The organism is Bacillus sp. DHT2, assembly GCF_026241455.1.
GTDB lineage: Bacteria > Bacillota > Bacilli > Bacillales > Bacillaceae_G > Bacillus_A > Bacillus_A pseudomycoides.
The window spans coordinates 1-56220 of the sequence record NZ_JAPHWH010000019.1 but is presented as its reverse complement, the minus strand read 5'-3'; the positions used below and the strand labels follow the sequence as shown (position 1 = coordinate 56220).

Genomic DNA, 56220 nt, shown 5'->3' with positions numbered 1-56220 from the left:
GGTATTGAAAAAGCCGAAAAGAGCGGCGGCTCTGAAAAAAAAGAATCTGGCGGAGAAGGCGGTTCAAAAGGCGGAAGCAAAGAACAAAAATAAAACAACTCCTTGCACATAGGAAATTCCCCATCACCACATACAGGATGGGGAATTTTTCTACTTGCATAAATTTATTTTTGTTTAACTGATGTTCTATCAATAACTTGCTCAGCTATCGTCCGATAGATGACACCCGTTTTATGTGTATCCTCGTATACCGATGGCGCAAAATCTTCTTTATTCCAATCTGGTTGTTGAAGTGGAATTCGTCCTAATACATCTGTTTGTAATTCTGCGGCTAACTTATCTCCTCCGCCTTTTCCAAACACATACTCTTTCTCACCGGTTACTTTACTCTCGAAGTAAGCCATATTTTCAACAACCCCAAGAATACTATGTTCAGTACGAAGCGCCATAGCACCTGCACGAGCTGCAACAAATGCCGCTGTTGGATGAGGCGTTGTTACAATAATTTCTTTACAAGATGGTAGCATTGAGTGAACATCTAAAGCCACATCCCCTGTACCTGGTGGCAAGTCTAATACTAAATAGTCTAAATCGCCCCATTCCACCTCTGTAAAAAAGTGATTTAACATTTTACCAAGCATTGGCCCTCTCCAAATAACAGGAGCATTGTCTTCTACAAAGAAGCCCATTGAAATTACTTTTACCCCTAAGCGCTCCACTGGAATAATTTTATCGCCTCTTACGATTGGACGTTTTTCGATTCCCATCATATCAGGTACACTAAAGCCATATATATCAGCGTCAATAATACCAACTTTCTTTCCTAAACGAGCTAATGAAATCGCAAGGTTTACAGAAACCGTTGATTTACCAACTCCGCCTTTTCCACTTGCAACTGCTAAAAATGTTGTTTTAGAATGCTCTGATAATAAAGATTGACTTTCTTTCTCTTCTTGCGGTGGCGCAAACTGCGCTAGCTCTTCCTCTGTAAATTCAGCGAAACGCAAACCAACCGTTGCCGCTCCAAGTTCTTTCACAAGCTTCACAATAGTAGCCTGCAATTGCATTTGTTCAGCAGTCCCTGTTTTTACAATTGCAATTTTAACACTGACATGCTCTTTCTCAGGCTTTATATTTACCTCTTTAATTGCATTTGTTTCTTTTAATGTTTTATGTAGAAATGGATCATTAATCCCTTCAAGCGCCTCCACTACTTGCTCTTTCGTTACCATAATCAGCCCAGCCCCCTGTATGAAAAATAAAGTCATGTTAAATAAATTGGGTTTATTTATTTTCATTTCCAAAATAAATGCGTTTACATTTCCAGTATAACATATTTTCCGAAAACTTCGTTAACGAGAGGAACTCAAAAAAACCTCCTTACTCAGGAGGATTTCCTTTTTCCGTAAAATAACGTAGTATTCCCCGGTATATCGCAGCTGCAACCTTTTGCTGATACTTCTCTGAATTTAACATATATCGTTCATTTACATTCGATAAAAAACCAGCCTCAACTAAAGCACCTGGTGTTTTTGCATACTTAAGTAAATAAACACGGGAGATTGTTTTAGCTGAGCGGTTCGTATTTTCTAGGCTAGTTCGCAATTCAGCCTGTATAAACTTTGCTGCACGCTCATTTTCAATTAAAGACCGATAATAAAACGTTTGTGCTCCCTTCGAACTACTGCTAGGCAAAGCATTTAAGTGAACACTCACAAAAAAGTCTACATCCGGCTTATTAATAATCTGTACACGTTTTTTGAGATCTTCTGCTTTGCGCCTACTATATGACTTTGTGTCTTTATCAGCTAGATCATAATCTCCCTCTCGCGTTAAAATAACTAAAGCACCTTGTTCTTGCAAATAGTCTTGTACCATTTTTGTAATTTCAAGCGTAATGTCTTTTTCTACAATATCTTTACCACCAACCGCCCCTCCATCTGGTCCACCATGTCCGGCATCTAATACAATTACTTTTCCAGATAAGGGTAAATTCCAAGCTCTCCACGATTTTGTAATTTGAAATTCTTGTTTTACCAAGAAAAACAGTACAACCGCAGCAAGCATAAAAGAGATAATTCGAATTCTCTTCATACCTTTCCTCCTCCAGCTAGTCCCTCTAATTACTTATATGGGACAAGAGGAAAGTTTATGCTTTTCTTAATGCAGCTTTAAACGATATCTTCTTTCACCCTTTTCATACCCTTCGCGCCACCATGAACTAATAAACTGTTCACAGGACTCATACAGCAACTCCTTATCGTTTGATTCTATCTCCCGCATGGTCATGCTTGTTAAAAATTGAAACAACATTTCTGTTAATTGCTGCTCCTCTTCTAAAGCTCTATATTTCACATCAAAAAAAGATTCACCATAATAGCCAAATTTGCTATATCTTGCTCCTAATAAGTACGATTCAATTCCAAGTTCAATACAATAATCCTCGTACTGTCTGTGCAGCTCTTTCATATCGAAGGCATCACGAATATTAGATCTTAATGTTTTTAATGATAGTTCGCGAAGCATCTTCCGTTCATATTTCAACTGCTTTTCTTTTTGTTTTTCTTGTAAGCTAACAATGACATTCATAGCACTTATAAACCTCCCTAATACGTATTAGTCTAAACTTCTAAAGATGAAGCATACGTAAGAAGGCAGCACTAAAATATTCCAAGCAATAATAAGGGGACTAAAAATAATTGAGGATAATTATATAAATAAAAAACAATATAAAACCTTTCTCTGCCCCATGCCAACCAAGTTTAAACAAAAAGAACATACGAGTGCAGGTTACCTTTTGTTCTTCATAGCAGTGATTTATATCGTGAAAAATCAAAATGAATTTATCCCGTAAGCTCACGATGGTGGAAGTTTCACTTTATATAGTTCCATTAGGCATATTGAACTCCCCCCACCTTCACTTCGTTTAGAGGAGGGGGTCTTACTGGTTGAAATAATAAAAAACCCCAGCCAATAGACTGGGGTTTGAAGTTCGCAAAAATTAACGTTTTGAGAACTGAGGTGCACGACGTGCGCCTTTAAGACCGTATTTTTTACGCTCTTTCATACGTGCGTCACGAGTTAATAGACCTGCACGTTTTAATGTTAGACGGTATTCTGGATCAGCTTTTAATAAAGCGCGAGAGATACCGTGACGAATAGCACCAGCTTGACCAGTGTATCCACCACCATTTACGTTTACAAGTACATCGTAGTTACCTAAAGTTTCTGTTGCAACTAGAGGTTGTTTCACTACTTCACGTAATGCAGCAAATGGGATATAGTTTTCAAAATCACGACCGTTAATGATAACGCGTCCTTCGCCTGGAACTAGGCGTACGCGTGCTACTGAACTCTTACGACGTCCAGTACCATAGTATTGTACCTGTGCCAATGTAAGCCCTCCTTTAATTAATTATCCGCGAAGTTCGTAAACTTCTGGTTTTTGTGCTTGGTGTGGATGCTCAGCTCCAGCATACACATTTAATTTTTTAGACACTTGACGTCCTAAACGTCCTTTTGGAAGCATGCCTTTAATTGCAAGCTCTAACATTTGTACAGGGTAGTTTGTACGCATTTCTAGAGCTGTTCTTTGTTTAAGTCCACCTGGGTGGTTAGTGTGACGGTAGTAAATTTTATCGTTTAATTTATTACCTGTTAAATGAATTTTCTCAGCGTTAATAATAATTACATGATCACCCGTGTCAACGTGTGGTGTAAATGTTGGTTTGTTTTTACCACGTAAAATGGATGCTACTTCACTAGCAAGGCGACCTAAAGTTTGACCTTCAGCGTCAACCACATACCATTTACGCTCAACTTCGTTAGCTTTTGCCATAAAAGTCGTACGCATGTGTTTCCCTCCTCGTTATCTTTTCCATAGAAAAAATCTATTGTTTATCTTAAACACGATTTCCTTCCGGGGCTAATCGTGGTTTTAGAAACAATACCATATGTTATGATATCCTTTTGAGTTTCTAATGTCAAGCAAATGTTACACCAGGATTAGTTGTTATAGTTTACCTGCCATAAATAAAGCCCGTGCCCTGGCACCATCTTCCCGGCAAAATGACGATCTTGTTTTTTTAAAATCTCTGGAATGCTGTCAGGAACCATCTTTCCTTGTCCTATGCTAAGTAGTGTACCAACAATAATTCGAACCATATTATATAAAAATCCATTACCTACAAAACGAAAAATTAACTCATCATCTTGTTCCATTAAATCTATTTCATAAATTGTTCGCACTTTATCCTTTTTGTCAGTTTTTGCCGAACAAAACGAAGTGAAATCATGTGTTCCAATAAAATAAGGAATTGCTTTTCTTATAGATTCTATCTCAAGCGGATATGGATACTGGTATACGTAATTTCTACGGAATACATCAGCATTTTTAGATAATAATACACGGTAGCGATATTCTTTTCTCTCAACACCATAGCGTGCATGAAAATCTTCTGTTTTTTTCTCTACTTGCCTGACAACTATATCGTCTGGCAGCATCGTATTTAAGGCATTCATCCATTGCCATTCTTCAAGAGACAACGGTGTGTCAAAATGAATAACCTGTCCTCTTGCATGAACAGTAGAATCTGTTCGTCCTGATGCCTGAACACGAACAAGCTCTCCTTTATGCAACTTTTGCAGAGCTTTCTCTATTTCTTGTTGAACAGTACGATGCTGCGGTTGAATTTGATAACCGCAAAAATTGATGCCATCATATGCAACTGTACATTTTATTCTTTCCATTTCTCTATTCTCCATTACGATCGCACCCATGCTAGAATACATGCTAAACAAAGTAAACTTACTATCGTTAACGTATCGCTTGTTTTCCAGCGTAGCTGCCTAAATTTAGAACGTCCCTCACCACTTTGATACCCACGCGCTTCCATTGCAATCGCTAAGTCCTCAGCACGCTTAAAAGCACTAATAAAAAGCGGTACAAGCAAAGAAATAACCGCCTTTAATCGATCCTTTATCGGCCCACCAGAAAAATCAATACCACGGGATGCTTGTGCTTTCATAATTTTACTCGTCTCATCCATTAATGTTGGAATAAAACGAAGAGAAATAGACATCATCAATGCAATTTCATGAACAGGAACCTTTATACGCTTTAATGGCTTTAACAATGTTTCCATACCATCAGTAATTTCAATTGGTGTTGTTGTTAACGTTAATAATGTCGTCATTAAAATGATGACAAAGAAGCGTATAGAAATATATATCCCTTGCTCTAATCCCTTTTCATGTATCGAAAACCAACCAAGCTGAAGCAGTACATCCCCTTCTTTATTTGTAAAAATATGCAGAAAAAAGGTAAACAGAAAAATCCATAAGATTGGTTTTAAGCCCGAAAGTACATAACGAATCGGCACTTTTGCAAAAAATAAAGCAATGAGTGCATATAAAAATAAAAGTCCATATGAAATCGCATTATTTGCTAAAAAGACAACAAATACATATAAAAAGACAATCAACAGCTTCGCACGTGGATCAAGTTGATGAATGAGTGACCTACCTGGAATATATCTCCCAATAATCAACTGCTGCATGATTCATGACCACCTTTTCGTAACACCTGTACAACTTCATGAGTAAGATCCTCTAAAGATAAGGTAGCCTTCGGAATCGAAATACCAAACTTCTCTTCAATTGCACGTTTATACTTTAAAGACATTGGAAGATCCACGCCGATTTGTTCTAACTCATCTGCATGTAAAAATACTTCCTCTGCTGTTCCTTGCAAAAAGACCGTTCCTTTATGCATAACCACAATTTGATCCGCATATTTAGCAGCATCCTCCATATTATGGGTAACAAGGATTACTGTAAGCCCCTGTTCCTTATGAAGCTTATAAAACATCTCCATAAGCTCCTGCTGTCCTTTAGGATCAAGCCCTGCTGTGGGTTCATCTAATACAAGCACTTCCGGCTCCATCGCAAGTACGCCTGCTATTGCAACACGTCTCATTTGTCCACCACTTAACTCAAACGGCGAACGCGCTAATAGCTCTGGATCCAATCCTACAATCTCAATTGCATCCCTTGCCTTTTGTCTTGCTTCTTCTTCCGATACTCCGAAATTTGAGGGTCCAAAACAAATATCTTTCTCAACTGTTTCTTCAAATAACTGATGCTCTGGAAATTGAAAGACAACCCCTACTTTTTTTCGTAGCGGCTTTAATTTCTTTTCTTTCTTTTGTGAGGAAATCAAATGCTTCCCGATTTGGACCGTGCCATTTGTCGGCTGCAATAAACCATTTAAATGTTGAATCATCGTCGATTTGCCGGAACCAGTATGACCGATAATGGCATAATACCCCCCACTTGGAAACGACACGTTTACATCATAAAGCGCGCGTCTTTCAAATGGAGTTTTATATTGATAACGATGCTCTACTGTTTGGAATGTAATCTCCAAAGTTCGTTCACCAAGCTTTCCATTGTAAGATGCGTATTTTGCAGTGGAATTTCATTTCTTTTTAATAATTCTGCTATTTTCACTGAGAATGGTACATCTAATCCGATTTCCCTAAGCATATGAGAGGACTTGAAAATTTGCTCTGGCGTACCTACCTCTAATATTTCTCCCTGATTCAAAATGATAACACGGTCTGACTGTGCAGCTTCTTCCAAATCATGCGTAATCGATAACACGGTAATACCTTTTGTATCCACAAGCTTCCTCACCGTTTCAATTACTTCACGTCGTCCTTGTGGATCTAACATCGATGTTGCTTCATCCAATATTAAAATAGATGGTTGCAATGCTAGCACACCTGCAATTGCAACACGTTGCTTTTGTCCACCAGATAACGAATGAGGCTCTTCATTAAGAAACTCTTCCATTCGGACCATCTGCAGCGCTTGATTCATCCGTTCTACCATCTGTTCCCGAGGCATCCCGATATTTTCAAGACCAAATACAACATCATCCTGCACTGTTGTCCCGACAAATTGATTATCTGGATTTTGAAATACCATACCTATTTGCTTTCGAATATCCCATACCGTTTCTTCAGATAAAGTCATTGTATCATTTACAACAATCGTGCCTGATTCCGGTAAAAATAAACCATTTAATAATTTTGCAAGTGTAGACTTTCCTGAACCATTTTGTCCAATTACAGAAACCCATTCTCCCTCATATAAAGAGAATGATACGTCTTTTAGCGCATAAGAAGTTGCCCCGGGATATTGAAATGATATATTTTGCGTGCGAAGTTTCTCTTTTTTCAATGCAAGGCACCCTCTCTCATTACTTCATCAAGTTAGCCTATTTTCTATATTTAAAAAAAAAGGGCCACGACCAGTTACTTGAAAAGAACTGTCCTGCCCTTTTAATTATCATTATACTAACTCGATAATTACCATTGGTGCTGCGTCTCCGCGACGTGGACCAATTTTTGCAATACGAGTGTATCCGCCTTGACGCTCAGCATAGCGTGGAGCTACATCAGCGAATAATTTTTGAAGTGCATCTTGACCAGTCTCAGCATTAGCAACTTCATTGCGGATGAAAGATGCAGCTTGACGGCGAGCATGAAGATCTCCGCGTTTACCTAAAGTGATCATTTTTTCCACTACAGAACGAAGTTCTTTTGCACGAGTTTCTGTCGTTTGGATGCGCTCGTTGATAATTAAATCTGTAGCTAAGTCACGTAACATAGCTTTACGTTGCGCACTTGTACGGCCTAATTTTCTGTATGCCATTCGTAGTTCCCTCCTTTGTTGATGAGATTAAATCCTCAGTCGTCTTTACGTAAGCCTAAACCTAATTCCTCAAGCTTATGCTTAACTTCTTCTAAGGATTTACGTCCTAAGTTACGAACTTTCATCATATCTTCTTCTGTTTTGTTCGCAAGCTCTTGTACAGTATTAATTCCTGCACGTTTTAAGCAATTATAAGAACGAACAGAAAGATCAAGTTCTTCAATAGTCATTTCTAGAACTTTTTCTTTTTGATCTTCTTCCTTCTCGACCATAATCTCAGCATTTTGTGCTTCATCAGTTAAACCAACGAAGATATTTAAATGCTCAGTTAAGATTTTGGCACCTAAAGAGATAGCTTCTTTTGGCCCGATGCTTCCATCCGTCCATACATCAAGCGTAAGCTTATCATAATTTGCCACTTGTCCGACACGTGTCTTTTCCACTTGGTAAGTCACACGTGATACTGGAGTATAAATAGAATCAATAGGAATAACTCCTATTGGTTGATCTTCGCTTTTATTTGCATCAGCTGGCGTATACCCACGGCCACGCTTTGCAGTTAAACGCACGCGGAAATGCGCATCTTTTGCTAACGTCGCAATGTATAAATCTGGATTTAAGATTTCAACATCACTATCGTGAGTAATATCAGCAGCTGTGACAATACCTTCGCCCTGTACATCGATTTCCAACGTCTTCTCTTCTTCAGAGTAGATTTTAAGAGCTAACTTTTTCAAGTTTAAGATGATCGTCGTAACGTCCTCTACTACGCCCTCAACTGTTGAAAATTCGTGTAATACGCCATCAATTTGGATAGCAGTTACAGCGGCACCAGGGAGTGAGGATAAAAGAATACGACGTAAGGAGTTACCCAAAGTAGTACCATATCCACGCTCAAGCGGTTCAATCACGAATTTACCATATTTAGCATCTTCGTTAAGTTCAACCGTTTCGATTTTCGGTTTTTCAATTTCAATCATTAACTAAACCCTCCTTCAAAACGTCGAAACCTCGGCTAAACAAAGGAAAAAACCTCTGTCTAACCGAAAGTCCCCCTTAGGCAGTTCCCGATTGTGCACAACAAGCGATGTTTCTGTACGAAATTTCTCGATAATGCATCATATCCATTATAGACAAAAGGGAAAATTCTATACAGAAAAATTAAACACGACGACGTTTTGGCGGACGACATCCATTATGAGGAACTGGAGTAACATCTCTGATTGCTGTTACTTCTAGACCTGCAGCTTGAAGAGCACGAATTGCAGCTTCACGACCAGCACCAGGACCTTTTACAGTAACCTCTAAAGTTTTTAAACCATGCTCCATTGCAACTTTAGCAGCAGTTTCAGCAGCCATTTGCGCAGCGAATGGAGTAGATTTACGAGATCCACGGAAACCAAGTGCACCAGCACTAGACCAAGAAAGTGCGTTACCGTGAGTATCTGTAAGTGTTACGATTGTGTTGTTGAAAGTAGAACGAATATGAGCAATACCAGCTTCAATATTCTTTTTCACACGTTTTTTACGAGTGTTTGTTTTACGTGCCATTGTTAGTTCAACCTCCTTTACTTATTATTTCTTTTTATTTGCTACTGTACGACGTGGACCTTTACGCGTACGAGCATTATTTTTAGAATTTTGACCACGAACTGGTAAACCACGACGGTGACGAAGACCACGGTAAGAACCGATCTCCATTAGACGTTTAATGTTAAGAGAAACTTCACGACGAAGGTCTCCCTCAACTTTAACGCGGTCTACGATGTCACGGATACGTCCTAATTCGTCTTCCGTTAAATCACGAACTCGTGTTTCTTCAGAAACACCAGCTTCAGCAAGAATTTTTTCAGCAGTTGTGCGACCAATGCCGAATACGTAAGTTAAAGAAATAACAACGCGCTTGTCACGAGGAATATCTACACCTGCGATACGTGCCATTCCGAATGCACCTCCTTCTGATTAACCTTGTTTTTGTTTATGTTTAGGGTTTTCACAAATAACCATTACTTTTCCACGTCTACGAATAACTTTACATTTTTCGCAGATTGGTTTAACTGACGGTCTTACTTTCATGTCTCGAACCTCCTTAAAGATTACGGAGTGCTATATTATTTAAAACGGTACGTAATACGACCACGATTTAAATCGTACGGAGATAATTCTACCGTAACTTTGTCTCCTGGTAAAATCCGAATGAAGTTCATACGGATTTTACCAGAAACGTGAGCCAATACGACATGCCCATTCTCTAATTCTACTTTGAACATAGCATTTGGCAACGTTTCAAGAACGGTACCTTCGACTTCAATTACATCATCTTTAGCCATTCAATAGTTCTCCCTTCTTCAAATCAGTAACATTTTACACTGCTCTGAAATCCCGGAGAGCCAGCTACTTATAAAGTGGTAAGGATTTCGTATCCTGCTTCTGTAAGAGCAATCGTGTGCTCAAAATGTGCACACCATTTACCATCTACCGTTACCACTGTCCAGTCATCAGATAGTGTTTTTACATATCGTCTTCCTTGGTTCACCATCGGTTCGACACAGATGACCATTCCCGGCTTTAATCTAGGACCTTTATTTGGTGGACCGTAGTGCGGGATCTGAGGGTCCTCATGTAAGTCTTGCCCGATTCCGTGACCAACATACTCCCTAACGATCGAGAATCCATTATCTTCAGCATACGTTTGAACTGCATGTGAAACATTTGATAATCTCACGCCTGGTTTTATTTGTTCTAGACCAAGATACAACGATTTTTCTGTGACATCAAGTAGCTTTTGAACAGATTCAGAAATGTTTCCTACTGGATACGTCCACGCAGAATCTCCATGGTACCCATTGTATTTCGCACCAATATCGATACTGATGATATCACCTTCTTGGAGCTTGCGCTTACCTGGAATCCCATGTACAAGCTCTTCATTTACAGAAGCACAGATGCTTCCCGGAAATCCGTTGTATCCTTTAAAAGATGGTGTAGCACCATATTTTCGAATCGTCTTTTCCGCTATTTGATCGAGCTCTTTCGTTGTAATTCCTGGAGTAATATGCTTTTTCAACTCTTGATGAGTTAAAGCAACGATCTTGCCAGCTTCTCGCATGATTTCTATCTCGCGAGGAGTTTTGCAAATGATCATTACGCTAAGTCTCCAATGAGAACATCAATATCAGCAAATACCTTATTGATATCTTGCTCACCATTAATGCTTTGTAAGTAACCAAGCTCTTCATAGAAATCAAGCAAAGGTTTTGTTTGCTTAATATTTACCTCTAAACGATTCGCTACAGTTTCTTCATTGTCATCAGAGCGTTGATATAATTCGCCACCACATTTATCGCACACGTCAGCTTTTGCTGGCGGATTGAATTCTAAGTGGTAAGTCGCACCGCACTCTTTACAAATACGACGGCCTGTAAGACGTTTTAATAGCAATCCTGAATCCACATTAATGTTTAAAACATAGTCGATTTTTTTGCCAAGATCTTTCATAATCTCTTCAAGTGCAGATGCCTGTGCAACTGTTCGTGGGAAACCATCTAGTAAGAAGCCTTTTACACAGTCTTCTTGACTTAAACGTTCACGAACAATTCCGATTGTAACTTCATCTGGAACAAGCGCACCTTTATCAATAAAGGACTTTGCTTGTAAACCAAGTTCAGTTTCAGCCTTCATAGCTGCACGGAACATATCTCCTGTTGAGATGTGAGGGATGTTATACTTGGCAACAATCTGTTCGGCTTGTGTACCTTTACCAGCACCAGGAAGCCCCATTAAAATTAAGTTCATCCTTGTTCCCCCTCAATACATGAGCATGTAGGGAAGACAATTCTTCCCACTTACTCACTGCTTGATAAACCCTTTGTAATGGCGTTTTACCAGTTGGCTTTCTAGCTGCTTCATTGTTTCTAAAGCAACGCCGACAACGATTAACATACTCGTTCCACCGATCTGTGCAGATGGAGGAAGATTTCCCAATTTCGTAAAGATAACTGGAAGAATTGCAATCGCTGCTAGGAAAATAGATCCTACAAAGGTCAAACGATACAAGATTTTTGTTAGATATTGTTCTGTATTCTTACCCGGACGAATACCTGGAACATATCCACCTTGCTTGTTTAGGTTTTCTGACATTTGCTCTGGATTAACCTGAACAAATGCATAGAAGTATGCGAAGGCTACAATGAGCGCTACATATATTATCATTCCCACTGGGTGGGAATAGTTAAAGTTTGCAATAATCCACTGCGATACGTCATGTTTCGGGAAGAACTGTGCAATAGTTGGAGGTGTAATTAAGAATGAAACAGCAAAAATTACTGGAATAACACCCGCACTATTTACCTTAAGCGGTAAATGTGTGTTTTGTGCTCCAGCATGATTCCCATTTCCTCCTGTTACACGCTTCGCATATTGAATTGGGATCTTTCTAACAGCTTGTTGAATGAAAATAACACCAACAACAACTGCTAACACAGCTAGTAAAATCAATACAACTTTAACGATACTCATGAACAATTGATCTCCGGCATTTTGAAACTGTTGTTGATACACTTGAGATATTACACTTGGGATCGCTGCGGCAATACCACCAAAGATTAGGATGGAAATACCATTACCTACACCTTTAGCTGTAATCTGTTCACCTAACCACATTAAAAATGCAGTACCAGCAGTCAGTACCGTAGCAATGTATAAATAAGTGCTCCAACCTGGATTCAAAATTAACTGTCCACCTACCATACCGTTAAAACCGATTGACATACCAAACCCCTGAATAAACGCAAGAACAATTGTAAAATAACGCGTGAATTGCGTTAGTTTACGACGGCCCATTTCGCCTTGCTTCGACCATTCCGAAAATTTAGGAACAACATCCATCTGCAATAATTGCACGATGATGGATGCTGTAATATACGGCATGATTCCCATCGCAAAGATGGAGAAGTTTTTCAACGCGCCACCGCCAAATGTATTTAGGATGCCTAATGCATTTAACTGATCTTGTGCTTTCAGTACGTCTCCATTTGTAAATGGCACTGGGATAAACGTGCCAATCCTGAATACGATTAGCATCGCTAAAGTGAATAATATTTTACGTCTTATCTCAGCAACGCGCATAAAGTTGGAGATTGTACGAAACATTAGATCACCTCAACTGATCCGCCAGCTGCTTCAATTGCTTCTTTAGCACTTGAAGAGAACTTGTGCGCTTTAACAGTTAATTTTTTCTCTACAGCTCCGCTTGCAAGAACTTTAACACCGTCGTTTAATTTGCTGATAACGCCAGTTTCCAGCAATAATTCAGGTGTTACTTCTGTACCATCTTCAAAACGATTTAACGTTGCTAAGTTTACGATAGCAAACTCTTTACGGTTAATGTTTGTGAAGCCGCGTTTTGGTAAACGACGGAATAATGGAGTTTGACCACCTTCGAAGCCAAGACGAACACCGCCACCAGAACGTGCGTTTTGTCCTTTATGACCTTTACCAGCAGTTTTACCGTTACCAGAACCGATACCACGACCGACACGGTTACGTACTTTACGAGAACCTTCTGCAGGTTTTAATTCATGAAGTTTCATTCCCAGGCACCTCCTTATATTAATGAGTTATCCTTAAGCTTCTTTTACAGTTACAAGGTGAGAAACTTTGTTGATCATACCAAGAATAGCAGGAGTTTCTTCCTTAACTACAGTTGAATTCAACTTTTTAAGACCTAAAGCTTCTACCGTCGCACGTTGATCTTGTGGACGACCAATTACACTACGAGTGAGGGTAATTTCTAACTTTTTCGCCATTTGTTTTCCCTCCTTCTTAACCTAGTAGCTCTTCTACAGATTTACCGCGTAATTTTGCAACATCTTCAGCGCGCTTAAGCTCGCTTAATCCGTTCACAGTAGCGCGAATCATGTTAATTGGTGTGTTAGAACCAAGAGATTTCGAAAGAATATCTTGTACACCAGCTAATTCAAGTACCGCACGAACTGGTCCACCAGCAATAACTCCAGTACCTTCAGCAGCAGGTTTTAAGAATACTTCACCAGCTCCAAAATGACCGTTGATTGTGTGTGGAATTGTTGTACCAACTAATGGTACTGTGATTAAGTTTTTCTTAGCGTCTTCGATAGCTTTGCGAATTGCGTCTGGTACCTCTTGTGCTTTACCCGTACCGAATCCAACATGACCGTTTTTATCGCCAACTACAACTAGTGCAGCAAAGCGGAAACGACGACCACCCTTAACAACTTTCGCGACACGATTTATCGTAACTACACGTTCTTCAAGTTCTAATTTACTTGGGTCAATGCGATGCATCAATTTTCCCTCCTTTGACCATTAAAATTGTAATCCAGCCTCACGAGCAGCTTCAGCTAGAGCTTTAACACGGCCATGGTATAAGTAACCACCGCGATCAAATACTACTTCTTTAACGCCTTTCTCTACAGCACGCTTAGCAACTGATTCTCCAACTTTCGTAGCAGCTTCAATATTGCTAGTACCGTTAAGAGCAAGGTCTTTATCAAGAGTAGATGCACTTACTAATGTTACACCATTTACATCATCAATAACTTGAGCGTAAATATGTTGGTTAGAACGGAACACATTTAAACGTGGACGTTCTGCAGTACCAGTAAGTTTTGCACGTACGCGTGCATGTCTTTTCTTACGAGTCGCATTTTTATCAGCTTTAGTGATCATTCTTGTCACTCCTTTCTCTCACCTAACGGGTTTACTTAGCAGTTTTACCTTCTTTACGACGAACAACTTCGCCTTCGTAACGAATACCTTTGCCTTTATATGGCTCTGGAGCACGTACAGCACGGATGTTAGCAGCAAATTCGCCAACACGTTGCTTGTCGATACCTTTAATTACGATTTTAGTTGGTGCAGGTACTTCAACTTCAAGTCCTGCTTCCGGAGTCATTTCTACTGGATGAGAATAACCTACGCTTAATACAAGTTTATCACCTTGTTTTTGAGCACGGTAACCAACACCGACTAATTCAAGTCCGCGTGCGAAACCTGTAGTTACACCTTCAACCATGTTTCCGATTAAAGCACGAGTTGTACCGTGTAATGCACGGTGTTCCTTCTGTTCAGATGGACGCTCAACTGTTAGTGTATTTTCTTCAATTTTGATAGACATATCAGCATTGAAAGTACGAGTTAATTCACCTTTAGGGCCTTTTACTGTTACAGTATTGTCTTCTGCAACTGTGATAGTAACACCTGCAGGGATTTCAAGAATCTTTTTACCAATACGAGACATGTGGTCACACCTCCGTTCGTTTTAAATATATATTACCAAACGTATGCTACTACTTCTCCACCAGTTTGTAATTGACGAGCATCTTTGTCTGTCATTACTCCCTTAGATGTAGAAACAAGAGCGATACCTAATCCGTTAAGTACACGTGGTACTTCGTCAGCTTTAGCGTAAACGCGTAAGCCAGGTTTACTGATACGTTTTAATCCAGTGATTACACGTTCATTGTTTGCACCATATTTCAGGAAAATACGAAGGATACCTTGTTTGTTATCCTCGATGTATTCTACATCACGAATGAAACCTTCACGTTTTAAAAGTTCAGCGATCTCTTTTTTGATTTTAGAAGCAGGAACCTCTAATTTCTCATGACGTACCATGTTCGCATTACGGATGCGAGTAAGCATGTCTGCAATTGGATCTGTCATCACCATGTGTTTTACCTCCTTCCCATTTGTGGGTTTTACCAACTAGCTTTTTTAACACCAGGAATTTGACCTTTATATGCAAGTTCACGGAAACAAATACGGCAAAGTTTAAATTTGCGGTATACAGAATGCGGACGACCGCAGCGTTCGCAACGTGTATACTCTTGTACTTTAAACTTAGGAGTACGCTTTTGTTTCGCGATCATAGATTTTTTAGCCACGTTTTCGCCTCCTCTACTTAGCGTTGGCTTCCATTATTTTTGGAATGGCATACCGAATTGTGTTAAAAGTTCACGAGCTTCTTCATCAGTTTTCGCTGTAGTAACGATTACGATGTCCATACCGCGGACTTTACTTACTTTATCATAATCAATCTCAGGGAAAATTAGTTGCTCTTTAACACCTAATGTGTAGTTACCACGACCGTCGAATGATTTCTTAGAAACACCACGGAAATCACGCACACGTGGTAAAGAAACTGATACTAATTTGTCGAAGAACTCATACATTTGCTCACCGCGTAAAGTTACTTTTGCACCGATTGGCATACCTTCACGAAGGCGGAAACCAGCGATTGATTTTTTAGCGCGAGTTACAACAGGTTTTTGACCTGCGATATGCGTTAATTCTTCTACTGCATTGTCTAAAGCTTTTGAGTTAGATACCGCGTCACCAACACCAGTGTTGATTACGATCTTTTCGATTTTCGGTACTTCCATCACAGATTTATAGTTAAACTTGCTCACTAGAGCAGGAGTAATTTCCTTTTGGAACTTCTCTTTAAGGCGATTCAATGAAGTGACCTCCTTTCTTAAGAAAATTATTTATCTAATAATTCACCAGATTTTTTTGCAATACGAACTTTTTTACCATCTTCTACTTTGAAGCCTACACGAGTAGGTTCGCCTGTTTTCGGATCTAATACCATAACATTAGAAACGTGAATAGGTGCTTCTTTCGTAATAATTCCACCTTGTGGATTTAATTGAGATGGCTTAGAGTGTTTCTTAACGATGTTAACACCCTCAACGATAACACGGTTTTGCTTTGGGAAAGCCACAAGGATAACACCTTGTTTTCCTTTGTCTTTACCAGTGATTACCTGTACTTTATCACCTTTTTTTACATGCATCTTAATTCTGCACCTCCTTAGCAAGGCAATACCTTAAATTATAGAACTTCTGGAGCTAAAGAAACGATCTTCATGAAGTTGCTATCACGTAATTCACGAGCTACTGGTCCAAAGATACGAGTACCACGTGGGCTCTTATCGTCTTTAATGATAACCGCTGCGTTTTCATCAAATTTAATGTAAGAACCGTCCGGACGACGAGCTCCGCTCTTCGTACGTACCACTACTGCCTTAACAACGTCACCTTTTTTAACAACGCCACCTGGTGTTGCTTGTTTTACCGTAGCAACGATAATATCACCAATGTTAGCATATTTACGACCAGAGCCGCCTAATACTTTAATTGTTAAAAGTTCACGTGCACCAGAATTGTCAGCAACTTTCAAACGAGATTCTTGTTGGATCATGTTATGAAACCTCCCTTCGGACTAAAAATTCCGATTCGTCTATTTAGATAATAACCGCTTCTTCAACGATTTCAACTAAACGGAAACGCTTAGTAGCAGAAAGCGGGCGAGTTTCCATGATTTTTACGATATCGCCAATTTTTGCTTGGTTTTGCTCATCATGGGCTTTGTACTTTTTAGAATACTTAACACGTTTTCCGTACAAGGAATGAGTTTTGTAAGTTTCAACTAAAACTGTAATCGTTTTGTCCATTTTGTCAGACACTACACGACCAGTATAAACTTTGCGTTGGTTACGTTCGCTCACTATGCAAACCTCCCCTCAATTTATCGATTAATTCCGATCTCTCTTTCACGAACTACAGTTTTCATACGAGCGATCGCTTTACGCACTTCACGGATGCGAGTTGGATTCTCTAATTGTCCTGTAGCAAGTTGGAAGCGAAGATTAAACAACTCTTCCTTTAAAGCTTTAACTTTTGTTTCGATTTCGGCAGTGGTTAATTCACGAATATCATTAGTTTTCATTAGATTCACCACCATTTTCTTCACGTTTTACGAATTTACATTTCACTGGTAATTTGTGAGCTGCAAGACGTAATGCTTCGCGTGCTACCTCTTCAGATACACCCGCGATTTCGAACATAATTTTCCCAGGTTTTACTACTGCTACCCAGCCTTCTGGTGCCCCTTTACCGGAACCCATACGTACTTCTAGAGGTTTTGCAGTGTAAGGCTTAGAAGGGAAAATTTTAATCCATACTTTACCGCCACGTTTCATGTAACGAGTCATTGCACGACGAGCAGCTTCGATTTGACGGTTTGTAATCCATGAAGCAGCTTGTGCTTGTAAACCGAATTCACCGAAAGCAATTTCAGCTCCACCTTTTGCACGACCACGCATTTTACCACGATGCTCTCTACGATATTTTACGCGTTTAGGCATTAACATATTATTTTCCTCCTTCCTCAGAAGCTTTCTTTTTTGTAGGAAGGACTTCTCCACGGTAGATCCATACTTTTACGCCTAATTTACCGTATGTTGTATCAGCTTCAACTGCTGCATAGTCAATATCAGCGCGAAGTGTATGAAGTGGAACAGTTCCTTCACTGTAAGATTCTGCACGAGCGATATCAGCTCCGCCAAGACGACCAGAAACCTGTGTTTTAATACCTTTAGCTCCTGCACGCATAGCACGTTGAATTACTTGCTTCTGTGCACGACGGAAAGATACACGGTTTTCTAATTGACGAGCGATGTTTTCGCCTACTAATTTAGCGTTAAGATCAGCTCTCTTAACTTCTAAGATGTTGATGTGTACACGCTTGCCTGTTAATTGGTTAAGAGCTTTACGAAGTGCTTCAACTTCTGTACCACCTTTACCAATTACCATACCAGGTTTTGCAGTGTGAATTGTAACATTTACACGATTTGCTGCACGTTCGATCTCTACTTTAGCAACAGCAGAATCTTTTAAGCGTACAGTAATGTACTCACGGATTTTGATGTCTTCATGTAATAATGTAGCGTAATCTTTTTCAGCGAACCAACGAGATTCCCAGTCACGGATAACACCGACACGAAGACCAATTGGATTAACCTTCTGACCCATCGATTATCCCTCCTTCTTTTCTGATACCACAACTGTAATGTGGCTTGTGCGTTTGTTAATTTGGCTTGCACGACCCATTGCACGTGGACGGAAACGTTTCAACGTTGGACCTTCGTCAACGAAAACTGTTTCAACAACTAGGTTGTTAATGTCCATTTCGTAATTGTGCTCTGCATTTGCGATTGCAGATTTTAAAACTTTCTCTACAACTGGAGAAGCAGTTTTTGGTGTGTGGTTAAGGATAGCAATCGCTTCACCCACTTGCTTACCTCGGATTAAGTCTACAACTAAACGAACTTTACGAGGAGCAATACGAACTGTTCTCGCTACTGCTTTAGCTTGCATTGAAGTGCCTCCTCTCATTATCTTCTAGTTTTCTTATCGTCAGCAAGGTGACCTTTGTACGTACGAGTTGGTGCGAATTCACCTAACTTATGGCCAACCATATCCTCAGTGATGTACACAGGTACGTGTTTACGACCATCATATACAGCAATTGTATGACCGATGAACTGAGGGAAGATTGTTGAACGGCGAGACCAAGTTTTAACAACTTGTTTTTGCTCAGATGCAACTAATTTTTCCATTTTGCTCATTAAGTGATCATCGACAAATGGTCCTTTTTTTAAGCTACGAGCCATTGTGGTGCCTCCCTTCGTGATTGGCGTACGGTTCTAGAAATGAACCGTACTACAATCCCATTATTTTTTACGACGACGAACGATAAATTTATCAGACGCTTTATTTTTCTTACGAGTCTTGAATCCAAGAGTTGGTTTACCCCATGGAGACATTGGAGACTTACGTCCGATTGGAGAGCGTCCTTCACCACCACCGTGTGGGTGATCAACTGGGTTCATTACAGAACCACGAACTGTTGGGCGCTTACCTAACCAGCGAGAGCGACCCGCTTTACCGATTTTGATAAGTTCATGTTGTTCGTTACCTACTTGACCGACTGTAGCGCGACAAGCAGATAATACTAAACGCACTTCACCAGAAGTTAAACGTACAAGTACGTATTTTCCTTCTTTACCAAGTACTTGAGCAGATGTACCAGCAGAACGAACTAATTGTCCGCCACGACCAGGCTTAAGCTCGATGTTATGAACAACAGTACCTACTGGAATGTTGATTAATGGTAATGCGTTACCGATTTTAATGTCAGCTTCAGCGCCAGACATAACTTCCATACCTACTTCTAAGTTTTTAGGAGCAAGGATGTAACGTTTTTCACCGTCAACGTAGTTAATTAATGCGATATTCGCAGAGCGGTTTGGATCGTATTCGATCGTAGCAACGCGTCCTGGAATTCCATCTTTGTTACGTTTAAAGTCGATGATACGGTATTGACGCTTATGTCCGCCACCTTGGTGACGTACAGTAATTTTACCTTGGTTATTACGACCAGCCTTTTTGCTTAAAGGCGCAAGTAAAGACTTTTCCGGTCTGTCAGTCGTAATTTCAGCGAAATCATTCGTAGTCATGTTACGACGACCGTTAGTAGTTGGTTTATACTTCTTAATTGCCATCTCAATTTCCCTCCTTCTTTAGTAAGAATTAAACACCTTGGAAGATTTCGATTTCTTTGCTGTCAGCAGTTAGCTTAACGATTGCTTTACGACGACGGTTAGTAAAACCAGCGTGACGACCAACGCGTTTTGCTTTCGGCTTGTAGTTCATGATATTTACTTTGTCTACATTAACACCAAAGATCGCTTCTACAGCGTCTTTAACTTCTGTTTTATTAGATTTAACGTCCACATCGAACGTGTATTTTTTTTCAGCCATCATTTCCATAGAACGTTCAGTGATAACTGGGCGCTTAATGATATCACGAGGATCTCTCATTATGCAAGCACCTCCTCTACTTTTTCCACTGCCGCTTTTGTCATGATTAGCTTATCATGATGAAGCACGTCTAAAACGTTTACGCCATCAGCAGTGATTACTGTTACTCCAGGAATATTGCGAGCAGATAACTCTACAGCTTCGTTTGCATCAGCAGTTACGATAAGAGCTTTCTTCTCTACAGTTAATCCTTTAAGTACTGCTACCATGTCTTTTGTTTTTGGTGCATTTAACACTAGGTCTTCAAGAACTACAATGTTGTTCTCAACTACTTTAGTAGCTAATGCAGATTTAATAGCTAAGCGACGAACTTTCTTAGGAAGTTTGTAAGCATAGCTTCTTGGTGTAGGTCCGAATACCGTACCACCACCACGCCATTGAGGAGAGCGGATAGAACCTTGACGAGCACGTCCAGTTCCTTTTTGACGCCATGGTTTACGACCACCACCGCGCACTTCAGAGCGAGTTTTTACTTTGTGTGTACCTTGACGTAAAGATGCACGTTGCATCATTACAGCTTCGAAAAGTACAGCTTCATTTGGTTCGATACCGAAAATAGCTTCAGCTAATTCGATTTCACCAACCTGTGAACCAGTTTGGTTATATACAGTAACTTTTGGCATTGGAATTCCTCCTTCCTATTGTGAATTATTTACTAACCTTCACAGCGCCTTGAACAACTACAAGAGATTTCTTAGCACCTGGAACGTTACCTTTTACTAGTAATAAGTTGCGCTCAGCGTCAACTTGAACGATTTCTAAGTTTTGGATTGTAACTTGGTCTCCACCCATACGTCCAGCAAGTTTTTTACCTTTGAATACACGGTTCGGAGCAACTGGGCCCATTGAACCAGGACGACGGTGATAGCGAGAACCATGAGACATAGGTCCGCGAGATTGTCCGTGGCGTTTAATAACACCTTGGAAACCTTTACCTTTAGAAATTCCTGTTACGTCAACGATTTCACCTGCAGTGAAAACTTCAACTTTTACCTCTTGACCAACCTCTAATCCGTCCACGTCTGCATCGCGGATTTCGCGAATGAAGCGCTTAGGAGTAGTAGATGCTTTAGCAGTGTGGCCTTGTTCAGGTTTGTTAGTTAACTTTTCACGTTTATCGTCAAATCCTAACTGAATTGCATTATAGCCGTCAGTTTCTGTTGTTTTCTTTTGAAGAACAACGTTTGGAGTCGCAGCGATTACTGTTACTGGGATTAACTCACCGTTTTCAGCAAATACTTGAGTCATACCGATCTTTCTTCCTAAGATTCCTTTGGTCATGAGTTACACCTCCTACATTTTTAAGTTATATAAATTATAATTTGATTTCGATATCTACACCAGATGGTAAGTCTAAACGCATTAATGAATCTACTGTTTGCGGAGTAGGACTCACGATGTCGATTAGACGTTTGTGCGTGCGCATTTCGAATTGCTCACGAGAATCTTTGTACTTATGAACAGCACGAAGAATTGTGTAAACAGTTTTTTCAGTTGGTAATGGGATCGGACCAGAAACTGTTGCCCCAGAACGCTTAGCTGTTTCTACAATTTTCTCAGCTGACTGATCAAGAATACGGTGATCGTAAGCTTTTAAACGGATACGGATTTTTTCTTTTGCCATTATTTTCCCTCCTTCGTTCGCCTATTTCTAAAATAGACCTTCTCCATGGAAATTTCCCCACACCATGCCATGGCAAAGCGGCCGGGTGTGTCAGCAACCTTCCACTTCATCGCAGTCAAAGACCAACATTGTCTATTATACAATGTTATTCGTCTAGATGCAAGCATCTTTTTGTTTGCATCTACTTTTCTCTACTTTTGCTATTATACATGGCACTTTAAAGAATTTCAAGTTTTCATCTACTCTCATTTAACTTACAATTTTTGGTCGTTACTTTCGTTTTATATACTATAGAAGAAACTCATTCAAAAATAGAAAATGCACCTCTTTCTTCTATATAAACAAGCAATAAAAAAACTCAAGGGAGAATCCCTTGAGTTTTTAATAATCTATTTAAAGATTATTCAGCAACGATTGTAGCAACTACACCGTAACCTACTGTACGTCCACCTTCACGAATAGAGAATTTAGTTCCCTCTTCGATTGCGATTGGAGCGATAAGTTCGATAGTCATTTCGATGTTGTCACCAGGCATTACCATTTCAGTACCTTCTGGTAATTGGATGATACCAGTTACGTCAGTTGTACGGAAATAGAATTGCGGACGGTAGTTAGCGAAGAATGGAGTGTGACGTCCACCTTCTTCTTTAGATAATACGAAAACTTCAGCTTTGAATTTAGCATGAGCTTTTACAGAACCGCTTTTAGCAAGAACTTGTCCACGTTGGATGTCTTCACGAGCAACCCCACGAAGTAGAGCACCAATGTTGTCTCCAGCTTGAGCTTGGTCAAGAAGTTTACGGAACATTTCTACACCAGTTACAGTTGTAGAAGCGTTCTCTTCAGCAAGACCGATGATTTCTACTACGTCACCAACTTTAACTACTCCACGCTCTACACGTCCAGTTGCAACTGTACCACGACCTGTGATAGAGAATACGTCCTCGATAGGCATTAAGAATGGTTTGTCAGTTTCACGTTCTGGAGTTGGGATGTAAGCATCAACTTCAGCCATTAATTCGATGATTTTTTCTTCCCACTCAGCTTCTCCTTGAAGAGCTTTAAGAGCAGAACCTTTAACTACAGGAATATCGTCGCCTGGGAATCCGTATTCAGATAATAGGTCGCGAACTTCCATTTCTACTAATTCTAATAATTCTTCGTCGTCTACCATGTCGCATTTGTTTAAGAATACAACGATGTAAGGAACACCTACTTGACGAGAAAGAAGGATGTGCTCACGTGTTTGAGGCATTGGGCCATCAGCAGCAGATACTACTAAGATACCGCCGTCCATTTGAGCAGCACCAGTGATCATGTTTTTAACATAGTCAGCGTGACCTGGGCAGTCAACGTGTGCATAGTGACGAGTTTCAGTTTCGTACTCAACGTGTGCAGTTGAGATTGTGATACCGCGCTCTCTTTCTTCTGGAGCAGCATCGATTTGGTCGTATCCGCGTGCTTCAGCACCACCAGCTTTTGCAAGAACTGTAGTGATCGCAGCAGTTAATGTAGTTTTACCATGGTCAACGTGGCCGATTGTACCGATGTTAACATGGGGTTTAGAACGTTCGAATTTAGCTTTAGCCATTCTAAATTCCTCCTTAGTTTATATAGGTTATTTTATATTTAGACTAGAAAGTGAAACTTAAGTCCCACTTTCTAAGCTTACATAAGTAGTTATACTTGAACAATCGATAAAAATCAATTATTCACCTTTATTTTTTTTGATAATTTCTTCTGAAACAGACTTCGGTACTTCTTCATAATGATCAAATGTCATTGAGAATGTTCCGCGTCCTTGCGTGTTAGAACGTAATGACGTTGCATAACCGAACATTTCAGAAAGTGGAACCATAGCGCGAACAACTTGTGCGTTACCGCGAGCTTCCATACCTTCTACACGTCCACGACGAGATGTTACGTCACCCATAATGTCACCCATGTACTCTTCAGGAATTACAACTTCAACTTTCATCATTGGCTCAAGAATTACTGGGCTACATTTAGAAACCGCAGCTTTAAGCGCCATAGATGCAGCGATTTTGAACGCCATCTCAGAGGAGTCAACATCATGGTAAGATCCATCAACTAATGCAGCTTTAATGTCAACTAGTGGATAACCAGCTAGTACACCATTTTTAAGTGCATCTTCAAGACCTGCTCCAACAGCTGGGATGTATTCACGTGGAACTACACCACCGACGATCTTGTTTTGGAATTCGAATCCTTTACCTTCTTCATTAGGTTCAAACTCAATCCAAACGTGACCGAATTGTCCACGACCACCAGATTGACGAGCGAACTTACCTTCAACTTTCGCAGCAGCACGGAAAGTCTCACGGTATGCTACCTGAGGAGCACCAACGTTTGCTTCCACTTTGAATTCACGACGCATACGGTCAACGATGATATCAAGGTGAAGTTCACCCATACCAGCGATGATTGTTTGGCCAGTTTCTTGGTCAGTGTGAGCACGGAATGTTGGATCTTCTTCAGAAAGCTTAGATAATGCTGTACCCATTTTATCTTGGTCAGCTTTAGATTTTGGTTCGATAGCTACAGAGATAACTGGCTCTGGGAATTCCATAGACTCAAGGATAACAAGGCTCTTCTCGTCACAAAGAGTATCACCAGTAGTAGTATCTTTTAAACCAACAGCAGCAGCGATATCACCAGCGTAAACTGTTGAAATCTCTTCACGGCTGTTAGCGTGCATTTGTAGGATACGTCCTACACGCTCACGCTTACCTTTAGTTGAGTTTTTCACGTATGATCCAGAGTTTAACACACCAGAATATACACGGAAGAACGTTAATTTACCAACATAAGGGTCAGTCATGATTTTGAATGCTAGAGCTGCGAATGGCTCTTCATCGCTAGACTTACGTTCTACAGCTTCATCTGTATCCGGAAGAGTACCTTTAATAGCAGGTACATCTAATGGAGATGGTAAGTAGTCAATAACTGCGTCTAACAGAATCTGAACACCTTTATTTTTGAATGCAGAACCACAGATTACTGGGAAGAATTCAACAGAAGTTGTAGCCTTACGGATACCAGCTTTAAGCTCTTCTACAGTAATTTCTTCACCTTCTAGGTACTTCATCATCATTTCTTCATCAAGCTCAGCTACCGCTTCAATAAGTTTTCCACGGTATTCTTCAGCTAGTTCTTTGTGCTCTTCAGGAATTTCAACACGCTCGATGTCTGTTCCTAAATCGTTACCGTACATGTAAGCACACTCTTCAACAAGGTCAATGATACCATTGAACTCGTCCTCAGCACCGATTGGTAACTGAATTGGATGTGCGTTTGCTTGTAAACGATCGTGGATTGTTCCTACAGAGTATAAGAAATCTGCACCGATCTTATCCATTTTGTTAACGAATACGATACGAGGTACGCCGTAAGTAGTAGCCTGACGCCAAACAGTTTCTGTTTGTGGTTCTACACCAGATTGTGCATCAAGTACTGCTACCGCACCATCAAGTACACGTAAAGAACGTTCTACTTCTACTGTGAAGTCTACGTGTCCTGGAGTGTCAATGATATTTACACGGTGACCTTTCCATTGAGCTGTAGTTGCAGCAGAAGTAATTGTGATACCACGCTCTTGCTCTTGCTCCATCCAGTCCATCTGAGATGCACCTTCATGAGTTTCACCGATTTTATGAATACGTCCTGTGTAATACAGAATACGCTCAGTTGCTGTTGTTTTACCAGCATCGATGTGAGCCATGATACCAATATTACGAGTGTTTTCTAAAGAGAACTCTCTTGTCATTTGGTGTCTTGCTCCTTCCATATATGGATTGGATTATTTTATTTTAAGTAGCAAAAAAGCCACTTTATATTGTTACATATGCCAGTGTCCAGTACCCTCATTATGTAAAACGAGCGCCCAACGAAAGGGAGAGGCATTCTCCCTCTCCACACTTCCATAAGCGACAAATAAAGCGGTTTATGCATACATTTATTTTACGTTGAATCCTACCAACGGTAATGAGCAAATGCTTTGTTAGCTTCTGCCATTTTATGAGTGTCTTCACGTTTCTTAACAGATGCACCAGCGTTGTTAGCTGCATCTAAGATTTCGTAAGCTAGACGCTCTTCCATAGTTTTTTCACCACGAAGACGAGCATAGTTTACTAACCAGCGAAGACCTAAAGTTGTACGGCGTTCTGGACGAACCTCAACTGGAACTTGGTAGTTAGCACCACCAACACGACGAGCGCGTACTTCAAGAACAGGCATGATGTTCTTAAGAGCTTGCTCGAATACTTCCATAGGCTCTTTACCAGCACGTTCACGAACGATATCGAACGCGTTATAAAGAATTGTTTGAGATTTACCTTTTTTACCGTCAACCATCATTTTGTTGATTAGGCGTGTTACAAGTTTAGAATTGTACATTGGATCTGGTAACACGTCACGTTTCGCAACAGGTCCTTTACGAGGCATATTGAGTTCCTCCTTTCATTTTAAGTTTATTATTTTTTAGCAGGTTTTGGTCGCTTAGTACCATATTTAGAACGTCCTTGCATACGTTTGTCAACACCAGCTGTATCAAGCGCACCACGAACGATGTGGTAACGTACCCCTGGTAAATCCTTTACACGACCACCGCGAATTAATACTACGCTATGCTCTTGTAGGTTATGACCGATACCTGGGATGTAAGCTGTAACCTCGATACCATTTGTTAAACGTACACGAGCGTATTTACGTAACGCTGAGTTCGGTTTCTTTGGAGTCATTGTACCAACACGAGTACACACACCACGTTTTTGAGGTGCAGAGATATCAGTTGATTTTTTCTTTAAAGAGTTGAAACCTTTGTTTAACGCAGGTGATTTAGATTTCCATACTTTATCAGTACGACCATTTCTCACTAATTGGTTAATAGTAGGCATTTGATTTATCCTCCCTTCGCATGTTTGTATGACCACATATCCAGGTGGTTCATTATTAGTTGAAAACAAAGTTTTTGCAAGGAAGAGCAAATGCTCTCTCCTCACAAAAACAGTTTTAACTTATTATTCCTATTGCTGAAGCTCCCACTTGAATCCCCGAAACTTTTCCAAGTTTACGAATTGATTCAACTTTGGTTATGGGTACGTTATATTGCAATGCAGTACGAGTAATAACATGGGTTAACCGCATGTCAGCATCTTCTGCAATGACAACTTCTTTAACTGTACCATTTTTGATTGCTTCCAATGTTCGTTTATGACCAACGACTACATTTTCAGCAGTTGACACTTTTTGATAAGACATATACATATCCTCCAAAGCATCGTTCAGGAGCAACCTTGCTTATAGTAACATTTTGACTCATATAATGTCAACTAGGATTATCTGTTTTTATACAAAATTTACGACGGAAAATTTTACTGTTCCACATAAACTTCATCGTTTTCTACATTCATGTCATCTTGTGTTGTTTTCACAAGATCCACTTTGCGATAACGATTCATACCTGTTCCAGCAGGAACAAGTTTACCGATAATAACATTCTCTTTCAATCCTAGAAGTTCATCACGTTTCCCTTTAATTGCTGCATCTGTTAGAACACGAGTTGTTTCTTGGAACGATGCTGCAGATAAGAATGAATCTGTTTCTAGTGAAGCTTTTGTAATACCAAGAAGAACCGGTCTAGCCGTTGCTGGTTGTTTACCTAATAGTAACACCTTCGCATTCGCATCAGTGAACTGATGGATGTCTAGTAACGTTCCTGGTAATACATCTGTTTCACCAGCATCGCTTACGCGAACTTTACGAAGCATTTGGCGAACCATTACTTCTACGTGCTTATCACCAATTTCTACCCCTTGCATACGGTATACTTTTTGAACTTCACGTAGTAAGTATTCTTGAACTGCTGTAATATCAGTTACTTTTAATAATTCTTTCGGATCAATAGAACCTTCTGTTAACTCTTTTCCGTGACTGATAGGCTGTCCTGGAGTTACTTTCAGACGAGCACCGTAAGGAATAGCATACGTACGAGCTTCAACTTCACCCTGTACAACTACTTCTTGACGATCTTTAACATCGTTGATCGCTGCGATAACACCGTCGATTTCACTGATAACTGCCTGACCTTTCGGATTACGAGCTTCGAAGATCTCTTGGATACGAGGTAAACCTTGTGTGATATCATCCCCGGCAACCCCACCTGTATGGAACGTACGCATCGTTAACTGTGTACCTGGCTCACCGATAGATTGAGCTGCGATAATACCTACCGCCTCTCCTACTTCTACGTCTGTACCAGTTGCTAAGTTACGACCGTAACACTTCTTACATACACCATGGCGAGTATTACATGTAAACGCTGAACGAATGTTTACAGTTTCAACACCCGAATTTTCAACGATATGAGCGATATCTTCAGTAATTAATTGGTTTTCACCAACTAATACTTCACCTGTTTCAGGATGTTTTACAGTTTTTCTTGCAAAACGTCCAACAAGACGGTCATATAATGACTCAATAACTTCATTACCCTCTTTAATCGCACCAATTAGTAAACCACGATCTGTTCCACAATCATCTTCACGGACAATTACATCTTGTGCAACGTCTACAAGACGACGTGTTAAGTAACCAGAATCGGCAGTTTTAAGTGCTGTATCGGCAAGACCTTTACGCGCACCATGCGTAGAGATGAAGTACTCAAGTACTGTTAAACCTTCACGGAAACTTGATTTGATTGGAAGTTCAATGATACGACCAGATGGGTTTGCCATCAAACCACGCATACCAGCAAGCTGAGTAAAGTTCGATGCGTTACCACGGGCACCAGAATCACTCATCATGAAGATTGGATTGCGCTTATTCAAGGATTTCATCAGTTTTCCTTGGATAACATCTTTCGCATTACTCCAAATAGAGATGACACGATCGTAACGTTCTTCTTCCGTGATTAAACCGCGACGGAATTGTTTAATTACATTATCCACTTTTGCTTGTGCTTCGTGGAGAATTTCATCTTTTTCACCTAATACAAGAATATCCGCTACCCCAACTGTAATACCAGCTTTTGTAGAATATTTAAATCCTAAGTTTTTCATGCGATCAAGCATACGAGATGTTTCCGTAATTTGGAAACGTTTAAATACTTCCGCAATGATATTTCCAAGGATTTTCTTGCTAAATGGCGCCACTTCTTCACGACTAGCGATAATCTCTTTAATGTTCGCACCTTTTTCAACGAAATACTTCGCTGGTGTTTCTTTTTCAAGGTTTGAATTTGTCGGTTCGTTAATATAAGGGAACGACTTCGGTAAGATTTCGTTAAACATTAATTTACCAACTGTTGTTAATAGAAGTTTGCTCTTTTGCTCTTCAGTAAATGTTTCGTTGTTTACTGAACTTGCAGCAACTGCAACACGTGTGTGCAGATGTACATATCCATTTTGATATGCAAGCAATGCTTCATTTGCATCTTTGAACACCATACCTTCACCAATTGCACCCTCGCGCTCAAGTGTTAAGTAGTAGTTACCTAATACCATATCCTGAGATGGAGTAACAACTGGTTTTCCATCTTTCGGGTTCAAGATGTTTTGTGCCGCTAACATAAGAAGACGAGCTTCCGCTTGAGCTTCTGATGATAACGGAACGTGAACCGCCATTTGGTCACCATCAAAGTCCGCGTTGTATGCAGTACATACAAGTGGATGAAGACGGATTGCGCGTCCTTCTACTAATGTAGGTTCGAACGCCTGGATACCAAGACGGTGAAGCGTTGGAGCACGGTTTAGAAGTACAGGGTGTTCTTTAATCACAGATTCTAAAACATCCCAAACTTCAGGTTGTACACGCTCGATTTTACGCTTCGCACTCTTAATGTTGTGTGCTAATCCTTTTTCCACTAAATCTTTCATAACGAAAGGTTTGAACAGTTCAAGCGCCATCTCTTTCGGTAATCCACATTGATACATCTTTAAGTTCGGTCCTACAACGATTACAGAACGGCCAGAGTAGTCAACACGTTTACCTAATAAGTTTTGACGGAAACGTCCTTGTTTACCTTTAAGCATGTGAGATAGTGATTTTAATGGGCGGTTACCTGGTCCAGTAACTGGACGGCCACGACGACCATTATCGATTAATGCGTCTACAGCTTCTTGTAACATACGTTTTTCGTTTTGAACGATGATGCTTGGTGCACCTAAGTCCAATAGACGTTTTAAACGATTATTACGGTTAATTACACGACGATATAAATCATTTAAGTCAGAAGTTGCAAAACGTCCACCATCTAACTGTACCATTGGGCGTAGTTCTGGCGGGATAACTGGAAGAACATCTAAGATCATCCAAGATGGCTCATTTCCAGAGTTACGGAATGCTTCTAATACTTCTAGACGTTTAATAGCACGAGTACGGCGTTGTCCTTGTGCTGTTTTTAATTCTTCTTTTAAGAAGTCTACTTCTTTATCTAAATCGATGTCTTGTAATAGCTTCTTAATTGCTTCTGCACCCATAGCAGCTTGGAATGTGCTGCCATATCGATCACGATATGCACGGTATTCTTTTTCAGAAAGTAATTGCTTCTTATCAAGTGGTGTATCTCCACTTTCTGTTACAACATAAGAAGCGAAATAAATTACTTCTTCAAGCGCGCGAGGGGACATGTCTAAGACAAGTCCCATGCGGCTCGGGATACCTTTGAAATACCAAATATGAGATACAGGAGCAGCTAATTCGATATGGCCCATACGTTCACGACGAACTTTTGCACGCGTTACTTCAACGCCACATCGATCACAAACTACACCTTTATAACGTACACGTTTATATTTTCCGCAATGACATTCCCAGTCCTTTTGTGGTCCGAAAATACGCTCACAGAACAAGCCATCTTTTTCAGGCTTTAACGTACGATAGTTAATCGTTTCTGGTTTCTTAACTTCACCGTATGACCAAGAACGAATCTTGTCAGGTGAAGCAAGTCCAATCTTCATATATTCAAAGTTATTTACATCTATCAAGGGGCCTACCTCCCTTTTAGTCTACAGGTTATCCCAATTATTCCTTAGTTGTCTCAACTTCGATATTCAATTTGTCTGCTGATTGATGATCATCATCTTCCGTATCACGCATCTCAATTTCTGTATCGTCACTAGACATCATTTTAACGTCCATACCTAAACTTTGCAGTTCTTTAATCAATACTTTGAATGATTCTGGAACGCCTGGTTCTGGAACATTTTCACCTTTAACAATTGCTTCATACGTCTTAACACGTCCAACAACATCATCAGACTTCACTGTTAAGATTTCTTGAAGAGTATAAGCAGCACCGTAAGCTTCAAGTGCCCAAACCTCCATCTCACCGAAACGCTGTCCACCGAACTGAGCTTTACCTCCAAGAGGTTGCTGCGTTACAAGTGAGTATGGTCCAGTAGAACGAGCATGAAGTTTATCGTCAACCATGTGCGCAAGTTTGATCATGTACATGACACCAACAGATACGCGATTGTCGAATGGTTCACCAGTACGTCCATCATAAAGGATTGTTTTCGCATCATTTGCCATACCAGCTTCTTCGATTGTACCCCATACGTCTTCCTCACGAGCACCATCGAATACTGGCGTTGCAATATGGATGCCAAGGTATCTTGCTGCCATACCAAGATGAAGCTCTAATACCTGACCGATATTCATACGAGATGGTACCCCTAATGGGTTCAACATGATATCAATTGGCGTGCCATCTGGTAAATAAGGCATATCTTCTTCTGGTAAAATACGAGAGATAACACCTTTGTTACCATGACGACCGGCCATCTTGTCACCTTCAGAAATTTTACGTTTTTGAACGATATATGCACGTACAAGTTGGTTCACACCTGGTGGCAATTCATCGCCATCTTCACGGTTGAATACTTTTACGTCTAAGATAATACCGCCACCACCATGTGGTACACGTAGTGATGTATCACGTACTTCACGCGCTTTTTCACCGAAGATTGCATGTAATAGACGTTCTTCTGCTGTTAATTCTGTTACACCTTTTGGCGTTACTTTACCAACAAGTAGATCTCCATCTTTTACTTCAGCACCGACGCGAATAATACCGCGCTCGTCAAGATTACGAAGTGCATCTTCCCCGACATTCGGGATATCACGTGTAATTTCTTCTGGTCCAAGCTTCGTATCACGAGCTTCTGATTCATATTCTTCAATATGGATAGAAGTGTACACATCATCTTTTACAAGGCGCTCACTCATGATGATTGCATCCTCGTAGTTATAACCATCCCATGTCATAAAGCCAACAAGCACGTTACGTCCAAGTGCTAGTTCACCTTTTTCCATAGAAGGACCATCCGCAAGGATTTCACCTTTTACAACTTGATCTCCAACACTTACAATTGGACGTTGATTGTAACAAGTTCCTTGGTTAGAACGAATGAATTTCAACATTTTGTAGCGATCTAAATCGCCTTTTACTTTTTGACCGTCAACTTCTACATAGCGACGTACCCAAACTTCACGTGCTTCTACGCGCTCAACAGTACCAGGATGTTTACAGATTACTGCAGCTCCTGAGTCTTTTGCTGATACGTACTCCATACCTGTACCTACAATCGGAGATTCCGGATTCATTAACGGAACCGCCTGACGTTGCATGTTCGCACCCATAAGTGCACGGTTGGAGTCATCGTTTTCTAAGAACGGAATACAAGCTGTCGCTGCGGACACTACTTGTTTTGGAGATACATCCATGTAATCGATACGTTCTTTATTTGTGACAATGTTTTCACCACGGAAACGAGCTACGATATCTTCATCAAGGAATTCTCCTTCTTCAGATAATTTCATGTTCGCTTGGGCTACAACATAGTTATCTTCTTCATCTGCTGTTAAGTAATCAACATGGCCCGTTACACGTCCAGTTTCTGGATCAACACGACGGTATGGTGTTTCAATGAAACCAAACTCATTTACTTTCGCGAATGAAGATAATGAGTTGATCAAACCGATGTTTGGTCCCTCTGGCGTTTCGATTGGACACATACGACCATAGTGAGAGTAGTGAACGTCACGTACTTCAAAGCCTGCACGCTCACGTGTTAAACCACCAGGTCCTAATGCAGATAGTCTTCGTTTGTGTGTTAACTCTGCTAATGGGTTTGTTTGGTCCATGAACTGAGATAACTGAGAACTTCCGAAGAACTCTTTAATAGATGCAATAACCGGACGAATGTTAATTAACGCTTGCGGTGTAATTGCATTTGTATCTTGGATCGACATTCTCTCACGAACAACACGTTCCATACGAGAAAGACCGATACGGAATTGGTTTTGTAATAACTCCCCTACAGAACGAAGACGACGGTTTCCTAAATGGTCAATATCATCTGTATCCCCTACTTTGTATAGTAAGTTAAAGAAGTAGCTAATAGAAGCAAGGATATCACCTGGTGTGATGTGTTTTACGTCACGAGTGATATTTGCATTCCCAATTACATTGATAGAACGTTCACCGTCTGACTCTGGAGCATAAATCTTAATCGATTGCAGCTCAACATCGCCTTCTACCACTCCACCCATTGGTTTCGCTGTCTTGAATCCAATGTTTTTCTCCAAGTAAGGTAAAATGCGATCTAGTGTACGACGGTCTAAGATTGTTCCTTCTGCTGCTAAAATTTCTCCAGTTTCTGGATCTACTAATGTTTCAGCTAAGCGTTGGTTAAACAATCTGTTTTTAATGTGTAACTTTTTGTTGATCTTGTAACGACCTACATTTGCTAAATCGTAGCGCTTCGGATCAAAGAAGCGAGAAACAAGCAAGCTTTTCGCATTTTCTACTGTTGGTGGTTCACCTGGGCGTAGACGCTCATAAATTTCAAGCAATGCTTTTTCTGTGCTATCTGTGTTGTCTTTTTCTAGCGTATTGCTTAAGTATTCGTTATCACCTAAAAGCTCGGTGATTTCTTGATCAGAGCCAAACCCTAATGCGCGTAACAAAACAGTTACAGGAAGTTTACGCGTACGGTCGATACGCACATATACAACATCCTTAGCATCTGTTTCATACTCTAACCAAGCTCCGCGGTTTGGAATTACAGTAGCAGTAAAACCACGTTTTCCGTTTTTATCCACTTTGCCACTATAGTATACGCTTGGAGAGCGAACTAACTGGGAAACGATAACACGTTCTGCACCGTTAATTACGAATGTTCCTGTCTCTGTCATGAGTGGGAAATCTCCCATGAACACATCCTGTTCTTTTACTTCACCAGTTTCCTTATTGATTAGACGAACTTTCACACGAAGTGGTGCTGCATACGTCACATCACGCTCTTTACATTCTTCTACAGAGTATTTAGGTTCACCTAAGCTGTAGTCGATAAATTCAAGCGATAGATTTCCCGTAAAGTCTTCAATCGGAGAAATGTCTTGGAACATTTCTCGCAAACCCTCATCAAGAAACCACTGATAAGAAGAGGTTTGAATTTCGATAAGATTTGGTAACTCTAATACTTCACTAATACGGGCATAACTTCTTCGTTGGCGGTGGCGTCCGTATTGAACTAGTTGACCTGTCAACTGCTTCACCCCTCAAATCATGAGTATTATAAATGCACAAAAAAATTGTGCAAAATCACAAATAAATATAGCTAACGCCAGTAGCGCAGCTTTTTTCTCTCAAAGATAGATACGTTGAGTCTTTCTACCTGCTCAAAAAAGAAAAATGGCTTCTATAAGAAAACCATCATTCTGTTTCATCATCTGCTGATTTTACTATCTTTTCCAAGAGAAGCAAAAATATACATCGTTCTCAACGCAGAAAATCATATATTGGCATTGTATAATGTTAACATAGCCAAAAATAACCGTCAACGTTTTTTTGATTTTATGATATAATATCCTTTTTTCTTTTCTACAACTTCAACTTCAGAAAATGTTTCCTCTAGTTTTTTAAGCGCAGATGGTGCACCTTGTTTCTTTTGAATAACAATCCAAAGCTCTCCACCCGACACTAGATGAATGGCAGCTTTTTCTAAAATCTCATGCACGATATGCTTACCAGCACGAATTGGAGGATTAGATAGAATAGCAGCATACTTGCCATCTACATTTTCATAGACACTACTTTGAAAAATACGAACGTTTTCAACTTTGTTATTAGCAGCATTTTCTTTTGCAAGTCCAAGTGCCCTTTCGTTCACATCCACCATGTGAACACTACGCTCTTGAAACTCTTTCGCTAACGACAAACCGATTGGACCGTATCCACATCCCACGTCTAATACGTCACCTTTAATATCCGGCATTTGAAACGCTTCAATTAAAAGACGAGAACCAAAGTCCACCTCGTTTTTCGAAAACACCCCATGGTCAGATAAAAAAGCAAATTGAGATCCTCGCAATGTATATTCCCATCGTTTACGATCACTTTTGCTCGAAGGATCATTAGAAAAATAATGGTCTGCCATATGGCCACCTCTTTTCTTTACAGTTAAAAAAAAAGCCCGCATAAGAGCGAGCTTTTTTTAAGCTTCAAAAGTTAATTACTTAACTTCTACAGCAGCGCCAACTTCTTCAAGTTTAGCTTTCATTTCTTCAGCTTCTTCTTTAGAAGCGCCTTCTTTGATTGCTTTTGGTGTGTTGTCAACTAATTCTTTAGCTTCTTTTAAGCCAAGACCAGTGATTTCACGAACAACTTTGATAACTTTGATTTTTTGCGCGCCAGCACTTTCAAGTACTACGTCAAATTCAGTTTTCTCAGCAGCAGCTTCACCAGCGCCACCAACAACAGCTACAGGAGCAGCAGCAGTTACGCCGAATTCTTCCTCGATAGCTTTTACTAAGTCGTTAAGTTCTAATACAGTCATAGATTTAACTGCTTCAATGATTTGTTCTTTAGTCATTGTAAATATCCTCCCTTAGATAGGTTTGTATTGTTTTATCGATAACACGTAATTATCTTTTAAAAAATTAAGCGCCTTGCTCTTCCTTTTGATCTGCAACTGCTTTAGTAGCAAGTGCAAGGTTACGGATTGGAGCTTGAAGAACGCTAAGAAGCATAGAAAGTAAGCCTTCACGAGATGGAAGAGTAGCGATAGCTTTAACCTCATCAAGTGTTACAAGTTTACCTTCGATTACGCCCGCTTTAATTTCTAAAGCTTCATGATCTTTAGCGAAGTCGTTTAATACTTTCGCAGGAGCAACTACATCCTCGTTACTGAACGCGATTGCGTTTGGTCCTGTTAAGAATTCGTTTAACTCAGCCATTTCAACAGATTCTGCAGCACGACGAGTTAAAGAGTTTTTGTAAACTTTGAACTCAACGCCAGCTTCACGTAAGTTTTTACGTAATTCTGTTGCTTCAGCAACTGTTAAACCACGGTAGTCAACAACGATTGTAGATTTACTTTCGCGAAGTTTTTCAGCGATTTCAGTTACAACTTGTTGTTTAGTTTCGATTGCTTTGCTCATGTTATTACACCTCCTGTAGATTATATAGAAGATGTACCGACAGTGCACTAAAAAACCCCCATGCCCAATTGTAGACATGGAGGCATATAGTCACAGAAAAAATTCCGTTTCGTATATTAACACCTAGGTGGGAAATTAAGCCAAGTTGGCACCCACTGTCTACGGTACACTATTTAAATTCACAACATAAATGATTATATTAAAACTTCTTTATGAAGTCAACTTCCAATTTTTACGCGATTGTAGAAACGTCTACACGTACGCCAGGTCCCATTGTAGAAGCAACAGTTGCGTTCTTCATGTAAGTACCTTTTGCAGCAGCTGGTTTAGCTTTTAACAGCGTGTCAGCAATTGTTTTGAAGTTTTCTACTAGTTTAGCATCTTCGAAAGATACTTTACCGATTGGAACATGGATGTTACCAGCTTTATCAACGCGGTATTCAACTTTACCAGCTTTGATTTCGTTAACAGCTTTTGTTACATCGAAAGTAACTGTTCCAGTTTTAGGGTTCGGCATTAAACCTTTAGGTCCTAGTACACGACCAAGTTTACCAACTTCACCCATCATGTCAGGAGTTGCTACTACTACATCGAAATCGAACCAACCTTGTTGGATTTTGCCGATGTAATCAGTATCACCTACGAAGTCAGCGCCAGCAGCTTCAGCTTCTTTTGCTTTTTCGCCTTTAGCGAATACTAATACACGTTGAACTTTACCAGTACCGTGTGGAAGAACAACTGCACCACGAATTTGTTGGTCAGCTTTCTTAGGGTCAACACCTAAACGAAATGCAGCTTCTACAGTTGCATCAAATTTAGCTGTGTTTGTTTTCTTTACTAATTCTACTGCTTCTGTTGCAGAGTAAGCAGTTGCACGATCAACAAGCTTCGCAGCTTCTACGTACTTTTTACCTCTTTTAGCCATGTTTATTTCCTCCTTGAATGTGGTTTTAGCGGAATAACCTCCCACGTTTACGCCTTCATTCCGGGAACCCCCGAGGATGTGCGCCCATCCATTTATTTAAAAACGATACTCATTTACGATAATAAAGGTTGCGAATTGGAATTCCAGACCCGCAACCTTTTTTACAAAAAAACAAATCGAATTAGTCTTCGATTACGATGCCCATACTGCGTGCAGTACCTTCAACCATACGCATTGCAGCTTCTACACTAGCAGCGTTTAGGTCAGGCATTTTAGTTTCAGCGATTTCGCGAACTTTATCACGCTTAACAGTTGCCACTTTATTACGGTTTGGTTCACCAGAACCAGACTCGATACCAGCTACTTTCTTAAGAAGAACAGCAGCAGGAGGAGTTTTAGTAATGAAAGTGAATGAACGGTCTTCGAATACCGTAATTTCAACAGGAATGATAAGACCAGCTTGATCTGCTGTACGAGCGTTGAACTCTTTACAGAAGCCCATGATATTAACACCCGCTTGTCCTAATGCTGGACCAACTGGTGGAGCTGGGTTAGCTTTACCTGCAGGAATTTGAAGTTTTACCATTTTAATTACCTTTTTAGCCACGAGACACACCTCCTTAAGTCCGTGATGTGGTCAATTGGGCAGTGATTTGCCCTCCCACTTTTATTTTATCTGTACGATAAAATCTTTTCAAAAAACGTCTCCGTTACCGAAGACGTACTGACTTAAAAGATATTATCACTTTTTACAATTCATTTCAAGTTTCATTTTATAATTTTTCAATTTGATGGAAATCCAGCTCGACCGGTGTTTCACGACCAAACATGTCTACAAGCACTCTTACTTTTTGTTTTTCCATATCAATCTCTTCGATTGCGCCTGTATAGTTCGCGAATGGCCCTTCATTTACACGCACTGTTTCATGAAGTTCAAAGTCAAAATCAACCACTTCATTGTCCATTCCCATATGCTTCATAATGGTAACAACTTCCTCTTCTAATAAAGGAGATGGCTTTGAACCTGACCCAGAAGATCCAACAAAACCTGTTACGCCTGGTGTATTACGAACAACATACCAAGAATCATCAGTCATAATTAGTTCAACTAATACATAACCTGGGAATACTTTTCTTTTTGTTAACTTTTCTTTTCCGTTTTTCATTTCTACTTCTACTTCTTCCGGAACAACAACACGGAAAATTTTATCTTGCATTCCCATTGATTCTACACGTTTCTCTAGGTTTGCTTTTACTTTATTTTCATATCCAGAATAAGTATGGACAACATACCAACTTTTTTCCATTCATTTAGGACGAGCGTCCTTCCCTCCCTGACGTACATTTTTTTGTGCAAATGAAAAAACCCGTTCATCGGGCTTTTACACAGTTCGTATAAATAACATTATATCATGGATAAGTGCTTCTTATTCAAGAACTAACCAAGAATTAACCGAATTAAAGAAGAAATACCCATGTCAACTACTGCAAAGAAAACTGCAAAAAACACAACTGTCGCAATAACAGTAGCTGTTGAACGGAGTAATTCATCTTTCTTAGGCCAACTTACTTTTTTCATTTCGCGACCTACATCGCCGAAAAAGTTCGTCAAACGCATTTACGGGACCTCCAGTGTATTGTTTCGATTATTTATTTTGTTTCCTTATGAACTGTATGCATATTGCATGTTTTACAAAACTTCTTTATCTCAAGTCGCTCTACTGAGCTCGTATCTTTCATTGTGGAGTAGTTTCGATTCTTACACTCTTCACATGAGAGTACAACTTTTTTCCTCATTTGTTACACCAACCTTGTAACATTATGTCCCTAAAAATGTATCATACAATAAAAGACAATGTCAATGACATGCCGCTTACTACCTTACAAAAAGAAAACAGGAGAATCACTTTACCTCCTGCGACATATACTATGAGTTTAAAGTTGTATTTTCTCTCATTTCCATATATCGTTCAAGTTTTCTTTTCACACGCTGCAGGGCGTTATCAATAGACTTTACGTGTCTATTTAGCTGTTCTGAGATTTCTTGATAAGAGCGACCATCTAAGTATAAAGAAAGGACTTTTCTTTCTAAATCGCTTAATAATTCAGATATTTTTAGTTCTATGTCGGTATATTCTTCCTGGCTAATAATCATCTCTTCAGGATCAGTTACCTTCGCTTCTGAAATAACATCTAATAGCGTACGATCAGATTCCTCATCGTAAATCGGTTTGTCTAAAGAAACATATGAATTTAAAGGAATATGTTTTTGTCTCGTTGCTGTCTTAATAGCAGTAATAATTTGACGAGTAATACATAATTCAGCAAATGCTTTAAAAGAAGAGAGCTTGTCCTCTTTATAATCACGAATAGCTTTAAACAATCCAATCATACCTTCTTGAACAATATCTTCCCGATCGGCACCTACTAAAAAATACGATCTTGATTTTGCGCGAACAAAGTTCTTGTACTTGTGAATTAAATATTCAAGAGCATCAATATTACCTTTTCGAACTAACTCAACTATTGCCTCATCCTCTAAATCGCGAAACGTAACGTTGTTGGTACTTACGAAGCCTGTTTCCACTCTGATCCCTCCGACCGCTATTTATTTAGAAATATTATACAGTAAGCGCTTGAAGAGCGTCAATGGTTCAACGCTCTCCTCGCCTTAATTTTTCTAACTTTTCTGTAATATCCTTGCTAAATATCGTTCGCATAGCTGGTTGTTTATCTTTTACCTCTCGCGTTTGATGGCGCACTTGTTGTTCCACCGCCTGTACTTCTATCTCTAGTTCACGGGCTGATTTCCTAAGTGCTCCTTGCGCAAAAATAACCCACTGTTCTGTATAATCGGAAGTTGCAACATAAATTTGTGTATTAATGTTACGAAGCTCAATCGCGAGCTGTTCAATTTTTTCATCAGCAGTTTGATTTCTCCTTGTGAAAATAACTTCAACACGCGATTGCTTCATCTTCTTCTCAATACCTTGAACTGTATAAGCATCAAATACAATCATTACTCTTGTTCCTGTATACCCCTGATAATCCGCCATCTTATCAATTAGCGCGTCCCTTGATGCCTGTAAGTCTACATCCCTCAATTTTTTCAAGTCTCTCCAAGCCCCAATAACGTTATAACCGTCAACGATTAAAATATCGTCCATTTTTACTCACCAATTTGGTGACGTTTGCGATATACCTCGTACATTAGCAGACTAGCAGCTACTGAAGCATTTAAGGATGTAACTTTACCAACCATCGGTAAATGAATAAGGAAATCACACTTTTCACCAATAATACGGCTCATACCTTTCCCTTCACTACCAATTACTAACCCAATCGGCATATTGCCATCTAAGTTGCGATAATCTGTTTTCCCTTTTGCATCTGTGCCCGCAATCCAAAGACCACGTTCCTTTAACTCATCAATTGTTCGTGATAAATTTGTCACACGAGCAACTGGAATGTATTCAATTGCCCCTGTTGAAGCCTTTGCAACCGATGCCGTTAACCCAACTGCTCGGCGCTTTGGAATAATAATCCCATGCGCTCCCGTTGCATCTGCTGTACGCATAATAGATCCTAGGTTATGTGGGTCTTCAATTTCATCAAGAATTAAGAAGAACGGATCTTCGTTACGCTTAGCAGCTACCTCAAATAAATCTTCTAATTCCGCATACTGATATGCCGCAACTTGCGCAATCACCCCTTGATGATTTCCTTCAACAAGCTGATCTAATTTTTTCTTTGGTGCATGCTGTAAAATAATTTTATTCTCTTTCGCTAACGCTAATACAATTTGCACTTGTCCCTTGGCAGCACCTTCTGCAATCCAAATCTTATTAATATCTCGCCCTGATCGTAACGCTTCAATTACAGGGTTACGGCCGATAATGTATTCACTACTCATGTTGATGCGCCTCCTTCTTTTACCTCTAATACATCAATTGCTTTATATACAAGCTCTTCTAATCGTTCACGATTGTTCAATAAATAATGATAGCCGAGCAATGCCTCGAAGGCCGTACTATGGCGATACGTTTGTACATCCGTATTTTTTGGAACAGTACCAGAATTCGCATTACGTCCTCTTCTTAGTACCGCTTCTTCTTCCTCTGTTAGAAATGCTGTCTCTAAAAAATGATAAACAACTTTCGCCTGCGCCTTTGCTGAAACAAAGCTTGTCCCTAAACGATGTAGTTGATTGGGACGAACTGTTCCTTTTTGAAGGAGGTGATAGCGGATATATTGTTCATATACCGCATCACCCATATAGGCTAACGCTAAGCTGTTCAATTGCTTTGCATCAATCATGCTTATCCTCTTTTCCATCTTGTACCTTGTGCTGTATCTTCTAAAATAATATTACGCTCTTTTAAATCATCGCGAATTTGATCTGATAATGCGAAATCACGATTTTTACGAGCTTCAATACGTTTTTGAATTAACACTTCAATCTCTTCATCAAGTAATTCTTCTTTTGTTAATTCTAATCCTAAGATGCCAAATAATGTTTCAAACTGTTTTACATACGCCTCAAGCACAGCTTTTGATGTATGTTCTTCTAGTAAATATTGATTTGCATGGTTTGCTAAGTTATATAATTCTGTTACTGCGTTTGCTGTATTAAAATCATCATCCATCGCTGCTTCAAATGCAACTTGGAATTTCTTCATTTCAGCTAACCACTTCTCGTTATGATCCGTTAAATCCGTACTGCTTTCCATGCGATGTTTTAAATTACCGTATGCCGTTTTAATACGCTCTAACCCATTATTCGTATTCTGTAATAATTCTTCACTAAAGTTAATTGGATGACGATAGTGAACCGATAGCATAAAGAAGCGAATTAATTGCGGATTATATTGCTTAATAATATCGTGAACTAAAATGAAGTTCCCTAATGATTTAGACATTTTTTCATTGTTAATATTAATATATCCATTATGCATCCAGTAACGTGCAAATGTTTTTCCAGTCAAAGCTTCTGATTGTGCAATCTCATTTTCATGATGTGGGAACGCTAAATCTTGACCACCAGCGTGAATATCGATTGTATCTCCTAAATATTTCCGTGCCATTGCAGAGCATTCAATATGCCATCCCGGACGACCTTTCCCCCAAGGGCTCTCCCAGAAGATCTCTCCTTCTTTCGCAGCTTTCCATAATGCAAAGTCAAGTGGATCTTGTTTCTTTTCTCCAACTTCAATACGTGCACCATGACGCAAATCTGCAATTGGTTGATGAGACAATTTGCCGTAGCCTTCAAATTCTTTCGTTTTGTAATAAACATCTCCTTCTGATTCATATGCATATCCTTTTTTCACAAGTTCCTCAATAAACTCAATAATGATATCCATATTTTCTGTTACACGAGGGTGAACTGTAGCGTGCTTGCAACCTAATGCAGTTACATCTTCAAAATACGCTTCAACAAAGCGATCTGCAATTGTTGGAACGTCCTCTCCTAGCTCATTTGCTGCTTTAATTAATTTATCATCTACATCCGTAAAATTAGAAATATATTGTACATCATACCCTTTATATTCTAAGTAGCGACGCACTGTATCAAATACCATAGGCGGTCTTGCATTTCCAATATGAATATAGTTGTATACTGTCGGCCCGCATACATACATCTTCACTTTATTTTCTTCTAAAGGAACAAACTCCTCTTTCTGACGCGTTAACGTATTATAAATGTGAATAGTCATTTTCATCCTTCCTTTCCACTTTTACTTCAAGTTGCTTTTTTAATTTCTCAAGCTCAGCTTCCATCACTTTCAATTTATCGAAAATTGGATCCGGAAGATCCGAATGGTTTAATTCCTGACCTACCTTTACTCCATTCTGAATTACGACACGACCAGGTATACCTACAACTGTCGAATGCGCAGGAACTTCTTTCAACACAACGGACCCTGCACCAATTTTGGAATTCTCTCCAACCGTAATGGATCCGAGTACTTTCGCACCAGTTGCAATAAGTACATTATCTTGAATTGTTGGATGCCTTTTTCCTTTTTCTTTCCCTGTACCACCTAATGTAACTCCTTGATAAATGGTTACATTGTCTCCAATTTCACATGTCTCCCCAATAACAACTCCCATACCATGGTCAATAAAAAAGCGGCGACCAATTGTGGCTCCTGGATGAATCTCGATACCAGTAAAAAAACGACTAACTTGTGAAATCCAACGCGCAATAAAGAAAAAATTTCGTTTATAAAAGGCGTGTGCAATTCGGTGTGCCCAAACTGCATGTAATCCAGAGTAAGTTAAAATGACTTCGAAATAACTTCGCGCCGCTGGATCTTGTTCAAAAACGACTTCAATATCTTCTCGAAGCCTCTTAAACATCGATGTCCCCTCCCCTTTATGGACTACTATTCCGAGTGAACTGATTCCCCCGCTATTGGTGGACAGTATTACCTCCACCTCATCATTCAGTGAAAGAAAAGAAGTTAGATTGGAGATGAATTACCCGTAAAGGTCCAATTGGTGAAGGCTAATAATTAGTGAGGAATGAAGCCCCACTGATTAAAGGTTCACTTTATCGCTAACTTCCTTGTTTGTTACCTAGTCTTTATCCATCTGTACAAAAACTTATACCCATACCTATTTACATGGTATAAAAAAAGACGCCTCTGTCATATTGACAGAGGCGCCTTATAAGCGCGGTTCCACTCTGTTTAGGCTCAAATAAAGCCTCAAACTCATCCATGATAACGGTTTATACCGCTTCTGCTTACTTTGCGTCCTTATGACGTCCCGAAACTCTTCGTTGTTCAGCAGAAGACTCGAAGGGGCATTTCAAAAATCCACTTATAAACCACTTCCAGCCAAAAGGTGGTTCTCTCTGTAAAAAGCCTGATTTTCTACTTCTCCTTCTCGTCGCTTTCCCTTATTAGGTTTTTAAGTATTCTTATTATATTTCTAAATTCGTCAAATGTTAACCAATTACTTTACGAATACGATTTAAAACTTTTTCTTTTCCAAGAAGTGCAATTGCGTTTGGAAGTTCTGGGCCATGTGTTTGACCCGTAGTTGCAACACGAATTGGCATAAATAAGTTTTTGCCTTTATGTCCTGTTTCTTTTTGAACAGCTTTAATTGCCTTCTTAATTGCTGCTGGTTCTACTTCATCTAAAGCTTCTAATCCTGCTGCAAATGCACGAAGTACTTCAGGTACTTGTTCACCTTTTAATACTTCTTGTCCTTCTTCTTCATAGTCTACATGATCTTTGAAGAACATTTCAGAAAGCTCTACAATTTCAGCTCCAAAGCTCATTTGTTCATGGTATAAAGCAATTACACCACGAACCCAAACCTGTTCTTGTTCGCTTAAGTTTTCACTTACACGACCAGCTTTCACTAAATGCGGTAAGCTTAATGCAACAACAGCATCTAGGTCTTGCTTTTTCATATATTGATTGTTCATCCATTTTAGTTTTTGAGAATCGAATAATGCAGGTGATTTTGATAAACGTGCCGCATCAAACATTTCAATAAACTCATCTTTAGAGAAGATTTCTTCCTCCCCTACTGGTGACCAACCAAGTAATGCGATAAAGTTAAAAATCGCTTCTGGAAGATATCCAAGCGCTTGATATTGTTCAATAAATTGAATAATAGATTCATCACGTTTACTTAATTTTTTACGGCTCTCATTTACGATTAATGTCATATGACCGAATTGTGGGATATCCCATCCAAATGCTTCATAAATCATCATTTGTTTCGGTGTGTTAGAGATATGGTCATCGCCACGAAGAACATGTGTGATTTCCATTAAATGATCATCTACCGCTACTGCAAAATTATAAGTTGGAATACCATCTTTTTTCACAATAACGAAATCACCAAAGTCATTTGAGTGGAAAGCAACTTCATCTTTTACGACATCCTTAAACGTGTAGTCGCGGTCAGCCGGTACACGGAAACGAATACTTGGAATGCGGCCTTCTGCTTCAAATTGCTTGATTTGTTCTTCTGTTAAATCACGGTGATTACCTGCATAACGAGGTGTTTCACCACGAGCAATTTGTCCTTCACGCTCTGCTTCTAATTCCTCTTCTGTCATGTAACATTTATAAGCTAAACCACGTTCTAGTAAATCTTCATATAACTTTTTATAAATATCTAAACGTTCTGTTTGACGATATGGTCCATATTCACCACCAACATCAACACCTTCATCCCAGTCCATACCGAGCCATTTCAAGTATTTTAATTGGCTTTCTTCACCACCAGCAACATTACGTTTTACATCAGTATCTTCAATACGAATAATAAACTTGCCATCTTGATGACGAGCAAATAAATAATTAAATAATGCCGTACGCGCATTTCCGATATGTAAGTGTCCTGTTGGACTTGGCGCATAGCGTACTCTCACTTGCTTTTCCATAATTGGTACACCTTCCATTCTTAATGTCAACACATTCTATAATTGTACACCAAAAAAATCTGATTATCCATCTTACGAATCAAAAACAACTATTTTTTCTGTAATAATACAACTGCTTGAGAAGCAATCCCTTCTTCTCTTCCTGTAAATCCTAATTTTTCAGTTGTTGTTGCCTTCACATTAATATTGCCTATAGAAGTTTCTAATAACTCACTAATACGCTTACGCATATTTTCAATATGTGGTGCCATTTTCGGCTTCTGCGCAATAACTGTACAATCTAAATTACCTAACTCATACCCTTGTTCACGCACAAACTCCCAAACTTTTTGCAATAACACCGCTGAATCTGCATCCTTAAAGGCAGGATCTGTATCTGGAAAATGTTTTCCGATGTCACCTGCAGCAATTGCTCCTAAACATGCATCAGCAATTGTATGTAAAAGTACATCTGCATCTGAGTGACCTAACAAACCTTTTTCATGCGGAATCGTAATTCCACCGATAATTAACGGTCTACCTTCTGCAAATTCATGTACATCAAAACCTTGTCCAATTCGAAACATTTTACATCCTCCTCAAGCTAAACTACTGAACGTTATGATTCTATATTATATCTATGCACCTATAAAGAAAAGCCCGGCAGTAACCGGGCTTTTCTTTATATTCTTTCTACTACCCCTTCTGAACACGCAAGAAACTTTCAGCAATTAATAAATCTTCTGGCGTTGTCACTTTAATATTGTAATAACTACCCTCTACTACGCCCACTTCCTTACCAATACGTTCTACAAGACTTGCATCATCTGTACCAAGGAAACATCCCTGTTTTGCACTTTGATGCGCTTCTAGTAAAAGTGGAACAGAAAATCCTTGAGGTGTTTGTACGGCTCTCAACTGAGAACGTTCAACTGTTTCAACAACTGTATTTTGTTCTACCCGTTTTACTGTGTCCTTTACAGGTACCGCGCAAATCGAAGCACCTTTCTGCTTCGCTGCAATCAATACATCACGGGTCATTTTATTCGTTACAAACGGACGTGCTCCATCATGTACAAGAACATACTCGGTTTGCTTCACATATTGAAGTGCATTATATACACTATCTTGTCTTTCAGCCCCACCTTGGATAAACCGCACACTCTTTTGAATCGGATATCTCTGTATTAACCCTTCAAAATAGGAACGTTCTTCTTCATTAATTGCCATAATAATATTTTTACATGCTTCATCTTTTTCAAAAACACGTAATGTATGCACAATAATAGGCACTTCATTAATAAGCAAAAATAATTTATTTTTACCAGCACCCATTCGCTTTCCTCGGCCCGCGGCCGGAATAATTAATGTATACATGCTAATAATCCTCTACTTATAATGCTTTTTCTAGTAATTTTCGCTTTGCAAAAATCATACGACCAGCAGATGTTTGTAGTACACTCGTAACGAGTACATCAAGTTGTGAGCCAACATATTCTCGACCATCTTCTACTACAATCATCGTACCATCATCTAAATAAGCAACACCTTGATTTTGCTCTTTTCCATCTTTGACAACATAAACGCTTAGTTCTTCACCGGGAAGTACAACTGGCTTAATTGCATTTGCTAAATCATTAATGTTTAGAACTGTTACTCCTTGTAGTTCAGAAACTTTATTTAAGTTAAAATCATTTGTGACAACAGTACCACCAGTTACTTTCGCTAATTTCACAAGCTTGCTATCCACTTCTTGAATATCTTCGAAATCGCCTTCATAAATCTCTACTGGAATTGGCATCTCTTTTTGAATACGGTTTAAAATATCTAATCCTCTACGTCCTCGATTACGCTTTAATGCATCCGAAGAATCAGCAATATGTTGCAACTCCTCTAATACAAACTGAGGAATGACAATCGTTCCTTCTAGGAATTTCGTTTGACAAATATCAGCAATACGTCCATCAATAATTACACTAGTATCAAGAATTTTCCAATGCGAAAAAGATTCCTCTACTCCTGTTTCCGTTTCAGCCTCTTCATTATCACTATTGTTATTTTTCTTCTTGCCACCGCGTTGTGGTAGTGTAAATAATCCTAACAATTCATTTCTCTTTTTAAATCCTACCTGGAATCCTAAGTAACCAAGTAGAAGTGTAAAGAAGATTTGCAATACAGTACTAATGACTGGAATTGTAAATTCACGAATTGGTATCAAAATTAAATACGCAACAATAAGACCTGAGATTAATCCTAGCGTGCCAAATAAAACATCTGTTACAGGCGCCTTTACAAGAGCTTCCTCAATATGTTTAATAAGCTGAACAATATAATCTACGAGCCAAAATGTTGTTAAAAATAAAATAATTGCACCAATAATTGCACGAACATATGAGCCCTCCAGTAACGGGATTGCACCCATGTCCAATACATTAATAACTTTCGGGATTAAATAAATCCCTAACGCTCCTCCGATTACTAAAACGAAGAGCTGTACGATCCGTTTTAACATCCAACCACCTCCTACTCATTATTAACCATTGTTTTGCTAATCAAAACGCCGAATGCAAAAGCGGACGTGTCTTTTTATAAATTGGTTTATTTACCAATATATCATATCATATACCAAAAATGTGCTAGTGTCGTTATATTATGAAATCAATGTAATATTCTTAATTGTGTCTACTCATATATAAATGCTCTTGGATTCGTTTTAAACCTTCTCGTATTTTTTTCGCCCGAACTTCTCCAATTCCTTCTACATCATCTAACTCATTAATACTTGCACGACAAACGCCTTGCAATGTTTTAAATCGATTGATCAAATTTTCAATAATAAGAGGTGGTACCCGAGAAATTTTACTTGTAATCCTATATCCTCTCGGTGTAACACTTTCCTCTAAACTCATTTGCCCTGGGTAACCAAGCAATTTCACTAAATCACTATCTTCTAAAAGCTGTGCATTTGCAAGTTCCTGTAATTTTTTTAAAATTTGATAATGATCCTGCGTCTTTTCTTGATAGTAGTCTTTAATTAATAATGCTGCCTCTGCTTCCAAATCAGCCAACAGCTCCGTAAGCTGTAAACGAATAAGTCTACCTTCTGTTCCTAATTCATGAATATAACTTAGAATTTCATTCTTAATACGGAGTACCATCTCGACACTATGTAGGACGTGGACCACTTCAGACATCGTAACAACTTCCTCAAATTCTAGAATACCCAAGTTCGTAATACCATCATTCCATACTGCTTTATATTTTTCTAAAGTTTGAATAGCCTGATTTGCCTTTGTTAAAATAACGCCTATGTCTTTTAGTGTATAACGTAAACCTCCCTGATATAGCGTAATTACGTTACGTCTTTGTGAAATAGCAACAACAAGACTTCCTGTTTGCTTCGCTACACGTTCTGCTGTGCGATGACGCATTCCTGTTTCAATGGAATCAATAGATGACTCGGGAACTAACTGTGCATTTGCAATTAAAATTTTACTTCCCGTCTCATTTAAAATAAGAGCTCCATCCATTTTTGCTAGTTCGTATAAACTAGCGGGAGAGAATGCACAATTAATGTGAAATCCTCCATCAACAATGCTTTTAATTTGATCATTATACCCAAGGACAATTAAGCCACCTGTTTGCGCACGAAGTACATTATCTATGCCTTCTCGCAAAGGTGTCCCTGGTGCAACAAGCTGCAAAATATTAATCATACTTTTGACACGTTGCTTGTTTTCTTCCATAGCCTAGCCTCCTAATGTCAAACGAAGCGCCTCTCCTAAATTAGAAACACCAACTACTTCAATCCCCTCAGGAATTGTCCAACCCCCTAAATTTTTTTGCGGGATGATGGCACGCTGAAATCCTAATTTAGCCGCTTCTTGTACTCGTTGTTCAATTCTCGATACCCTTCTTACTTCTCCAGTTAACCCAACTTCTCCTATTACCGCATCGGTCGGGGCAGTTGACTTATCTCGAAAACTCGATGCAATACTTAAAGCCACTGCCAAATCAATTGCTGGTTCATCCAATCTCAATCCTCCAGCAACCTTTAAATACGCATCTTGGTTTTGCAATAATAAACCTGCTCTTTTTTCTAGCACTGCCATAATAAGCGATACACGATTATGATCAATCCCTGTAGCCATTCTTCGTGGATTTCCAAAACTAGTAGGAGAAATTAATGCTTGTATTTCTACTAAAACAGGCCTTGTCCCTTCCATAGAAGCAACAACTGTAGAGCCAGCAACTCCAACAGGTCTTTCTTCTAGAAAAATTTCAGAAGGATTTAATACTTCCGCAAGACCGAGTTCCTTCATTTCAAAAATACCCATCTCATTTGTAGAACCAAAGCGATTTTTAACCGCTCGCAAAATACGATATGTATGATGACGGTCTCCTTCAAAATAAAGAACCGCATCCACCATATGTTCTAACATACGCGGTCCTGCAATTGCCCCTTCTTTCGTTACATGTCCTACGATAAAAATTGGAATTCCTTTCGTTTTTGCAAGTTTCATCAGTTCCGCTGTACATTCACGTACTTGCGAAACACTACCTGGTGCTGAGGTTACTTCTGGCAAATAAATAGTTTGAATGGAATCAATGACAACAAAGGAAGGGTTCATTTCATCGATATGTGCCGCAATTCGCTGTAAATCTGTTTCCGAAACAACAAATAAGTTGCTTCCATTTACATGTAGACGATCTGCACGAAGTTTAATTTGTTTTGCTGATTCTTCACCAGATATATACAATACATCATACGAAGAATCTGCTAATTGCGATGATATTTGTAGTAGTAAGGTTGATTTTCCAATTCCAGGATCTCCTCCAATAAGTACGAGGGAACCGTCAACAATTCCTCCACCGAGTACACGATTAAATTCTTGAAATTTTGTTTCAATCCGTGCCTCTGACTTTGTTTCTACTTCTGTAAGACGCCTTGGCTTTGTTACTTCCGTTTGAATCGCATTTGCATAGTTGATGCGACGCGATGATACAACTTGTTCCATCTCTTCGACAAGCTTATTCCATTGCCCACATCCAGGGCACTTACCCATATATTTTGGTGACTGATAACCACATTCTTGACATATAAATTTTGTTTTCTTTTTAGCCATCTTGTTTTTACTTCACTTCACTTTCATCTATAAACATACATCCTTCTCGTACAAGAAAGAGGGCTATTATTTAGCCCTCCTTGTTTGTCTATACTTATTTTACCTTTTCTGCACTGCGAATGACAAATGATTCCCCTTCGGCGTCAAAGACAACTTTTTGACCTTTCTCAATTGCTCCTTTTAGAAGTTCTTCTGACAATCGATCTTCCACATGTTTTTGGATTGCTCGACGAAGTGGACGAGCACCATACTCACGATCGAATCCTTTATCAGCAATTGCTTCAATTGCTGTACTTGTTAACTCTAATTCAATCTCTTGTTCTTTTAACCGATTTACTAATTGATTAACCATAAGCGTTACAATTTCTTGAATATGTTTTTTCTCAAGCATATGGAAAACAATGATTTCATCAATACGGTTTAAGAACTCTGGACGAAATGCTTTTTTCAATTCATCCATTACTTTACCCTTCATATCTGAATAATCACGACTCTCATCTTGTACGTTAAAACCGAGATGTTTATTACGTTTTAATGCTTCGGCACCAACGTTAGATGTCATAATAACAATTGTATTTCGGAAATCAACTGTACGCCCTTTAGAGTCTGTTAAACGCCCATCTTCTAGCACTTGCAGTAAAATGTTAAATACATCTGGATGTGCCTTCTCTACTTCATCTAACAGCACGACAGAATATGGTTTGCGACGAACTTTTTCTGTTAATTGGCCGCCTTCTTCATATCCCACATATCCTGGGGGAGACCCCACTAAGCGAGAAGTAGAATGTTTCTCCATATACTCAGACATATCAATACGAATCATTGCATCTTCATCACCAAACATAGATTCTGCTAATGCACGCGCAAGCTCCGTTTTACCTACACCAGTCGGTCCTAAGAAAATAAATGAACCAATTGGGCGTTTCGGATCTTTTAAACCCGCTCTTGCGCGGCGCACTGCTTTCGCTACTGCGACAACAGCTTCATCTTGGCCAATTACACGGTCATGTAAAATGGATTCTAGATTCAATAATTTATTTGTTTCTGTTTGTGCAAGTTTAGAAACCGGAATACGCGTCCACGTAGAAACAACATTTGCAATGTCTTCTACTGTTACTTCTGAATTTTCTTTTCCTTGCTGCTCTTTCCACTGACGTTTTGTATCCTCTAATTTTTCACGTAAACGTTGTTCCATATCTCGTAAAGAAGCTGCCTTTTCAAATTCTTGGCTCTGTACGGCTGCATCCTTTTCTTTTCGAATTTCTTCAAGTTTCACTTCAAGTTCTTTTAAATCTGGTGGTGTTGTATAAGAACGTAAGCGTACTTTTGAAGCTGCTTCATCGATTAAGTCAATTGCTTTATCAGGTAAGAAACGATCTGTAATATAACGATCCGAAAGTTTTACAGCTGCTTCAATTGCATCATCTGTAATGGAAACGCGGTGATGTGCCTCGTAACGATCGCGTAACCCTCTTAAAATTTGAATCGATTCTTCTAAGCTTGGCTCGTCAACATGAATTGGTTGGAAACGTCTTTCTAGTGCTGCATCTTTTTCAATGTATTTACGATACTCATCTAATGTTGTCGCCCCAATACATTGCAATTCACCACGTGCTAATGATGGTTTCAAAATATTGGATGCGTCAATTGCACCTTCTGCACCACCTGCACCAATTAATGTATGAAGTTCATCAATAAATAGAATGATATTACCAGCTTGGCGAATTTCATCCATCACTTTCTTTAAACGATCCTCAAACTCACCACGGTATTTCGTGCCAGCAACAACTGTACCCATATCTAACGTCATAACACGCTTATCGCGTAATGTTTCTGGAACTTCATTATTTACAATTTGCTGTGCTAGACCTTCAGCAATTGCTGTTTTACCTACCCCAGGTTCTCCAATTAATACTGGGTTATTCTTAGTTCTACGGCTCAATACTTCAATAACACGTTGAATCTCTTTACTACGGCCAATAACAGGATCTAAGCGTCCTTCACGTGCAACAACTGTCAAATCTCGCGCTAAACTATCAAGCGTTGGTGTATTTGCATTTGCTGATGCACCACCTTGATGGCCTGATGTAGCTTCATTGCTTCCAAGGAGCTGCAATACTTGTTGTCTTGCTTTGTTTAAACTTACGCCTAAGTTATTTAAAACACGCGCTGCAACACCTTCACCTTCACGGATCAACCCTAGTAAAATATGTTCCGTTCCAACATAAGAATGACCTAGCTTACGTGCCTCATCCATTGATAACTCAATTACTTTTTTGGCACGCGGTGTATAATGAACAGTTTGAGACATCTCTGTTCCACGACCAATTAATGCCTCTACCTCTTTTTGTACCTTCTCTGGACTTAACCCAAGAGCAATTAACGCTTTAGCTGCAATTCCTTCCCCTTCACGTACAAGCCCAAGTAAAATATGTTCTGTACCAATATTATTATGCCCAATGCGAATTGCTTCTTCTTGAGATAAAGCTAATACTTTCTGTGCTCTTTCTGTAAATCTTCCAAACATCATAGAAATCGCCTCCTACTTGCGCTCAATTTTGTTCAATTCGTAGTCTTTCACGGATTAATGTCGCCCTTCGATAATCCCTTTCTTCTGGGCTTAAAGGACCTCCTGCGTATTGCTGTAAAATTCCTGGCTGAGTTAGTACCATTAACTCTGTTAAAATATTTCTTGATATATTTTTTATATAATCAAGATCAATACCTAACCGCATATCTGACAGACAAATAGCAGCTTCTACCGATTGAATTAATCGACTATTAGCCAGTACACCATAAGAACGATATACTCGGTCTTCAAGTTCAATACTTGAATTTTTCATAATTAGTTCTCGAGCTACTCTCTCTTGTTGTATAAGCTGATGAACAACACTCTCTAAATCTGCTATAATATCTTCTTCTGATTTTCCTAATGTCATTTGATTAGAAACTTGAAATATATTACCTAAGGCTTCGCTACCTTCACCGTATATTCCTCTTACGACTAAACCTAATTGTTGAATTGCTTGTATAATACGATTTATCCGTTTCGTCAAAACAAGTGCTGGTAAATGCATCATTACAGAAGCTCGTAACCCCGTACCAACATTTGTGGGGCAACTGGTAATATAGCCAAGCGATTCATCAAAAGCATATTCAACTGCTTTTTCAATCCATGTATCCATTTTGTTTGCGCTTTGCAGTGCTTCTGATAATTGCAGCCCTGGGAATAAACATTGAATTCGCACATGATCTTCTTCATTAAGCATCACACTTATATGTTCACTTTCTGATAGTAGACAAGTACCAAATTCCGTTCCAGCAAGATTAGGACTAATTAAATGTTTTTCTACTAAAACTCTTCGCTGAAGCGGTTTTAGTTCATTCATTTTTAATAGTTCAAAATTCCCGAGGGATTTCACTTTCTGATTTACAAACTTCTTTTGAAATAAATTAGTAATCTGCTTAGCTTCTTCATCAGTTTGCATAATAGGGAAATGATAATCTTTTAAATTACGAGCCAAACGAATACGACTACTTAAAACAATATCAGAATCGGGGCCATCTCCCCTCATCCACGGACTAATTGCTTCATTCATAATACGATCCAGTGACATAGAACTATTCCCCCCCTCTATGCTCACTAAGCTGATTTTCAATACTTCGGATTTGATCACGCGTTTGAGCCGCTTTTTCAAATTCTTCTTTCTGTACACATTGCTTTAATTTTAATTTTAGTTCATCTAATTCTTTCTTTAGATGAATATTTCCTCCCATACGCTCGGGAATTTTTCCACAATGATGTGTATGACCACCATGAAGCCGTGTCAACATTGGTTTTAGTTGTTCCTTAAATGTCTCATAACAAGAAGCACATCCAAAGCGACCTACTTTTGCAAATTGTTTATATGTCATATTACAAGTTGGACATCGTAATACTCCTGCATCTGAAAAACTATCTTCTTGGTTTTCAAACATTGATGGTTCTCCATGTAGCAATCCAGCTAGTAAGTCATGGAAGGAAAAACTAGATTGTGGTGATTGAAAGAAAGACGTATAGCCATTTTGTTCTGCACATTGCTCACAAAGATGAACTTCCGTCTTTTGTCCGTTTATTACTTTTGTATAATGTAGTGCTGCTGGTCTTATATTACAATTTTGACAAGTCATCTTATATCCCCACCTTTACAATAGGAACGATCTACCTCATGATACTTTTTATACACCACTAGATTATTTTGTTCACTGAATCTTGTCTGTAAAAAGTCCCACTATAAAATGAATTACCACTAAAAACATTTCTTAACAAAAGCTGTATTTATTTATATTTCAGTGTTCTTAACATTGCGCATAATATTCGAGCCCTAAGTTCATCTCTAGAAGGTAAATCCATTAATAATACAGATCGATCTAATACGCTCAGCATAAGTTTTGCTTCCCGATTGGTCACAATATCTTCTTCCACTAATCGTATAATGATACTTTCCGCATTCCCTTGCGCAATACTATGCTCGATCATATGAAGCATTTGATCAATAATGTCTATATCGTCATGCAATTTGACTTTGATAATGCGAATGTAACCTCCTCCGCCTCGTTTACTTTCAACTACAAATCCTCTTTCTAACGTAAAGCGAGTATTGATTACATAATTAATTTGAGACGGAACACAATCAAATCGATCCGCAATCTCATTTCTCTTAATCTCAATCACATTATTATTGCTTAAGTCAATAACTTGCTTTAGATATTGCTCAATGATATCAGATATATTTCTCATTTATCCGCCACCTTTATTGACTTTGACTATCTTTGACTTTAATTATATACGTATTAAAGAAATTTGCAACTCTTTTGCTTCCTCACTATCCTAGCCAAAATTTCTTTTCTTTAATCACTACGTTTATATTTTATACAACAGAATTAACTTCTCATTTTTATTTGTACATATTAATACCAAATAAAAATATACAAAAAAGCACGAGTCAAATGACTCGTGCTTTAATTGCTTGGCGACGTCCTACTCTCACAGGGACAAGGTCCCAACTACCATCGGCGCTAGAGAGCTTAACTTCCGTGTTCGGTATGGGAACGGGTGTGACCTCTCTGCCATCATCACCAAACTATTGAAGGTATATTCCTTCAAAACTAGATAACATTTGCTTCATATTATATGGTTAAGTCCTCGATCTATTAGTATTCGTCAGCTCCACATGTCACCATGCTTCCACCTCGAACCTATCAACCTGATCATCTTTCAG

The 56220-nt window shown here is 39.3% G+C and carries 71 protein-coding genes, 2 rRNA genes and 2 other annotated features (1 of these 75 only partly in view); of the genes, 1 reads left to right on the top strand and 72 read right to left on the bottom strand.

What is annotated here, in order from left to right:
- Positions 1-93 carry the final stretch of a spore germination lipoprotein GerD gene (gerD, locus tag ORL93_RS27840; protein WP_003205520.1) on the top strand. The gene continues 528 nt to the left of window position 1, outside the view, so the window shows 93 of its 621 coding nt (coding positions 529-621); its start codon lies off the left edge, out of view; its stop codon occupies positions 91-93.
- A 71-nt stretch (positions 94-164) separates the two neighbouring features.
- Here gerD and ORL93_RS27835 read toward each other — a convergent pair whose 3' ends face one another.
- The 72 genes from ORL93_RS27835 to ORL93_RS27480 form a co-directional block, all read right to left on the bottom strand.
- A complete protein-coding gene (locus ORL93_RS27835; protein WP_018783612.1) occupies positions 165-1232 on the bottom strand; it encodes an Mrp/NBP35 family ATP-binding protein in 1068 nt (355 codons plus the stop codon).
- 148 nt (positions 1233-1380) lie between these two features.
- Positions 1381-2094, bottom strand: coding sequence for an N-acetylmuramoyl-L-alanine amidase CwlD (gene cwlD / locus ORL93_RS27830; protein WP_265960091.1), 714 nt, complete (start codon positions 2092-2094; stop codon positions 1381-1383).
- A gap of 66 nt (positions 2095-2160) precedes the next feature.
- Positions 2161-2589, bottom strand: coding sequence for a DUF2521 family protein (locus tag ORL93_RS27825; RefSeq protein ID WP_003194397.1), 429 nt, complete (start codon positions 2587-2589; stop codon positions 2161-2163).
- 412 nt (positions 2590-3001) lie between these two features.
- Positions 3002-3394 carry a 30S ribosomal protein S9 gene (gene rpsI / locus ORL93_RS27820; protein WP_000079986.1) on the bottom strand — a complete coding sequence of 131 codons (393 nt, stop codon included), beginning with the start codon at positions 3392-3394 and terminating at the stop codon, positions 3002-3004.
- 21 nt (positions 3395-3415) lie between these two features.
- On the bottom strand, positions 3416-3853 hold the full coding sequence (rplM, locus tag ORL93_RS27815; RefSeq protein ID WP_001260793.1) for a 50S ribosomal protein L13: 438 nt from the start codon (positions 3851-3853) through the stop codon (positions 3416-3418).
- A 152-nt stretch (positions 3854-4005) separates the two neighbouring features.
- Positions 4006-4749 carry a tRNA pseudouridine(38-40) synthase TruA gene (gene truA, locus ORL93_RS27810; protein ID WP_097795648.1) on the bottom strand — a complete coding sequence of 248 codons (744 nt, stop codon included), beginning with the start codon at positions 4747-4749 and terminating at the stop codon, positions 4006-4008.
- 14 nt (positions 4750-4763) lie between these two features.
- Positions 4764-5558, bottom strand: coding sequence for an energy-coupling factor transporter transmembrane component T family protein (locus ORL93_RS27805; RefSeq protein ID WP_033795814.1), 795 nt, complete (start codon positions 5556-5558; stop codon positions 4764-4766).
- Complete coding sequence (locus ORL93_RS27800; RefSeq protein ID WP_097795640.1) at positions 5546-6427, bottom strand: energy-coupling factor ABC transporter ATP-binding protein; 882 nt, start codon at positions 6425-6427, stop codon at positions 5546-5548. The genes ORL93_RS27805 and ORL93_RS27800 overlap by 13 nt, the downstream gene beginning before the upstream one ends.
- A complete protein-coding gene (locus ORL93_RS27795; protein ID WP_003194387.1) occupies positions 6403-7245 on the bottom strand; it encodes an energy-coupling factor ABC transporter ATP-binding protein in 843 nt (280 codons plus the stop codon). The genes ORL93_RS27800 and ORL93_RS27795 overlap by 25 nt, the downstream gene beginning before the upstream one ends.
- A 111-nt stretch (positions 7246-7356) precedes the next feature.
- Positions 7357-7719, bottom strand: coding sequence for a 50S ribosomal protein L17 (gene rplQ, locus ORL93_RS27790; RefSeq protein ID WP_000331491.1), 363 nt, complete (start codon positions 7717-7719; stop codon positions 7357-7359).
- A gap of 35 nt (positions 7720-7754) precedes the next feature.
- On the bottom strand, positions 7755-8699 hold the full coding sequence (locus ORL93_RS27785; RefSeq protein WP_000569645.1) for a DNA-directed RNA polymerase subunit alpha: 945 nt from the start codon (positions 8697-8699) through the stop codon (positions 7755-7757).
- A gap of 181 nt (positions 8700-8880) precedes the next feature.
- Entirely contained in the window at positions 8881-9270 is a 390-nt protein-coding gene (gene rpsK / locus ORL93_RS27780; protein ID WP_003194384.1) for a 30S ribosomal protein S11, read from the bottom strand.
- Between the two features lie 24 nt (positions 9271-9294).
- On the bottom strand, positions 9295-9660 hold the full coding sequence (rpsM, locus tag ORL93_RS27775; RefSeq protein ID WP_003194382.1) for a 30S ribosomal protein S13: 366 nt from the start codon (positions 9658-9660) through the stop codon (positions 9295-9297).
- Between the two features lie 21 nt (positions 9661-9681).
- Complete coding sequence (gene rpmJ / locus ORL93_RS27770; RefSeq protein ID WP_000868344.1) at positions 9682-9795, bottom strand: 50S ribosomal protein L36; 114 nt, start codon at positions 9793-9795, stop codon at positions 9682-9684.
- A 35-nt stretch (positions 9796-9830) separates the two neighbouring features.
- Positions 9831-10049: a translation initiation factor IF-1 gene (infA, locus tag ORL93_RS27765; protein ID WP_001029884.1), complete on the bottom strand. Its 219-nt coding sequence runs from the start codon at positions 10047-10049 to the stop codon at positions 9831-9833.
- A 68-nt stretch (positions 10050-10117) separates the two neighbouring features.
- Positions 10118-10864, bottom strand: a complete 747-nt coding sequence (gene map, locus ORL93_RS27760; RefSeq protein WP_018767342.1) for a type I methionyl aminopeptidase — start codon at positions 10862-10864, stop codon at positions 10118-10120.
- Entirely contained in the window at positions 10864-11514 is a 651-nt protein-coding gene (locus ORL93_RS27755) for an adenylate kinase (protein ID WP_003194378.1), read from the bottom strand. Before ORL93_RS27755 ends, map begins: the two co-directional genes overlap by 1 nt.
- Positions 11515-11568: 54 nt before the next feature.
- Positions 11569-12870 carry a preprotein translocase subunit SecY gene (gene secY, locus ORL93_RS27750; RefSeq protein WP_018767343.1) on the bottom strand — a complete coding sequence of 434 codons (1302 nt, stop codon included), beginning with the start codon at positions 12868-12870 and terminating at the stop codon, positions 11569-11571.
- Entirely contained in the window at positions 12870-13310 is a 441-nt protein-coding gene (rplO, locus tag ORL93_RS27745; protein WP_018767344.1) for a 50S ribosomal protein L15, read from the bottom strand. The genes secY and rplO overlap by 1 nt, the downstream gene beginning before the upstream one ends.
- 33 nt (positions 13311-13343) lie before the next feature.
- Complete coding sequence (rpmD, locus tag ORL93_RS27740; protein ID WP_001085234.1) at positions 13344-13526, bottom strand: 50S ribosomal protein L30; 183 nt, start codon at positions 13524-13526, stop codon at positions 13344-13346.
- Positions 13527-13542: 16 nt separating this feature from the next.
- On the bottom strand, positions 13543-14043 hold the full coding sequence (rpsE, locus tag ORL93_RS27735; protein WP_003194373.1) for a 30S ribosomal protein S5: 501 nt from the start codon (positions 14041-14043) through the stop codon (positions 13543-13545).
- Positions 14044-14064: 21 nt separating this feature from the next.
- Positions 14065-14427, bottom strand: a complete 363-nt coding sequence (rplR, locus tag ORL93_RS27730; RefSeq protein ID WP_000628816.1) for a 50S ribosomal protein L18 — start codon at positions 14425-14427, stop codon at positions 14065-14067.
- Between the two features lie 31 nt (positions 14428-14458).
- Complete coding sequence (gene rplF / locus ORL93_RS27725; RefSeq protein ID WP_003194369.1) at positions 14459-14998, bottom strand: 50S ribosomal protein L6; 540 nt, start codon at positions 14996-14998, stop codon at positions 14459-14461.
- Positions 14999-15030: 32 nt separating this feature from the next.
- Positions 15031-15429 (bottom strand): 30S ribosomal protein S8, encoded by a 399-nt coding sequence (gene rpsH, locus ORL93_RS27720; protein ID WP_000245511.1) that lies wholly within the window; start codon positions 15427-15429, stop codon positions 15031-15033.
- 29 nt (positions 15430-15458) lie between these two features.
- A complete protein-coding gene (gene rpsN, locus ORL93_RS27715; protein WP_001085700.1) occupies positions 15459-15644 on the bottom strand; it encodes a 30S ribosomal protein S14 in 186 nt (61 codons plus the stop codon).
- A gap of 33 nt (positions 15645-15677) precedes the next feature.
- On the bottom strand, positions 15678-16217 hold the full coding sequence (rplE, locus tag ORL93_RS27710) for a 50S ribosomal protein L5 (protein WP_018767345.1): 540 nt from the start codon (positions 16215-16217) through the stop codon (positions 15678-15680).
- 26 nt (positions 16218-16243) lie between these two features.
- Positions 16244-16555: a 50S ribosomal protein L24 gene (rplX, locus tag ORL93_RS27705; RefSeq protein ID WP_000558201.1), complete on the bottom strand. Its 312-nt coding sequence runs from the start codon at positions 16553-16555 to the stop codon at positions 16244-16246.
- Positions 16556-16593: 38 nt separating this feature from the next.
- A complete protein-coding gene (gene rplN, locus ORL93_RS27700) occupies positions 16594-16962 on the bottom strand; it encodes a 50S ribosomal protein L14 (RefSeq protein WP_000615912.1) in 369 nt (122 codons plus the stop codon).
- Positions 16963-17005: 43 nt separating this feature from the next.
- Positions 17006-17269, bottom strand: coding sequence for a 30S ribosomal protein S17 (gene rpsQ / locus ORL93_RS27695; protein ID WP_016116954.1), 264 nt, complete (start codon positions 17267-17269; stop codon positions 17006-17008).
- Between the two features lie 20 nt (positions 17270-17289).
- Positions 17290-17490 carry a 50S ribosomal protein L29 gene (gene rpmC, locus ORL93_RS27690; RefSeq protein ID WP_000855718.1) on the bottom strand — a complete coding sequence of 67 codons (201 nt, stop codon included), beginning with the start codon at positions 17488-17490 and terminating at the stop codon, positions 17290-17292.
- Positions 17480-17914, bottom strand: a complete 435-nt coding sequence (gene rplP / locus ORL93_RS27685; RefSeq protein ID WP_016116953.1) for a 50S ribosomal protein L16 — start codon at positions 17912-17914, stop codon at positions 17480-17482. Before rplP ends, rpmC begins: the two co-directional genes overlap by 11 nt.
- Position 17915: 1 nt before the next feature.
- Complete coding sequence (rpsC, locus tag ORL93_RS27680; protein WP_000529958.1) at positions 17916-18575, bottom strand: 30S ribosomal protein S3; 660 nt, start codon at positions 18573-18575, stop codon at positions 17916-17918.
- A gap of 3 nt (positions 18576-18578) precedes the next feature.
- The gene (gene rplV / locus ORL93_RS27675) at positions 18579-18920 is read right to left on the bottom strand and encodes a 50S ribosomal protein L22 (protein ID WP_003194358.1); all 342 of its coding nucleotides are present in this window, start codon (positions 18918-18920) and stop codon (positions 18579-18581) included.
- Between the two features lie 17 nt (positions 18921-18937).
- A complete protein-coding gene (gene rpsS, locus ORL93_RS27670) occupies positions 18938-19216 on the bottom strand; it encodes a 30S ribosomal protein S19 (protein WP_000124454.1) in 279 nt (92 codons plus the stop codon).
- Positions 19217-19276: 60 nt separating this feature from the next.
- Positions 19277-20107 carry a 50S ribosomal protein L2 gene (rplB, locus tag ORL93_RS27665; protein ID WP_003194355.1) on the bottom strand — a complete coding sequence of 277 codons (831 nt, stop codon included), beginning with the start codon at positions 20105-20107 and terminating at the stop codon, positions 19277-19279.
- A 28-nt stretch (positions 20108-20135) separates the two neighbouring features.
- The gene (gene rplW / locus ORL93_RS27660; RefSeq protein WP_003194353.1) at positions 20136-20426 is read right to left on the bottom strand and encodes a 50S ribosomal protein L23; all 291 of its coding nucleotides are present in this window, start codon (positions 20424-20426) and stop codon (positions 20136-20138) included.
- Positions 20426-21049, bottom strand: coding sequence for a 50S ribosomal protein L4 (rplD, locus tag ORL93_RS27655; RefSeq protein WP_003194351.1), 624 nt, complete (start codon positions 21047-21049; stop codon positions 20426-20428). The genes rplW and rplD overlap by 1 nt, the downstream gene beginning before the upstream one ends.
- Before the next feature lie 25 nt (positions 21050-21074).
- Complete coding sequence (rplC, locus tag ORL93_RS27650; RefSeq protein WP_003194350.1) at positions 21075-21707, bottom strand: 50S ribosomal protein L3; 633 nt, start codon at positions 21705-21707, stop codon at positions 21075-21077.
- A 34-nt stretch (positions 21708-21741) separates the two neighbouring features.
- Positions 21742-22050: a 30S ribosomal protein S10 gene (gene rpsJ, locus ORL93_RS27645; protein WP_001040596.1), complete on the bottom strand. Its 309-nt coding sequence runs from the start codon at positions 22048-22050 to the stop codon at positions 21742-21744.
- A gap of 400 nt (positions 22051-22450) precedes the next feature.
- Entirely contained in the window at positions 22451-23641 is a 1191-nt protein-coding gene (gene tuf / locus ORL93_RS27640) for an elongation factor Tu (protein WP_003205504.1), read from the bottom strand.
- 117 nt (positions 23642-23758) lie between these two features.
- Positions 23759-25837 (bottom strand): elongation factor G, encoded by a 2079-nt coding sequence (gene fusA / locus ORL93_RS27635; RefSeq protein ID WP_018767347.1) that lies wholly within the window; start codon positions 25835-25837, stop codon positions 23759-23761.
- 206 nt (positions 25838-26043) lie between these two features.
- A complete protein-coding gene (gene rpsG, locus ORL93_RS27630; protein WP_003194344.1) occupies positions 26044-26514 on the bottom strand; it encodes a 30S ribosomal protein S7 in 471 nt (156 codons plus the stop codon).
- A gap of 29 nt (positions 26515-26543) precedes the next feature.
- Positions 26544-26966 carry a 30S ribosomal protein S12 gene (rpsL, locus tag ORL93_RS27625; protein ID WP_001142341.1) on the bottom strand — a complete coding sequence of 141 codons (423 nt, stop codon included), beginning with the start codon at positions 26964-26966 and terminating at the stop codon, positions 26544-26546.
- A gap of 115 nt (positions 26967-27081) precedes the next feature.
- Complete coding sequence (locus ORL93_RS27620) at positions 27082-27330, bottom strand: 50S ribosomal protein L7ae-like protein (protein ID WP_016116949.1); 249 nt, start codon at positions 27328-27330, stop codon at positions 27082-27084.
- A gap of 113 nt (positions 27331-27443) precedes the next feature.
- Complete coding sequence (gene rpoC / locus ORL93_RS27615) at positions 27444-31055, bottom strand: DNA-directed RNA polymerase subunit beta' (protein ID WP_003194339.1); 3612 nt, start codon at positions 31053-31055, stop codon at positions 27444-27446.
- Between the two features lie 37 nt (positions 31056-31092).
- Complete coding sequence (rpoB, locus tag ORL93_RS27610) at positions 31093-34623, bottom strand: DNA-directed RNA polymerase subunit beta (protein WP_018767348.1); 3531 nt, start codon at positions 34621-34623, stop codon at positions 31093-31095.
- Between the two features lie 290 nt (positions 34624-34913).
- Positions 34914-35513, bottom strand: a complete 600-nt coding sequence (locus ORL93_RS27605; protein WP_018767349.1) for a class I SAM-dependent methyltransferase — start codon at positions 35511-35513, stop codon at positions 34914-34916.
- 75 nt (positions 35514-35588) lie between these two features.
- Positions 35589-35948: a 50S ribosomal protein L7/L12 gene (gene rplL, locus ORL93_RS27600; protein ID WP_006093113.1), complete on the bottom strand. Its 360-nt coding sequence runs from the start codon at positions 35946-35948 to the stop codon at positions 35589-35591.
- A 67-nt stretch (positions 35949-36015) separates the two neighbouring features.
- Entirely contained in the window at positions 36016-36516 is a 501-nt protein-coding gene (rplJ, locus tag ORL93_RS27595; RefSeq protein ID WP_006093114.1) for a 50S ribosomal protein L10, read from the bottom strand.
- 40 nt (positions 36517-36556) lie between these two features.
- Positions 36557-36699, bottom strand: a sequence feature (ribosomal protein L10 leader region).
- A gap of 49 nt (positions 36700-36748) precedes the next feature.
- Positions 36749-37441: a 50S ribosomal protein L1 gene (gene rplA / locus ORL93_RS27590; RefSeq protein WP_003205496.1), complete on the bottom strand. Its 693-nt coding sequence runs from the start codon at positions 37439-37441 to the stop codon at positions 36749-36751.
- A gap of 181 nt (positions 37442-37622) precedes the next feature.
- Positions 37623-38048: a 50S ribosomal protein L11 gene (gene rplK / locus ORL93_RS27585; protein WP_001085872.1), complete on the bottom strand. Its 426-nt coding sequence runs from the start codon at positions 38046-38048 to the stop codon at positions 37623-37625.
- A gap of 166 nt (positions 38049-38214) precedes the next feature.
- A complete protein-coding gene (nusG, locus tag ORL93_RS27580; RefSeq protein ID WP_000415795.1) occupies positions 38215-38748 on the bottom strand; it encodes a transcription termination/antitermination protein NusG in 534 nt (177 codons plus the stop codon).
- Between the two features lie 131 nt (positions 38749-38879).
- Positions 38880-39059 carry a preprotein translocase subunit SecE gene (secE, locus tag ORL93_RS27575; RefSeq protein ID WP_003194325.1) on the bottom strand — a complete coding sequence of 60 codons (180 nt, stop codon included), beginning with the start codon at positions 39057-39059 and terminating at the stop codon, positions 38880-38882.
- Between the two features lie 32 nt (positions 39060-39091).
- Complete coding sequence (gene rpmG, locus ORL93_RS27570; RefSeq protein ID WP_002055487.1) at positions 39092-39238, bottom strand: 50S ribosomal protein L33; 147 nt, start codon at positions 39236-39238, stop codon at positions 39092-39094.
- 130 nt (positions 39239-39368) lie between these two features.
- Entirely contained in the window at positions 39369-40028 is a 660-nt protein-coding gene (locus ORL93_RS27565) for an RNA polymerase factor sigma-70 (protein WP_003194323.1), read from the bottom strand.
- A gap of 67 nt (positions 40029-40095) precedes the next feature.
- Positions 40096-40608, bottom strand: a complete 513-nt coding sequence (locus ORL93_RS27560; protein WP_006093115.1) for an NYN domain-containing protein — start codon at positions 40606-40608, stop codon at positions 40096-40098.
- A 2-nt stretch (positions 40609-40610) separates the two neighbouring features.
- Complete coding sequence (gene rlmB / locus ORL93_RS27555) at positions 40611-41354, bottom strand: 23S rRNA (guanosine(2251)-2'-O)-methyltransferase RlmB (protein WP_003194319.1); 744 nt, start codon at positions 41352-41354, stop codon at positions 40611-40613.
- The gene (locus ORL93_RS27550; RefSeq protein ID WP_003205491.1) at positions 41351-41758 is read right to left on the bottom strand and encodes a Mini-ribonuclease 3; all 408 of its coding nucleotides are present in this window, start codon (positions 41756-41758) and stop codon (positions 41351-41353) included. Before ORL93_RS27550 ends, rlmB begins: the two co-directional genes overlap by 4 nt.
- 2 nt (positions 41759-41760) lie before the next feature.
- Positions 41761-43158: a cysteine--tRNA ligase gene (cysS, locus tag ORL93_RS27545; protein WP_265959990.1), complete on the bottom strand. Its 1398-nt coding sequence runs from the start codon at positions 43156-43158 to the stop codon at positions 41761-41763.
- The gene (gene cysE / locus ORL93_RS27540; protein ID WP_003194315.1) at positions 43139-43804 is read right to left on the bottom strand and encodes a serine O-acetyltransferase; all 666 of its coding nucleotides are present in this window, start codon (positions 43802-43804) and stop codon (positions 43139-43141) included. The genes cysS and cysE overlap by 20 nt, the downstream gene beginning before the upstream one ends.
- Before the next feature lie 297 nt (positions 43805-44101).
- Positions 44102-44348: a binding site (T-box leader), on the bottom strand.
- Between the two features lie 48 nt (positions 44349-44396).
- Positions 44397-45854 (bottom strand): glutamate--tRNA ligase, encoded by a 1458-nt coding sequence (gene gltX, locus ORL93_RS27535; RefSeq protein ID WP_018767352.1) that lies wholly within the window; start codon positions 45852-45854, stop codon positions 44397-44399.
- Between the two features lie 89 nt (positions 45855-45943).
- Entirely contained in the window at positions 45944-46420 is a 477-nt protein-coding gene (ispF, locus tag ORL93_RS27530) for a 2-C-methyl-D-erythritol 2,4-cyclodiphosphate synthase (protein ID WP_097795642.1), read from the bottom strand.
- A gap of 109 nt (positions 46421-46529) precedes the next feature.
- Positions 46530-47210 (bottom strand): 2-C-methyl-D-erythritol 4-phosphate cytidylyltransferase, encoded by a 681-nt coding sequence (gene ispD / locus ORL93_RS27525; RefSeq protein ID WP_098160814.1) that lies wholly within the window; start codon positions 47208-47210, stop codon positions 46530-46532.
- A gap of 16 nt (positions 47211-47226) precedes the next feature.
- Positions 47227-48345: a PIN/TRAM domain-containing protein gene (locus ORL93_RS27520; RefSeq protein ID WP_003194307.1), complete on the bottom strand. Its 1119-nt coding sequence runs from the start codon at positions 48343-48345 to the stop codon at positions 47227-47229.
- 160 nt (positions 48346-48505) lie between these two features.
- A complete protein-coding gene (gene disA, locus ORL93_RS27515; RefSeq protein ID WP_003194305.1) occupies positions 48506-49579 on the bottom strand; it encodes a DNA integrity scanning diadenylate cyclase DisA in 1074 nt (357 codons plus the stop codon).
- Between the two features lie 3 nt (positions 49580-49582).
- Positions 49583-50959 carry a DNA repair protein RadA gene (gene radA / locus ORL93_RS27510; protein WP_097795645.1) on the bottom strand — a complete coding sequence of 459 codons (1377 nt, stop codon included), beginning with the start codon at positions 50957-50959 and terminating at the stop codon, positions 49583-49585.
- Between the two features lie 94 nt (positions 50960-51053).
- Complete coding sequence (clpC, locus tag ORL93_RS27505; RefSeq protein WP_006093090.1) at positions 51054-53489, bottom strand: ATP-dependent protease ATP-binding subunit ClpC; 2436 nt, start codon at positions 53487-53489, stop codon at positions 51054-51056.
- Positions 53490-53511: 22 nt separating this feature from the next.
- Positions 53512-54576: a protein-arginine kinase McsB gene (gene mcsB / locus ORL93_RS27500; RefSeq protein WP_265959988.1), complete on the bottom strand. Its 1065-nt coding sequence runs from the start codon at positions 54574-54576 to the stop codon at positions 53512-53514.
- A gap of 4 nt (positions 54577-54580) precedes the next feature.
- Entirely contained in the window at positions 54581-55129 is a 549-nt protein-coding gene (gene mcsA / locus ORL93_RS27495) for a protein-arginine kinase activator protein McsA (protein ID WP_097795647.1), read from the bottom strand.
- 148 nt (positions 55130-55277) lie between these two features.
- Entirely contained in the window at positions 55278-55739 is a 462-nt protein-coding gene (gene ctsR / locus ORL93_RS27490; RefSeq protein ID WP_016116930.1) for a transcriptional regulator CtsR, read from the bottom strand.
- A gap of 227 nt (positions 55740-55966) precedes the next feature.
- A 5S ribosomal RNA gene (rrf, locus tag ORL93_RS27485) occupies positions 55967-56082 on the bottom strand.
- A gap of 50 nt (positions 56083-56132) precedes the next feature.
- Positions 56133-56220: ribosomal RNA gene (locus tag ORL93_RS27480) — 23S ribosomal RNA — on the bottom strand; the annotation flags it as partial.

What these genes read in the sequence shown, in the direction of transcription:
- ispF (WP_097795642.1), bottom strand. Translation starts at nt 46,420, where the DNA reads ATGTTTCGAATTGGACAAGGTTTTGATGTACATGAATTTGCAGAAGGT.
- cysS (WP_265959990.1), bottom strand. Translation starts at nt 43,158, where the DNA reads ATGACTATTCACATTTATAATACGTTAACGCGTCAGAAAGAGGAGTTT.
- rpmG (WP_002055487.1), bottom strand. Translation starts at nt 39,238, where the DNA reads ATGAGGAAAAAAGTTGTACTCTCATGTGAAGAGTGTAAGAATCGAAAC.
- rplP (WP_016116953.1), bottom strand. Translation starts at nt 17,914, where the DNA reads ATGTTAATGCCTAAACGCGTAAAATATCGTAGAGAGCATCGTGGTAAA.
- ORL93_RS27835 (WP_018783612.1), bottom strand. Translation starts at nt 1,232, where the DNA reads ATGGTAACGAAAGAGCAAGTAGTGGAGGCGCTTGAAGGGATTAATGAT.
- rpmJ (WP_000868344.1), bottom strand. Translation starts at nt 9,795, where the DNA reads ATGAAAGTAAGACCGTCAGTTAAACCAATCTGCGAAAAATGTAAAGTT.
- tuf (WP_003205504.1), bottom strand. Translation starts at nt 23,641, where the DNA reads ATGGCTAAAGCTAAATTCGAACGTTCTAAACCCCATGTTAACATCGGT.
- rpsS (WP_000124454.1), bottom strand. Translation starts at nt 19,216, where the DNA reads ATGGCTCGTAGCTTAAAAAAAGGACCATTTGTCGATGATCACTTAATG.
- rplJ (WP_006093114.1), bottom strand. Translation starts at nt 36,516, where the DNA reads ATGAGCAAAGCAATCGAAACTAAACAACAAGTTGTAACTGAAATCGCT.
- rplX (WP_000558201.1), bottom strand. Translation starts at nt 16,555, where the DNA reads ATGCATGTAAAAAAAGGTGATAAAGTACAGGTAATCACTGGTAAAGAC.
- ctsR (WP_016116930.1), bottom strand. Translation starts at nt 55,739, where the DNA reads ATGAGAAATATATCTGATATCATTGAGCAATATCTAAAGCAAGTTATT.
- ORL93_RS27620 (WP_016116949.1), bottom strand. Translation starts at nt 27,330, where the DNA reads ATGTCTTATCAAAAAGTGTCAACTGCTGAAAATGTAGTCGTTGGTCAT.
- rplQ (WP_000331491.1), bottom strand. Translation starts at nt 7,719, where the DNA reads ATGGCATACAGAAAATTAGGCCGTACAAGTGCGCAACGTAAAGCTATG.
- ORL93_RS27805 (WP_033795814.1), bottom strand. Translation starts at nt 5,558, where the DNA reads ATGCAGCAGTTGATTATTGGGAGATATATTCCAGGTAGGTCACTCATT.
- clpC (WP_006093090.1), bottom strand. Translation starts at nt 53,489, where the DNA reads ATGATGTTTGGAAGATTTACAGAAAGAGCACAGAAAGTATTAGCTTTA.
- rpsJ (WP_001040596.1), bottom strand. Translation starts at nt 22,050, where the DNA reads ATGGCAAAAGAAAAAATCCGTATCCGTTTAAAAGCTTACGATCACCGT.
- secE (WP_003194325.1), bottom strand. Translation starts at nt 39,059, where the DNA reads ATGCGTTTGACGAACTTTTTCGGCGATGTAGGTCGCGAAATGAAAAAA.
- ORL93_RS27520 (WP_003194307.1), bottom strand. Translation starts at nt 48,345, where the DNA reads ATGTTAAAACGGATCGTACAGCTCTTCGTTTTAGTAATCGGAGGAGCG.
- rplB (WP_003194355.1), bottom strand. Translation starts at nt 20,107, where the DNA reads ATGGCAATTAAGAAGTATAAACCAACTACTAACGGTCGTCGTAACATG.
- cwlD (WP_265960091.1), bottom strand. Translation starts at nt 2,094, where the DNA reads ATGAAGAGAATTCGAATTATCTCTTTTATGCTTGCTGCGGTTGTACTG.
- disA (WP_003194305.1), bottom strand. Translation starts at nt 49,579, where the DNA reads ATGGAAGAAAACAAGCAACGTGTCAAAAGTATGATTAATATTTTGCAG.
- rpmD (WP_001085234.1), bottom strand. Translation starts at nt 13,526, where the DNA reads ATGGCGAAAAAGTTAGAAATTACCCTCACTCGTAGTGTAATTGGTCGT.
- rplL (WP_006093113.1), bottom strand. Translation starts at nt 35,948, where the DNA reads ATGACTAAAGAACAAATCATTGAAGCAGTTAAATCTATGACTGTATTA.
- ORL93_RS27560 (WP_006093115.1), bottom strand. Translation starts at nt 40,608, where the DNA reads ATGGACGATATTTTAATCGTTGACGGTTATAACGTTATTGGGGCTTGG.
- rplF (WP_003194369.1), bottom strand. Translation starts at nt 14,998, where the DNA reads ATGTCTCGTATTGGTAAAAAGATTCTTGAAATCCCTGCAGGTGTTACT.
- rpsG (WP_003194344.1), bottom strand. Translation starts at nt 26,514, where the DNA reads ATGCCTCGTAAAGGACCTGTTGCGAAACGTGACGTGTTACCAGATCCA.
- ORL93_RS27785 (WP_000569645.1), bottom strand. Translation starts at nt 8,699, where the DNA reads ATGATTGAAATTGAAAAACCGAAAATCGAAACGGTTGAACTTAACGAA.
- rpmC (WP_000855718.1), bottom strand. Translation starts at nt 17,490, where the DNA reads ATGAAAACTAATGATATTCGTGAATTAACCACTGCCGAAATCGAAACA.
- ORL93_RS27550 (WP_003205491.1), bottom strand. Translation starts at nt 41,758, where the DNA reads ATGATTGATGCAAAGCAATTGAACAGCTTAGCGTTAGCCTATATGGGT.
- mcsB (WP_265959988.1), bottom strand. Translation starts at nt 54,576, where the DNA reads ATGTCACTGGATCGTATTATGAATGAAGCAATTAGTCCGTGGATGAGG.
- rplV (WP_003194358.1), bottom strand. Translation starts at nt 18,920, where the DNA reads ATGCAAGCTAAAGCAGTAGCGAGAACAGTTCGTATTGCTCCTCGTAAA.
- cysE (WP_003194315.1), bottom strand. Translation starts at nt 43,804, where the DNA reads ATGTTTAAGAGGCTTCGAGAAGATATTGAAGTCGTTTTTGAACAAGAT.
- map (WP_018767342.1), bottom strand. Translation starts at nt 10,864, where the DNA reads ATGATCATTTGCAAAACTCCTCGCGAGATAGAAATCATGCGAGAAGCT.
- radA (WP_097795645.1), bottom strand. Translation starts at nt 50,959, where the DNA reads ATGGCTAAAAAGAAAACAAAATTTATATGTCAAGAATGTGGTTATCAG.
- rpsH (WP_000245511.1), bottom strand. Translation starts at nt 15,429, where the DNA reads ATGGTGATGACAGATCCAATTGCAGACATGCTTACTCGCATCCGTAAT.
- rpsL (WP_001142341.1), bottom strand. Translation starts at nt 26,966, where the DNA reads ATGCCTACTATTAACCAATTAGTGAGAAATGGTCGTACTGATAAAGTA.
- rpsM (WP_003194382.1), bottom strand. Translation starts at nt 9,660, where the DNA reads ATGGCACGTATCGCAGGTGTAGATATTCCTCGTGACAAGCGCGTTGTT.
- ispD (WP_098160814.1), bottom strand. Translation starts at nt 47,210, where the DNA reads ATGTATACATTAATTATTCCGGCCGCGGGCCGAGGAAAGCGAATGGGT.
- rplO (WP_018767344.1), bottom strand. Translation starts at nt 13,310, where the DNA reads ATGAAACTTCATGAATTAAAACCTGCAGAAGGTTCTCGTAAAGTACGT.
- rplM (WP_001260793.1), bottom strand. Translation starts at nt 3,853, where the DNA reads ATGCGTACGACTTTTATGGCAAAAGCTAACGAAGTTGAGCGTAAATGG.
- rplW (WP_003194353.1), bottom strand. Translation starts at nt 20,426, where the DNA reads ATGAGAGATCCTCGTGATATCATTAAGCGCCCAGTTATCACTGAACGT.
- rplC (WP_003194350.1), bottom strand. Translation starts at nt 21,707, where the DNA reads ATGACCAAAGGAATCTTAGGAAGAAAGATCGGTATGACTCAAGTATTT.
- infA (WP_001029884.1), bottom strand. Translation starts at nt 10,049, where the DNA reads ATGGCTAAAGATGATGTAATTGAAGTCGAAGGTACCGTTCTTGAAACG.
- ORL93_RS27755 (WP_003194378.1), bottom strand. Translation starts at nt 11,514, where the DNA reads ATGAACTTAATTTTAATGGGGCTTCCTGGTGCTGGTAAAGGTACACAA.
- fusA (WP_018767347.1), bottom strand. Translation starts at nt 25,837, where the DNA reads ATGACAAGAGAGTTCTCTTTAGAAAACACTCGTAATATTGGTATCATG.
- ORL93_RS27825 (WP_003194397.1), bottom strand. Translation starts at nt 2,589, where the DNA reads ATGAATGTCATTGTTAGCTTACAAGAAAAACAAAAAGAAAAGCAGTTG.
- gltX (WP_018767352.1), bottom strand. Translation starts at nt 45,854, where the DNA reads ATGGAAAAGCAAGTGAGAGTACGCTATGCGCCAAGTCCAACAGGACAC.
- rlmB (WP_003194319.1), bottom strand. Translation starts at nt 41,354, where the DNA reads ATGAGTAGTGAATACATTATCGGCCGTAACCCTGTAATTGAAGCGTTA.
- rplD (WP_003194351.1), bottom strand. Translation starts at nt 21,049, where the DNA reads ATGCCAAAAGTTACTGTATATAACCAAACTGGTTCACAGGTTGGTGAA.
- rpsE (WP_003194373.1), bottom strand. Translation starts at nt 14,043, where the DNA reads ATGCATCGCATTGACCCAAGTAAATTAGAACTTGAAGAACGTGTAGTT.
- nusG (WP_000415795.1), bottom strand. Translation starts at nt 38,748, where the DNA reads ATGGAAAAAAGTTGGTATGTTGTCCATACTTATTCTGGATATGAAAAT.
- secY (WP_018767343.1), bottom strand. Translation starts at nt 12,870, where the DNA reads ATGTTTCGTACAATCTCCAACTTTATGCGCGTTGCTGAGATAAGACGT.
- rplR (WP_000628816.1), bottom strand. Translation starts at nt 14,427, where the DNA reads ATGATCACTAAAGCTGATAAAAATGCGACTCGTAAGAAAAGACATGCA.
- rpsC (WP_000529958.1), bottom strand. Translation starts at nt 18,575, where the DNA reads ATGGGTCAGAAGGTTAATCCAATTGGTCTTCGTGTCGGTGTTATCCGT.
- rplN (WP_000615912.1), bottom strand. Translation starts at nt 16,962, where the DNA reads ATGATCCAACAAGAATCTCGTTTGAAAGTTGCTGACAATTCTGGTGCA.
- mcsA (WP_097795647.1), bottom strand. Translation starts at nt 55,129, where the DNA reads ATGACTTGTCAAAATTGTAATATAAGACCAGCAGCACTACATTATACA.
- rplA (WP_003205496.1), bottom strand. Translation starts at nt 37,441, where the DNA reads ATGGCTAAAAGAGGTAAAAAGTACGTAGAAGCTGCGAAGCTTGTTGAT.
- ORL93_RS27605 (WP_018767349.1), bottom strand. Translation starts at nt 35,513, where the DNA reads ATGGCAGACCATTATTTTTCTAATGATCCTTCGAGCAAAAGTGATCGT.
- rpsK (WP_003194384.1), bottom strand. Translation starts at nt 9,270, where the DNA reads ATGGCACGTAAAACAAACACTCGTAAAAAACGTGTGAAAAAGAATATT.
- truA (WP_097795648.1), bottom strand. Translation starts at nt 4,749, where the DNA reads ATGGAAAGAATAAAATGTACAGTTGCATATGATGGCATCAATTTTTGC.